The 55,777-nt window shown below is 67.9% G+C and carries 56 protein-coding genes (2 of these 56 running past the window's edge); 15 read left to right on the top strand and 41 right to left on the bottom strand.

The features are described 5' to 3' along the window. A protein-coding gene (locus tag ACIBN2_RS15265; RefSeq protein ID WP_399134819.1) for a DUF192 domain-containing protein crosses the window boundary here: on the top strand, positions 1-76 show its 3' portion. 296 nt of this gene lie to the left of the window's left edge; only the last 76 of its 372 coding nucleotides appear in the window; its start codon lies off the left edge, out of view; the stop codon is at positions 74-76. Between the two features lie 353 nt (positions 77-429). On the opposite strand, the gene ACIBN2_RS15260 is transcribed toward ACIBN2_RS15265, so the two are convergent. From ACIBN2_RS15260 to ACIBN2_RS15195, 14 genes are all read right to left on the bottom strand, one after another. Next, positions 430-711 (bottom strand): hypothetical protein, encoded by a 282-nt coding sequence (locus tag ACIBN2_RS15260; RefSeq protein WP_399134818.1) that lies wholly within the window; start codon positions 709-711, stop codon positions 430-432. After that, positions 708-1,541, bottom strand: coding sequence for a hypothetical protein (locus ACIBN2_RS15255; RefSeq protein WP_399134817.1), 834 nt, complete (start codon positions 1,539-1,541; stop codon positions 708-710). The genes ACIBN2_RS15260 and ACIBN2_RS15255 overlap by 4 nt, the downstream gene beginning before the upstream one ends. After that, positions 1,538-3,553, bottom strand: a complete 2,016-nt coding sequence (locus ACIBN2_RS15250) for a Flp family type IVb pilin (RefSeq protein ID WP_399134816.1) — start codon at positions 3,551-3,553, stop codon at positions 1,538-1,540. Before ACIBN2_RS15250 ends, ACIBN2_RS15255 begins: the two co-directional genes overlap by 4 nt. A gap of 246 nt (positions 3,554-3,799) precedes the next feature. Continuing rightward, positions 3,800-4,336 carry a hypothetical protein gene (locus ACIBN2_RS15245; protein WP_399134815.1) on the bottom strand — a complete coding sequence of 179 codons (537 nt, stop codon included), beginning with the start codon at positions 4,334-4,336 and terminating at the stop codon, positions 3,800-3,802. Beyond that, positions 4,333-5,070: a hypothetical protein gene (locus tag ACIBN2_RS15240; protein WP_399134814.1), complete on the bottom strand. Its 738-nt coding sequence runs from the start codon at positions 5,068-5,070 to the stop codon at positions 4,333-4,335. The genes ACIBN2_RS15245 and ACIBN2_RS15240 overlap by 4 nt, the downstream gene beginning before the upstream one ends. Positions 5,071-5,138: 68 nt before the next feature. Next, positions 5,139-7,298 carry a Tox-REase-5 domain-containing protein gene (locus ACIBN2_RS15235; protein WP_399134812.1) on the bottom strand — a complete coding sequence of 720 codons (2,160 nt, stop codon included), beginning with the start codon at positions 7,296-7,298 and terminating at the stop codon, positions 5,139-5,141. Positions 7,299-7,653: 355 nt separating this feature from the next. Further along, positions 7,654-8,322, bottom strand: a complete 669-nt coding sequence (locus ACIBN2_RS15230) for a hypothetical protein (RefSeq protein ID WP_399134811.1) — start codon at positions 8,320-8,322, stop codon at positions 7,654-7,656. 30 nt (positions 8,323-8,352) lie between these two features. Continuing rightward, a complete protein-coding gene (locus ACIBN2_RS15225) occupies positions 8,353-9,018 on the bottom strand; it encodes a hypothetical protein (RefSeq protein ID WP_399134810.1) in 666 nt (221 codons plus the stop codon). A gap of 22 nt (positions 9,019-9,040) precedes the next feature. Continuing rightward, positions 9,041-10,387 carry a hypothetical protein gene (locus tag ACIBN2_RS15220; protein ID WP_399134809.1) on the bottom strand — a complete coding sequence of 449 codons (1,347 nt, stop codon included), beginning with the start codon at positions 10,385-10,387 and terminating at the stop codon, positions 9,041-9,043. Further along, positions 10,384-10,707 carry a hypothetical protein gene (locus tag ACIBN2_RS15215; protein WP_399134808.1) on the bottom strand — a complete coding sequence of 108 codons (324 nt, stop codon included), beginning with the start codon at positions 10,705-10,707 and terminating at the stop codon, positions 10,384-10,386. The genes ACIBN2_RS15220 and ACIBN2_RS15215 overlap by 4 nt, the downstream gene beginning before the upstream one ends. Before the next feature lie 39 nt (positions 10,708-10,746). After that, positions 10,747-11,820, bottom strand: a complete 1,074-nt coding sequence (locus ACIBN2_RS15210; RefSeq protein ID WP_399135251.1) for a hypothetical protein — start codon at positions 11,818-11,820, stop codon at positions 10,747-10,749. After that, on the bottom strand, positions 11,817-12,470 hold the full coding sequence (locus tag ACIBN2_RS15205; RefSeq protein WP_399134807.1) for a hypothetical protein: 654 nt from the start codon (positions 12,468-12,470) through the stop codon (positions 11,817-11,819). Before ACIBN2_RS15205 ends, ACIBN2_RS15210 begins: the two co-directional genes overlap by 4 nt. 511 nt (positions 12,471-12,981) lie before the next feature. Continuing rightward, positions 12,982-13,173 carry a hypothetical protein gene (locus ACIBN2_RS15200; protein ID WP_399134806.1) on the bottom strand — a complete coding sequence of 64 codons (192 nt, stop codon included), beginning with the start codon at positions 13,171-13,173 and terminating at the stop codon, positions 12,982-12,984. Next, positions 13,170-13,316 (bottom strand): hypothetical protein, encoded by a 147-nt coding sequence (locus tag ACIBN2_RS15195; RefSeq protein WP_399134805.1) that lies wholly within the window; start codon positions 13,314-13,316, stop codon positions 13,170-13,172. The genes ACIBN2_RS15200 and ACIBN2_RS15195 overlap by 4 nt, the downstream gene beginning before the upstream one ends. A gap of 592 nt (positions 13,317-13,908) precedes the next feature. Between ACIBN2_RS15195 and ACIBN2_RS15190 the strand changes: the two genes are divergently transcribed. After that, the gene (locus ACIBN2_RS15190) at positions 13,909-14,187 is read left to right on the top strand and encodes a GntR family transcriptional regulator (RefSeq protein ID WP_399134804.1); all 279 of its coding nucleotides are present in this window, start codon (positions 13,909-13,911) and stop codon (positions 14,185-14,187) included. Between the two features lie 85 nt (positions 14,188-14,272). On the opposite strand, the gene ACIBN2_RS15185 is transcribed toward ACIBN2_RS15190, so the two are convergent. The 14 genes from ACIBN2_RS15185 to ACIBN2_RS15120 all read right to left on the bottom strand — a co-directional run bounded on the left by ACIBN2_RS15185 (position 14,273) and on the right by ACIBN2_RS15120 (position 26,133). Next, positions 14,273-14,926 (bottom strand): OmpA family protein, encoded by a 654-nt coding sequence (locus ACIBN2_RS15185; RefSeq protein WP_399134803.1) that lies wholly within the window; start codon positions 14,924-14,926, stop codon positions 14,273-14,275. 8 nt (positions 14,927-14,934) lie between these two features. Next, positions 14,935-15,513, bottom strand: coding sequence for a hypothetical protein (locus ACIBN2_RS15180; protein ID WP_399134802.1), 579 nt, complete (start codon positions 15,511-15,513; stop codon positions 14,935-14,937). 16 nt (positions 15,514-15,529) lie between these two features. Continuing rightward, positions 15,530-16,147 (bottom strand): pilus assembly protein TadG-related protein, encoded by a 618-nt coding sequence (locus ACIBN2_RS15175; RefSeq protein WP_399135250.1) that lies wholly within the window; start codon positions 16,145-16,147, stop codon positions 15,530-15,532. Then, positions 16,147-16,380, bottom strand: a complete 234-nt coding sequence (locus tag ACIBN2_RS15170) for a hypothetical protein (protein ID WP_399134801.1) — start codon at positions 16,378-16,380, stop codon at positions 16,147-16,149. Before ACIBN2_RS15170 ends, ACIBN2_RS15175 begins: the two co-directional genes overlap by 1 nt. 253 nt (positions 16,381-16,633) lie before the next feature. After that, positions 16,634-17,587, bottom strand: coding sequence for a response regulator (locus ACIBN2_RS15165; protein WP_399134800.1), 954 nt, complete (start codon positions 17,585-17,587; stop codon positions 16,634-16,636). A 56-nt stretch (positions 17,588-17,643) separates the two neighbouring features. After that, positions 17,644-19,278, bottom strand: a complete 1,635-nt coding sequence (locus ACIBN2_RS15160; RefSeq protein WP_399134799.1) for a histidine kinase — start codon at positions 19,276-19,278, stop codon at positions 17,644-17,646. Positions 19,279-19,296: 18 nt separating this feature from the next. Further along, complete coding sequence (locus ACIBN2_RS15155; protein WP_399134798.1) at positions 19,297-20,184, bottom strand: DUF5936 domain-containing protein; 888 nt, start codon at positions 20,182-20,184, stop codon at positions 19,297-19,299. 31 nt (positions 20,185-20,215) lie between these two features. After that, positions 20,216-21,160, bottom strand: a complete 945-nt coding sequence (locus ACIBN2_RS15150; RefSeq protein ID WP_399134797.1) for a type II secretion system F family protein — start codon at positions 21,158-21,160, stop codon at positions 20,216-20,218. A 1-nt stretch (position 21,161) separates the two neighbouring features. Continuing rightward, positions 21,162-22,499: a CpaF family protein gene (locus tag ACIBN2_RS15145; protein ID WP_399134796.1), complete on the bottom strand. Its 1,338-nt coding sequence runs from the start codon at positions 22,497-22,499 to the stop codon at positions 21,162-21,164. Between the two features lie 18 nt (positions 22,500-22,517). Next, complete coding sequence (locus ACIBN2_RS15140) at positions 22,518-22,874, bottom strand: TadE/TadG family type IV pilus assembly protein (RefSeq protein ID WP_399134795.1); 357 nt, start codon at positions 22,872-22,874, stop codon at positions 22,518-22,520. Position 22,875: 1 nt separating this feature from the next. Next, a complete protein-coding gene (locus ACIBN2_RS15135; protein WP_399134794.1) occupies positions 22,876-23,277 on the bottom strand; it encodes a pilus assembly protein in 402 nt (133 codons plus the stop codon). Between the two features lie 5 nt (positions 23,278-23,282). Next, positions 23,283-24,530, bottom strand: a complete 1,248-nt coding sequence (locus ACIBN2_RS15130) for a CpaE family protein (RefSeq protein WP_399134793.1) — start codon at positions 24,528-24,530, stop codon at positions 23,283-23,285. Between the two features lie 6 nt (positions 24,531-24,536). After that, positions 24,537-25,247: a Flp pilus assembly protein CpaB gene (gene cpaB, locus ACIBN2_RS15125; RefSeq protein WP_399134792.1), complete on the bottom strand. Its 711-nt coding sequence runs from the start codon at positions 25,245-25,247 to the stop codon at positions 24,537-24,539. 76 nt (positions 25,248-25,323) lie between these two features. Next, positions 25,324-26,133 carry a hypothetical protein gene (locus ACIBN2_RS15120; protein WP_399135249.1) on the bottom strand — a complete coding sequence of 270 codons (810 nt, stop codon included), beginning with the start codon at positions 26,131-26,133 and terminating at the stop codon, positions 25,324-25,326. A 337-nt stretch (positions 26,134-26,470) separates the two neighbouring features. Between ACIBN2_RS15120 and ACIBN2_RS15115 the strand changes: the two genes are divergently transcribed. From ACIBN2_RS15115 to ACIBN2_RS15095, 5 genes are all read left to right on the top strand, one after another. Then, a complete protein-coding gene (locus ACIBN2_RS15115; protein ID WP_399134791.1) occupies positions 26,471-28,033 on the top strand; it encodes a Flp family type IVb pilin in 1,563 nt (520 codons plus the stop codon). A 20-nt stretch (positions 28,034-28,053) separates the two neighbouring features. Continuing rightward, entirely contained in the window at positions 28,054-28,617 is a 564-nt protein-coding gene (locus ACIBN2_RS15110; RefSeq protein WP_399134790.1) for a hypothetical protein, read from the top strand. A gap of 2 nt (positions 28,618-28,619) precedes the next feature. Further along, positions 28,620-29,054: a DUF3592 domain-containing protein gene (locus ACIBN2_RS15105; RefSeq protein ID WP_399134789.1), complete on the top strand. Its 435-nt coding sequence runs from the start codon at positions 28,620-28,622 to the stop codon at positions 29,052-29,054. Continuing rightward, a complete protein-coding gene (locus ACIBN2_RS15100) occupies positions 29,051-29,446 on the top strand; it encodes a hypothetical protein (protein ID WP_399134788.1) in 396 nt (131 codons plus the stop codon). The genes ACIBN2_RS15105 and ACIBN2_RS15100 overlap by 4 nt, the downstream gene beginning before the upstream one ends. A gap of 98 nt (positions 29,447-29,544) precedes the next feature. Further along, positions 29,545-31,236, top strand: coding sequence for a chitinase (locus ACIBN2_RS15095; protein WP_399134787.1), 1,692 nt, complete (start codon positions 29,545-29,547; stop codon positions 31,234-31,236). A gap of 73 nt (positions 31,237-31,309) precedes the next feature. Here ACIBN2_RS15095 and ACIBN2_RS15090 read toward each other — a convergent pair whose 3' ends face one another. From ACIBN2_RS15090 to ACIBN2_RS15070, 5 genes are all read right to left on the bottom strand, one after another. Beyond that, positions 31,310-31,720, bottom strand: a complete 411-nt coding sequence (locus ACIBN2_RS15090; protein ID WP_399134786.1) for an Imm50 family immunity protein — start codon at positions 31,718-31,720, stop codon at positions 31,310-31,312. Further along, positions 31,710-32,207, bottom strand: coding sequence for an Imm50 family immunity protein (locus tag ACIBN2_RS15085; protein ID WP_399134784.1), 498 nt, complete (start codon positions 32,205-32,207; stop codon positions 31,710-31,712). The genes ACIBN2_RS15090 and ACIBN2_RS15085 overlap by 11 nt, the downstream gene beginning before the upstream one ends. Next, complete coding sequence (locus ACIBN2_RS15080; RefSeq protein WP_399134783.1) at positions 32,197-36,570, bottom strand: DUF6531 domain-containing protein; 4,374 nt, start codon at positions 36,568-36,570, stop codon at positions 32,197-32,199. The genes ACIBN2_RS15085 and ACIBN2_RS15080 overlap by 11 nt, the downstream gene beginning before the upstream one ends. 11 nt (positions 36,571-36,581) lie before the next feature. Further along, complete coding sequence (locus ACIBN2_RS15075; RefSeq protein ID WP_399134782.1) at positions 36,582-36,893, bottom strand: hypothetical protein; 312 nt, start codon at positions 36,891-36,893, stop codon at positions 36,582-36,584. 135 nt (positions 36,894-37,028) lie between these two features. Beyond that, on the bottom strand, positions 37,029-37,814 hold the full coding sequence (locus ACIBN2_RS15070) for a class E sortase (RefSeq protein WP_399134781.1): 786 nt from the start codon (positions 37,812-37,814) through the stop codon (positions 37,029-37,031). 245 nt (positions 37,815-38,059) lie between these two features. On the opposite strand from ACIBN2_RS15070, the gene ACIBN2_RS15065 reads away from it, so the two are divergent. The 4 genes from ACIBN2_RS15065 (at position 38,060) to ACIBN2_RS15050 (ending at position 45,274) form a co-directional block, all read left to right on the top strand. After that, positions 38,060-39,532, top strand: a complete 1,473-nt coding sequence (locus tag ACIBN2_RS15065) for a beta-1,6-galactanase (protein WP_399134780.1) — start codon at positions 38,060-38,062, stop codon at positions 39,530-39,532. 115 nt (positions 39,533-39,647) lie between these two features. Next, entirely contained in the window at positions 39,648-40,841 is a 1,194-nt protein-coding gene (locus ACIBN2_RS15060) for an MFS transporter (RefSeq protein ID WP_399135247.1), read from the top strand. 60 nt (positions 40,842-40,901) lie between these two features. After that, complete coding sequence (locus ACIBN2_RS15055; protein ID WP_399134779.1) at positions 40,902-41,912, top strand: hypothetical protein; 1,011 nt, start codon at positions 40,902-40,904, stop codon at positions 41,910-41,912. 245 nt (positions 41,913-42,157) lie between these two features. After that, positions 42,158-45,274 carry a DUF3427 domain-containing protein gene (locus tag ACIBN2_RS15050; protein WP_399135246.1) on the top strand — a complete coding sequence of 1,039 codons (3,117 nt, stop codon included), beginning with the start codon at positions 42,158-42,160 and terminating at the stop codon, positions 45,272-45,274. Here ACIBN2_RS15050 and ACIBN2_RS15045 read toward each other — a convergent pair. Then, a complete protein-coding gene (locus ACIBN2_RS15045; RefSeq protein ID WP_399134778.1) occupies positions 45,219-45,863 on the bottom strand; it encodes an ATP-binding protein in 645 nt (214 codons plus the stop codon). The genes ACIBN2_RS15050 and ACIBN2_RS15045 overlap by 56 nt on opposite strands. A 203-nt stretch (positions 45,864-46,066) precedes the next feature. On the opposite strand from ACIBN2_RS15045, the gene ACIBN2_RS15040 reads away from it, so the two are divergent. Beyond that, positions 46,067-46,912, top strand: a complete 846-nt coding sequence (locus tag ACIBN2_RS15040) for a helix-turn-helix domain-containing protein (RefSeq protein ID WP_399134777.1) — start codon at positions 46,067-46,069, stop codon at positions 46,910-46,912. Next, the gene (locus ACIBN2_RS15035; RefSeq protein WP_399134776.1) at positions 46,912-47,115 is read left to right on the top strand and encodes a DUF397 domain-containing protein; all 204 of its coding nucleotides are present in this window, start codon (positions 46,912-46,914) and stop codon (positions 47,113-47,115) included. Before ACIBN2_RS15040 ends, ACIBN2_RS15035 begins: the two co-directional genes overlap by 1 nt. A gap of 136 nt (positions 47,116-47,251) precedes the next feature. On the opposite strand, the gene ACIBN2_RS15030 is transcribed toward ACIBN2_RS15035, so the two are convergent. The 3 genes from ACIBN2_RS15030 to ACIBN2_RS15020 form a co-directional block, all read right to left on the bottom strand. Next, a complete protein-coding gene (locus tag ACIBN2_RS15030) occupies positions 47,252-47,689 on the bottom strand; it encodes a nitroreductase family protein (RefSeq protein ID WP_399134775.1) in 438 nt (145 codons plus the stop codon). Positions 47,690-47,886: 197 nt separating this feature from the next. Beyond that, a complete protein-coding gene (locus ACIBN2_RS15025) occupies positions 47,887-48,351 on the bottom strand; it encodes a hypothetical protein (RefSeq protein ID WP_399134774.1) in 465 nt (154 codons plus the stop codon). A gap of 33 nt (positions 48,352-48,384) precedes the next feature. Continuing rightward, positions 48,385-48,783 (bottom strand): hypothetical protein, encoded by a 399-nt coding sequence (locus tag ACIBN2_RS15020; protein WP_399134773.1) that lies wholly within the window; start codon positions 48,781-48,783, stop codon positions 48,385-48,387. Positions 48,784-49,309: 526 nt separating this feature from the next. Between ACIBN2_RS15020 and ACIBN2_RS15015 the strand changes: the two genes are divergently transcribed. Further along, positions 49,310-49,834 (top strand): GNAT family N-acetyltransferase, encoded by a 525-nt coding sequence (locus ACIBN2_RS15015; RefSeq protein ID WP_399134772.1) that lies wholly within the window; start codon positions 49,310-49,312, stop codon positions 49,832-49,834. On the opposite strand, the gene ACIBN2_RS15010 is transcribed toward ACIBN2_RS15015, so the two are convergent. Next, positions 49,818-50,477: a contact-dependent growth inhibition system immunity protein gene (locus tag ACIBN2_RS15010; RefSeq protein ID WP_399134771.1), complete on the bottom strand. Its 660-nt coding sequence runs from the start codon at positions 50,475-50,477 to the stop codon at positions 49,818-49,820. The two genes, ACIBN2_RS15015 and ACIBN2_RS15010, sit on opposite strands and share 17 nt — an antisense overlap. Positions 50,478-50,497: 20 nt before the next feature. Continuing rightward, positions 50,498-52,624, bottom strand: coding sequence for an RNase A-like domain-containing protein (locus ACIBN2_RS15005; RefSeq protein ID WP_399134770.1), 2,127 nt, complete (start codon positions 52,622-52,624; stop codon positions 50,498-50,500). A gap of 352 nt (positions 52,625-52,976) precedes the next feature. Between ACIBN2_RS15005 and ACIBN2_RS15000 the strand changes: the two genes are divergently transcribed. Next, on the top strand, positions 52,977-53,279 hold the full coding sequence (locus ACIBN2_RS15000; RefSeq protein WP_399134769.1) for a hypothetical protein: 303 nt from the start codon (positions 52,977-52,979) through the stop codon (positions 53,277-53,279). Positions 53,280-53,576: 297 nt separating this feature from the next. Here the strand turns inward: ACIBN2_RS15000 and ACIBN2_RS14995 are convergent, their stop codons facing one another. Both ACIBN2_RS14995 and ACIBN2_RS14990 read right to left on the bottom strand, forming a co-directional pair. Further along, positions 53,577-55,088, bottom strand: a complete 1,512-nt coding sequence (locus tag ACIBN2_RS14995) for an MFS transporter (RefSeq protein ID WP_399134768.1) — start codon at positions 55,086-55,088, stop codon at positions 53,577-53,579. Positions 55,089-55,142: 54 nt separating this feature from the next. Beyond that, positions 55,143-55,777: the final stretch of a DUF445 domain-containing protein gene (locus ACIBN2_RS14990; RefSeq protein ID WP_399134767.1), read on the bottom strand. 766 nt of this gene lie beyond the right edge of the window; the window shows 635 of its 1,401 coding nt (coding positions 767-1,401); its start codon lies beyond the right edge, outside the window — the gene reads right to left on this strand; the stop codon is at positions 55,143-55,145.

The raw sequence follows: 55,777 nt of genomic DNA, 5'->3' as shown, positions 1-55,777 counted from the left end.
GGAGGCGGAGGCCGGGGTGATGGCGGGGTGGGGGCTGCGGGCCGGGACTCGGGTGGAGGTGACGGGCGGGGCGTGACGGGCGGGTGCTTGACGGGCGGGTGCTTGACGGGTGGGTGCTTGACGGGCGGGTGCTTGACGGGTGGGTGCTTGACGGATGGGGCGTGAGCAGGCACCGGGGGCTGGCGGCCCGTCGCCGGGGGTTGCCGGCCGGTCTCCGCTAGTTGTCCTTCTCCCAGCGCCGCATGTCCTCCGCGTTGCCGATCCTGATGCCGAAGGTCCAGGTCGGGTCGAAGAACAGCCAGTAACGGGACTCGAGTTCGAGGCCAGGCACTTGAGGACGCCCTCGGCTGGATCGGACCCGCCGTCCGTGAACGAGCGGACGGCGGTGCAGCGCAGCCTCGACCAGCCGTCCCCGAAGAGCTGCTCCCCTCAGGAGGCATGGGCGACCTCGTCGTCCGTCTCCTCCTCCACGGTCTCGAAGAACTCGACCCCGCCGAGCGAGACGGACTCCACGAGCCGCACCGCCAACTGGTCGTACTGCCCCACCGATTCGAGCCGCAGCACCCCCGCGTCGAGCACCACGTGCACGACGAGCGGCTGTGGCCGGAACACGGGGACGGGCACCTCGTCCCGGTCGACGAACCCGGGGACGAGCACGTCTGGCACATGGCGTTGCCGCAGCACGTCCTCGATGCGGTGCCATGCGGTCACCAGGGGATCGTCCTCGGACTCCGGTCCCACCACCAGCGTTCGGTCTCGGAGTGTCCGCCGGGCTCGGTCGACTCGCGGAAGAGGTCGTCGAGCCGGGCCAGAACCGTTCGCAGGCCCTCCGCGTGCTGGTCGTCGACCTCGGTGACGAGCTGCACCAGGTCGTCACGGGCCCGCAGGTCACGCTGGAAGAGGGCCTTGTGGTAGCGCCCGGACGGACCCCACCGGGCCGTGGCCAGGCGCCGGACGAGCCGTTCCCACACGTGCAGGTCGTAGTGGACGCGGCCTTCGACACTGGCCGTCGTGCCCCGCGGATACGTGGCGAGAAAGGCGTCGGACAGAGGCGTCTCGACGCTCTCGTGCTCAATGACCTCGGGGAGGATCTCCACCTTCGCGCCGGGGAGATCGGCCACCTCGTCCTCCACCGCGTCGACCCGGTACGTCGTGTCCTCGTCCGAGTCGATCGTCTCCAGCCGGCACCGCACCGTGCGCCCGTCCGGCGCGGCGACCCAGTATGCGCTGTCCAGGTCGAGGTCCAGGGCAGGATGGAGAACCGAGGTCCCCGTCCGGACCGCGAGCCCTTGAGCAAGGGCCGCCTCGCCGAGGGTGCCTGCCTTCTCGTCGTCGACGTAGATGTCGAGTTCCAGTGCCAGGTCACCGAGTGGCAGCACGCGGTAGGTGCACAGGACCGGTGAGTCCCAGCGCCGCGCTTCCTGGTCTCCGTCCGTGTCGGCGACGTCCACGGCTTCCTCCGCCACGGCCAGCAGCTCCGCCAGGGCACCGCGGAGGGCCGACGGCCCGGGTTCGGCGACGGTGAAGAGATTCGCGATCACTTGTAGGTCCCGTCGTACACCTGCTTGGCCTTTGCCACCTTGTCCGGGTTGTTGACGAACTTCGGATCACGCTGCAATTGCTGCGACTTGCTGAGATCACCCTTGTTCCGCACGATCTCCTTGAGCGCAGCGTATTCAATGCGGTCCATGTCGACCAAGCCGGGCCCGGACTTGGGGAAGACCGTGCCGCTCTCCTCGATGCCGTACTGGCGGCCGTTGATCTCGTACGTGTTCCCGTCCGGCAGGAGCTTGGCGCGGCCCTTCGCGATGCCCTCGATGTCCGCGCGGACCGCGTCCTCGTTCCCGCGCAGGATCACGGTGTTGCGTTCCTTGACCTGGCCGCTGCCCGCTCCGCCGACCGTGTGGCGCTTGTTGGGGAAGCGCAGCGTCTTCCCGGCCGCCGGTCCGGGAACGTCGTCTCCCGCCTGCCACCGGTCAGCCGCCTTGTCGGCCTCGTCGGCCTGCTTGCGCGCCTCCTCGGCCTCCTTCTTGGCGTCCTCGTCGCAGCCGTCCTCGGCGAGGACGACGTACGGGGAGCCGCCGGCGGCCAGGACCGTGGTGCCGGTGCCGGAGGAGCCGGTGAGGGTGCCCCGGCCGGACGGGGCCGTACCGTCGGACGGGGCCGTGCCGTCGTATGAGGCCGTGCCGTCGTATGGGATCCGGCGGCTCGGTGCGGAGATCGTGCAGCCGGACTGCCTGGCCTTCTTCTCCGCCTCCTCCGCCGCGTCGTCGGCCTCCTTGGCCGCCTTCTCCGCGCCGGCCACGTCACCGGCCTTGGCCGCCTTCTTGGCGTCCTCCGCGGCCTTGCCGGCCTTCTCTGCGAGCTTGCCCAGCTTGCCGAGTTTGCCGAGTACGCCGACCTTCTCGACGACCTTTCCGACGTCGTAGCCCGGGATGAAGAGCGAACCGATGTTCCAGACAACGGTCGTGACGGCGCGCGTCTTGTTGCCGCTGTTCCACTGGTCGGCGACGTCCTTGCCGATGAACATGTCGTAGAGGACCGAGCCGCCCGTCTTCAGCGACGCGCCGCCCCAGTCGGTGATCGCGCCGAGGTAGTCGCCCTTGGACCACTTGTCGGCGGCGCCCTTGGAGTTCTCCACCCAGTCGTGGCCGAGCTGCTTGCCGTAGTCCCCGAGGCCGTTGAGCGTGTCGAGGGGGTGCCGGACCATGTCGTAGATCCCGGTCAGGTCGCCCCAGACGCCGTCGACGAAGAGGCCCTGGCCGACCTGCTTGACCTGGTTGCCGGCGCAGCCGAAGAAGGCGCCGAAGCCGGAGAAGCAGCCGTCGTCCTTCTTATTGTCCTTGTTTTCCTTGTTTTCCTTGTTGTCTTTCTTGTCGCCCGTGTCGGTGGGCTGCTGGGCTCCGGGGGCGCCGGTCTGCCGGCCGGGGTCGGCCGTACCGTTCCTGTCCCCCGCCCGGACGTCCGTGTCGCCGCCCGACGGGGCCGGGCAGGCCATGCCGGTGACCTTGCAGACCTGGGCCTGGATGCCACCCGAGATCTGGGTGCCGAGCCCGGTGACCACCAGTGCCGTGACGATCGCGGCGACGATGGCGACGAGACCGGCGTACTCGATCGCGGTCTGCCCCTCGTCCCGGCGCCAGCGGATCATGCGGGCCAGGGAGAACGGGCGGCGCTCAGCGCGGTCCAGTTCGGGAACGTCGTACCAGTGACGGCTCTCCGGGCGGAGCAGGAAGCAGAGGATGAGGACCGGCAGCACGAGCTGCGTTCCGCCGCGGGCCGATCCCGCGACGAGGTTGGCCGCGCCGCTCAGGATCAGCCACACCTGTACGGCGATCAGACCGCGCCGGACCGCGACCCCGCCCTCCCAGCTCCGCCGGGCCAGCCACCAGCCCAGGGTGCCGGGGGCGGCCCCGTAGACGAGAAGCGCGATCACGGCGCCGCCCAGGGCCCCGGCCGACGTCGCCGTGAACAGCAGGCCGAGGCCGCCGACGATCGTCATGCCGAACAGGACGTGGGTGAGCACCAGTGCGGACGCGAGCGGCGTGGGCATGTTCCGGCGCCTGCCGTGTCCTGCCGGCCACACGGCCCCGGACTCCGGCACTCCCCCGATCGACGCCATGACCGCCCCCCTCGACTGGATACTCGGCCGAGGTTAGGAAGAGGCGGTCTGCCCGAGATGGGCCCGTGGACCCAAATCCACGCCCAAAGGACCGAAGGGTTACGGCGATCGGTCGGCGGGGCCGGTCACGGGGATCGGTCGGCGGGGCCGGTCACGGGGATCGGTCGGCGGAGCCGGTCACGGGGATCGGTCGGCGGAGCCAGTCACGGGGATCCCCCCGGCGGGGCCGGTCACGGCCGCGACGGACGCGACCGCCGCGAACAGGACCACCGGCTCCTCCTTGTCCTCGTGGCCGACGCTCGCGGCGATGACGCGGTCGGCGTTGTGCCAGTGGAGAAGGTCGCCGAACCAGCCCTGCCGGACGAGTTCGCGGAGGAGGGGCGGGACGTCGTCGTCCTCGTCGTCGGGGTCCAGGAAGGCGTAGTCCTCCATGGACATCTCCCCGTGCGGGCCCCAACGGGCGTCGAGGGCGGTCGCGAGGTCCTTCAGCTCCGCCTCGAACTCAGCACTGACCCGCATGAGTTCGGCCCAGTCGTCGTCCGGGTCGGCGGAGAAGAAGTCGCGGCTTTCGCGCAGCTTCAGCAGGTGGAAGCCGTCTTCGGGGAGGGGGAGGGTGAGGTGGTCGGCGATGGTCGCAACGTACGTGGATGTGGATGTGGATGTGGATGTGGACGTGGGTGCGGGTGGCGGGGTGGGCTCCGGGGTGTCGTTCACAGCGTCGGCCGGGTGGCGGGGACGGGCAGAGGCTCCAGGGCGCCGCACTCCATGAGGGCCTTTTGGGCGGCGAGCACCGTCTCCGTGGTGGGCGTGCCGCCCGGGGTGTCCGCGAGGTCCAGGACCAGGCCGCCGTGGTCAGCCGGGAGGCGGAGGGCGGGGAAGTCGGCGGGCACGCGGGCGGCGCGGGCTGCGGAGAGGTGGACGGACCAGCCGACGCTGGGGTCGGTGTTTTGCAGGCCGTACGCCTCCTGTACGGCGTCCGACAGATCCCAGTCGAAGACGAGACCGCAGTCCGCGTCCCACACTCCGCCCAGCACGGCCAGCGTCTCGGCGTAGTGGTCCGACAGCGGGGACCGGGACGACGTGGGGGCGCGGAAGAGTTCGAGGGCCGCAGTGAAGGGCGTGTACTCGTCCGTTCCGCCGGCGATCACCTGGGCCCGTACGTAACTGCCGTCCTGCTGGGTGGCGACGAGGTGGGCGGTGTATCCCAGGATGTCGAGGTCGTCCTGGGTGTTCACGGTCCGCAGGGCCATTGCGAAACCGTCGGGGTCGGTCGGCACGTTCGGCACCGGGGCACCCGCACCCGCGTCCTCCTCCCAGCGCCATTCGGCCAGGGCCCCCTGTGACAGGTCCGTCAGCCGCCTCGAGGTCTCGAGCCAGCGCGCGGCCAGTTCCTCCGGCGTCTCGGGACGCGGGCCCCAGGCCACGTTCACGACCACTTCGTTCGGCATACGGGCTACTCCGCTCCTACGTCTGCACCGGGCTGTACTTGTCCTACGTCTGCACCGGGCTGCCTGTTCTACTTCTGCACCGGTGTGTACTTGACGATCACGTTCACACGGGCCTGCCGGAAGGCGCGCTGAGCGGCCTTGGCGACCTTCTCATTGGAGAAGTTCCACTCGATCGGCTTCCCGTTCGCCGCCCGCAACTGGCGCCGCGCCTGCTCGACGAACTTGTCCGCCTGCTTCTTGACCAAAGTGCCGTCCTGCGCGACCTGCTTGCCGTAGCCGAACTTCGCCTCGACGTAAGTCTGCCGTGCCGAGTCCCAGCCGTCGAAGTCAACGGCCCGGCCGGTCTGTGGGTCCTTGACCGAGTACTCCTTGCCGCGCTTCACCTTGGAGATCTGCTCCTGGTAACGCATCCAGCGTTCTTGTTTCGGCCAGTAAGCCACCGACTTCTTGGACTTCCAGGCGCCGTCGCCGGCGTCCTTGAAGCCCGCACGCGGATTCTTCAGATCCTTGTACCAGGACGGCTTCTTCCACTTGGCGACCTGTTTGCGGCTGGCCTCCTTCTGCGCCGCCTTCTCCGCCTCAGCGGCCTCGTCGGCCTGCTTGCGCGCCTCCTCGGCCTGCTTCTTCGCGTCCTCGTCGCAGCCGCCTTCGGCGAGGACGACGTAGGCGGAGCCGCCGGCTGCGAGGACGGTGGTGCCGGTGCCGGAGGAGCCGGTGAAGGTGCTGCCGGTGAAGGTTGTGCCGGTGAAGGTGCTGCCGCCGGCCGGCGCGGTGTCGTCGTACGGCGTCCTGACGTAGGGGGCGGAGACGGTGCAGCCGGCCTCCCGGGCCTTCTTCTCCGCCTCGTCGGCCGCGGCGTCGGCGTCCTTCGCCGCCTTCTCGGCCGCCTCGGCGTCGCCCGCCTTGGCGGCCTTCTTTGCGTCCTCCGCCGCCTTGCCCGCCTTCTCGGACAGCTTTCCCAGCCTGCCGAGCTTCCCGAGCTTGCCAAGCTTGCCGATCTTCTCGCCGACCTTGGCCTCGCCGTAGCCGGGGATGAAGAGGGAACCGACGTTCCAAATGACCGTGGTGACGGCGCGGGTCTTGTTCCCACTGTTCCACTGGTCACGGACGTCGTCCCCGATGAACATGTCGTCGAGGATCTTGCCGCCCGAGTTCACGGTGGCGCCGCCCCAGTCGGTGAGGGCGTCCCAATAGTGCCCCTCGGACCACTTCTTACCGGCGTCCTTGGCGTCCTGCGACCACTGGTCGGCGATCGAACTGCCGTAGTCCTTCAAGCCTTTCAGGGTGTCGAGCGGATGCCGAACGATGTCGTAGACCCCGGTGACGTCACCCCACACCCCATCGACGAACAGCCCCTGCCCGACCTGCTTGACCTGATTCCCAGCACAACCGAAGAAGGCTCCGACCCCGGAGAAACAGCCGCCGTCGTCCTTCTTGCCGCCACTGTCGTCCTGCGCGGCCTGCTCGTCGCCCTCCCAGCCGGGCTCACCTTCGGCGGCGGCGTCTTTGTCGTCGTCGCTTTCGTCTACGGCGGTTTCGTCTCCAGGGGTTTCGTCTCCGGCGGTTTGGTCTACGTCGTTGGAGTGAGGGTTGGAGCGGGAGTCGGCGGAGGATCCGGGGTGGTCGCTGCTCTTGTCACGGCTGTTGCTCGTTCCGGCCCGGTCATCCGTACCGTCACCCGAAGGGGCAGGGCACGCGGTGCCGGTGACCTTGCAGATCTGCGACTGGATGCCGCCGTAGATCTGCGTGCCGAGCCCGCTGACCAGCAGGGCGACGATGATGGCGGCGACAACGGCGATCAGACCGGCGTACTCCACCGCGGTCTGCCCCTCGTCCCGATGCCAACGGATCATCCGGGCCAGCGAGAACGGCCGCCGCTCGGGCCGCTCGTAATCGGGCAGCCGGTACCAGGCGCGGCTCTCGGGACGGAACAGGAACAGCAGAATGAGGACGGGCAGAAGGAGTTGGGCGAACCCCTTGGGCGAGCCTTGAAGAATGTTGCCGACCGAGGCGAGGACGAGCCAGATCTGCATGGCGACCAGTCCGCCCCAGACCCGCGCCCCGCCTTCCCAACTCCGCCGGGCCAGCCACCAGCCGAGGGCACCCGGTGCGGCCGCGTAGACGAACAGCGCGAGCATCTCGCCGTCAAAGGCGTCGGCCGACGTCGCGGTCAGCAGCAGACCGAGGCCGCCGAAGACCGTCGCCGCGAACAACACATGCACTAGCACGAGCGCGGACGAAAGCGGACCGGGCATAACCGCCCGCCGCCCCCCACCCGCCCCATACACCGGGACTCCCCCGCTCGAGGCCATGCCCCGCCCCCTCTCAACCCCCCACGCGGGGAGCTGAGTTCACTCGCCTTCGGGCGACTTCACCCCGACCCCGCGCCAACAGCGCACGACAGGGTCCGACGGTAGGGAGGTGTCGCCTGGGCGACATGGGCCTGCGGGCCCAAATCGGTGCCCAATCAGCGCTGGAGCGTGGGCTCGGCGAAGATGCCGCCCAGGGGTCACAGCTCAGTGACGTCCCGGGGTGAGCTGTCCTGTGCCCGCGAATGCGCCTACTGACGAAGTGGGCGGCAACTCAGTTCGTCTGCCTTTGGGCCAGAGGAGATTCGAAGCTGGTGAGTTCGGCGATCTGCCGGAGGATCGCGCGGTATTCGGCGCGTCGCTCCACTGCCGTGGTAGTCAGCATGAGCACCGCCATGCGCCTGCAATCCGGGTGCGGAAGGTAAGCGTGGATCTGGAGCAGTGGAGTCGAGGGAAGACCGGATTCGTGTGCAGGCGTCCGTACAGTCTCGCCTATCGATGCGGGCCCACTGGCCAGATCCACGTACTCGACGTGAGAGTACTGCTTCGCCGTCGCCACTGCCCGTGCCGAACTCGCTGATGGCGGGGACCAGGCAATATCACGCCATGACACGGTGAAGAGGGAGTGCAAGGTTCTGCCACTCCCATCCCCCATGTCGTCGCGATGCACCCCAAGCGAGCAATGCACGGTGCCCACCTCGCGCAGGGCGTGGAGGAGCTGCTGCCCCGAGGCAAGCTGAGCGATGAACTGTTGACGCGTGACGCCGTCGGGAATGGCTTCCACCAGTGGAGCAATCGCCTCCGTGAGCCGGTTCGCCTCAGGAGACATGGGAGGAGCGAGCAGAACGTCAAGCGGCACTTCGGTGAAGCCGCCAGGAACGGCAAACCAGATGCCGGTACTTGTGTCATGGACGGATTCGTCGACGACGATACGAGGCTGCATGTCTGTGGGGTTCCGTTGTTGTCGAGCGCGTCACGAACGAGCCGGCCGGACCCCGGCGCGGCGACCACGTGCGATGTCCTCGGTAGTCGCTCCCCAATCGGCTACGGTACGGCTCCCTCCGTCTGAGCCCATCTGCTGACGAAGAAAGCGCAAGCGCTGCGGCATCGGGCCGCCGGACCCTGACGCAGCGAGCACGCCGATGAATCGAGAGTCCCCGGCGAACCACACGACGCCGATCTGAGCTTTGAGGTCGGGGGTCGCACGAGGCGCCATGCGTCGGCTCCACCAGCCGACACCCCAATGCCGAGAGAACACCATGGGCAGACGCTCCTCCGGCCGAGCCGGATTCGGGAACTCGAACCAGCCGAACTGCCTGCCCACGACGTCGGTTCGCTTGGCGAGGCCGTAGGGGACGTCGTGGGACAATTGCCATGAATAAACGCGCAGGACCCGCCTCATCCGAAAGAGGGCGGAAATAATGAAGAGCTGCAGGAATGCTCGGTAGAAGCTGTACACCAGGAACGGGACTACGACGACTGCATACCCGGGCCCCAGGAATACCGACAGGACAGCCAGCAATGCGAACCACGCGGCAATCCAGGCAACGAGAGCGAACGCGTTCATTGTCAATTGCTTGAACCAGGCGCGCCGGGTCAGTGAGTGCTCCCAGGCTACGGGGTGGTCTGTGGGGTTCATGTGCAGTCTCTTGTCCTTTGGGTCAGAACGCGTGCCGCGCGAGGTCGATCATCGCGCCACCGTCCAGGATGGTCCTCACGCCGTCGATTCCAGTAGCACTGTCGGTGACGTTGTCGTTGTCCAGTTGGTCTACCGCATTGGAGATCAGGCCATACCCAGCTGTTACGACACCGACCGAAGCCGATGTGATCTCCACGATCTCGCCCACCCGCGCCGAGTCACGCGCTCCGCGCACCACGAGGTCCAAAGCCGGATTCCCGACACGCGAAATCGCCTTGGCCTGACTCATCGTTTCGCTCCCGAACACCGTGAGGGCCCTTCCCAGCGTGACCGTCTCTTCACCGGCCCGCAGGGCGTTCACCGCTCCGCGGGCTCCCATACCCACAGCCCCCAGACCCGGAACCGCCCCCAGGGCGTCGCCACCAAGGCCTACGACGTTGCCCCAGAAATCGGAGTCGAACTCACCTTTGGTGAAGCCGTCTTTCAAGGATGCGAGCACTTCGGAGTCGGACAGCCGCATGGTGAGCGCGGTCGCGCTCAACGCCGCCGCCGAGAGCAGCAGAACGGCTGCGGCCACACCACCCGTCGCCACGAACAGCGCTACGAGGCCGATGACACCCGCGGTGAAACTCAGGATGTCGGGCAGGTTCTCGGTGAACCAATCGGCACATTCATCAAGCCAACCCGGTTCGTGCGGCGCCAACTTCCTCGTCGCATCGCGGATCTTGTCTGCTCGGTGATGCGCCTTCTCCTCGTGCTCCTCGGCCAGCTTCTTCGCCTTGCCGATGATCTTGTCGAGGTCGGCCTGCGCCTCTTCCACAGCCGTGTTCGCGTGGATCAGCGACTTATGGGCAGCACTTTGGTGAGCGCCCTTCTTGTCGAGATCACGGTCGTTCTTCGCACTGGCCTGGCGTCCCTTCGCTGCGTCCAGAACGGCCTGGGCATCCTTCGCGTCACTCTCCAGGCTCTTGGCGCGACGCTGGAAGTCGTCGAATTCACCATCCCAACGGTCAAGTTGGCGAGCTGCCTTGCGGATGGAGTGTGCGGCGTTCTTGAGATTCAGAGACAGTGGACCATCTTCCAATTGCCCCCGAAAGGCGACGGCTGCGTCGCCTTTCCAATAACTGCCCTGCAACAGCTTGGTGACCAGGCCATGGGTCTCTTCCAAGACCTTGGCGCAGGTCGAAAGCTTCTTGTGCAAGTCACGGATGGTGTCCGTACTTCCCGGCACCGGATTGAAACCCAGATGGGGGTAGTCCGGGTTCGGGATCCTTGGGGCGGACTTCAGACCTTGAGGCTTACTGAGATCTGAATGGGACTGCGGATCGGGAGCAGCACCTGCCTGCTCGACGCCAGGAGCGTAGGTCATTTCGAACCCCCGGGCTTGCCCTTGCCCTTCTCAGCCTTCTTCAGCGCTTCCTCAAGTGCCTTGTCCACCTCTTGGTAACTGTCCTTACTCTTGCCGATGATCTCGGCGAGGTCGTCAGTCTGCTCACCGATCTGCTCGGTGCCGCACTTCCAGTCCTTCTGGAATTCTTCGCACGCAGAGTCGAGATCATCTGTTCCGAGCCCGGTCACGGTCGCATCGCTCAGCGCTTTGCGCAGCCCGTTGAGCGACTTGCTCGACTTCTCTAGGAGTTTCATGAAGTGCGCAAGTTCGTCACCGTCAACGGCGAGCCGCTCCGCCATGCACTTGTCCTCTCTCCCCGGGCCATGCTGCCGCCCAGGTCAGCGGTTGACGGCCTGAATCTCCTGCACTGCCATGGCCTTTGTGGTCTCGAAGGTGCCATCCGGCAGATCGCCCTTGGCGCCGCCGGAGCCTTCCCACGAGATCTGCCAGGTGATCGACGCCTTCAACTGGTACGGCTGCGCGCCGCGGGCACGCAGATAGGTGACACCACACGGCGGGGACTTGTACGCGTCGCCCTTGGTGTACGGCGTGCCGATAGATCCGTCGGCATTGATCGCGCAGTCGCCGGAGGAGGGAGAGGTCTCGGAGTCGCTCGTGCCCGGGTCTACATGCAGGGCTACCGGCTTCGCCGTTGTCTCCGCCCAGACTCCGGCTTCCGGCAACTCCGCGCGGACCGTGACCTCGTTGAACTTGGCCTTGTCCAGCCACACCCATGTAGGCGCGTTCACCGTTGACTTGATGGCAGGCTTCAGCTCGATCCGAGTCTGCGGAACGTTGATCTTGTCGTAGGCGTAGGCGGCGAGGACGTCAGGGGTGGGGGCGTGCTTGTCCTCGGGGAGGGTCTTGGCGTTCTGCCAGAACAGAGTGCGTTCGCAGTCATACGACTCGACGTCGTTGGCGCGGTTCTTGTTGATCACCCCGCGCCAGAACATGCCGTCCTTGCCAAGGTTGTAGTCCTTGAAGCCCGCCCCGCTGCTGTTCTCCGCCTTGCCCTTCTCATAGTGGTCCAACATCAGTTGCTCGCCCCAGCTGAGCGTCGGTGTGACAGGCACCAGATCCGCATTGGGGTTCTTCTTGAGCCGATCCACGGCTCCCTTGAGCTGCTGGGGGGATGCGACCGGCTCGTACCAGCACGCCGGCGGCTGCCAGTTGGGGTCCACCGGGGCGAGCGGCTTGGTGGAGCTGCGCGCGGTGCTGCCGCCGGACTGCGTGACCTTGATGTGGGTGGTGGTGGCCGATGCAGTCAGGGTGTTACCGGACGCACTGCCGGAGGAGCCAGAAGACGTCTTGTTGTCCTCGTTCCCGATGGCGCCATAGGCAGCTGTCGTGGACAGAGCCAGCGTGCAGCACGACGCTGCCAGCAGCGAACTCGCCCTCGCTGCCAAGTTCATCGGCTGCACGCTCCCGGCACCACGTTCACAGACGTGAGCTTCCATACCCCCTGTGAGGTCTTGTCCAGCCTGGTCCGGTACTGAATCACGTTCTCCGGCTTGTCCGGAGTCTTGACGATCTTCCCCGTCTTCCGGTCCTTCGTGGACGCCTGGCGCTCGTCGACGCAGTAGAAGAGAGCACCGGAGCCGCTGTCGCTGATGAGAACCTTGGGGTTGAAGACCGAGACCTTGCCGATCAGGGTTTCATCGTCATCGACGAACTGCTTGATCCACTTGTGGGCGCTCGGCAGGGTGGCTTCCGAGTTGTAGAAGGCGACCGCTTCGGAGTTCACGTCAGCCTCGATGACCGCCGCGTACTCCGACCGCAGTTCCTCACGGCCGTCATTCAGGATCGCCTGAAGCTTCGGATCACTGTTCGTCCAGTTCTCGAAGTCCGCCTGGAACTCCTTGGGCAGCGTGATCTCCGGTCGCTTGACGCCGTCTCGCGAGGCGGAAGCGGAAGGGCTCGGCGATGACGCTCCGCCGGCGGTGCCGGCGCCCTTGATGTCGTCCGAGGACGAGTCGCCGCCCCCTCCCGAGCCGCAGGCGGTCAGCAGTAGGGCCGCGGATGCGGTGAGCGCGGCGATGGTGAGCCGGGCGGGGCGGTTCACTGTGGACTCCCGTTGATGTGGGGGGGTAACTCAAGCGAACCAAACGCTAGCCGTGGGGCACTTGTTGGCACCAATCGGGATCTTGTCGACCTGCGATGAACCGGCCGCCGATTTGGTGAGGTTTGGGCGATTGTGCAGCACTCCATGTGACTGGTCGACACGCCCTGGGTGACCGATGGCGCAGCCATGGACCATGACCAGCCATCCATCGCAGTGAACTTGATTTGCCTGTGCGCGCTTCACCCCAAGTCGGGGGTCACTTGGCAGCCGAGAGTTGTCGACCAGCATTCGCTTCACCGGGGGCAACCACCTGCGACCCCACTTCGGGCGCGCGCTCGAGCGCTGGGTCGATGCCCAACTCGCCGCCGCGCAGCCTGATCACAAGGTCAGGACGCGCGGGGCGACCCGGCGCGTGGGCCGGCCCTGTCCCCACGCGCCGGACATCCCGCGGGCTACCGGGCCAACGAGGTTCCTTCCACCGGGCCACGCGGTGGGCGCCCAGCCAGGAAGATCACCGCTTGCCCATCTCGGCGGTGTGGTGACAGTCGCAGTCGCAGCGGCGCGCCAGTAGGAGCCTGCTGTGCGGCAGCGGTATGTCCCGGAGTTGGCGGCACGCGCCGTGCACGTCCTCGTATCCGGACTGCCGGGCCAGGGCGCACTCCGCCGAGAGCGCCCATGCGTCCACCGCGCCTTGCGCGTTCACCGTTCACCTTCGTAGCCGGTCGACACCTCCCGTTCATCCGGCGGCGGGAAGTGCGAGGCGCACGCCTGGCAGGCGTACACGGTGAAGCCCGGACCCGAATTCTGGTGCACCACGCACACCACGACCGGGGTTTCGGTGGTCATGTGGCAGCGCACGCACATCCGCACCGGTGGACGTGGCCTCGCCCGACCGCCCCTGGGTGGCCCAGGCTCCGAACCCCCGTTCTCCATCACGCCGCCCTCTCCGCTGCACCAACCACGTGCCGGTCGAGGTCGATGCCGAAGTCCGCTGCCAGGACCAAGGTGATCCGGCGTCGCCGGGCACGCTCCCGCTCACGATCCCGTTCGGCAGCCAGCACGTACGGGCGCGCCAACGCGGAGGCGCGACCGTCCAGCGGCTCGGGCAGCCCGTACGGGGAGCGGTGGGCGGGAAGCGGTACGGCTACCTGGCAGGGCGCGCCCGGAGCGCAGGCGGGGGTCGGTGCGGCGGGGCGTGGGTGCGCTCGCCGGGTACCGGTGCCGGGCGCCAGCAGAGCCAACACCCTGCACAGCAACGCGTGGATAATGCTCACTGTCGTCAACCTCCATGCGGTTGGTGGCCGTGCCCCCGGACGGCTCCACCCGTCGCGGGGGTCTACTGCTCCAAACTGTAGGGCAACCTGGTACGTCCTGGTACGTCTTCTCACGTAAGAGGTCGTCCTATGCGGACCTGGGTTGACCTTTTACGCTCCGAGGCATGATAAAGATCGACCGGGAGAGCATCACCCCGATGTACGTGCAGCTGGCATCGGCCCTGCGCGAGCGGATCCGCCGTGGCGAGATCCCGGTCGGCCGCCGCATTCCGTCCCAGTACGAGTTGGAGCAGGAGACGGGAGGCTCGGTCAGTCGGCGCACCATCAAGTCCGCCGTCGAGCTGCTGCAAGCCGAAGGTGTTGTTCAGGGGGTCCAGGGCAAGGGCGTGTTCGTCATCGCCATGCCCAGCGACACTGCCGAGAACGACGGGACTGACACCTGACAGCCCGCGTAAGAAGGGGCCTGCCCCTCGCCCGTGACGGCGTGGGACAAGCCCCGGTGGTTTCCCATGCGTCTTACGACCTGCGTCAGTTGCCGTTCTCGCCCCGCGGGAACGTGACCTCCACCCGCCTGTTCTTCTTACGGCCCTCCTCCGTGGAGTTGTCGGCGATGGGGTACTGCTCGCCGTAGCCGCGTACCTCGAAGGTGATGTTCGGGTCGTTGAGTTGCTGGTCCAGGACGTCCTGGACGGCGTTGGCGCGTTGCCTGGAAAGGACGTCGCCGTGGGCGGAGGAGCCGAGGTTGTCGGTGAAGCCGAAGACGCGGACCTTGGTCGCCTTCTGGTTCTTGACCTCGTCGGCGATCGTCGCGATGCGGGACTTCGCCTCGCCGCTCAGCTTCGCGCTGTCCTTGCTGAAGAGGACCTCGGCCTGGAGCGCGAACGTGACGTCGGTGTTGGTGTCTTCGCGGCGTTCGGTGCCGCTCTGGTCCTCCACGACGGACTTGATGTCGAGGACTTTCGGAGAGGCCAGAGTCGCGCCCTCGGGGAGCTTCAGGTCCGGGTCGTTGGGGTCGACCTTGACGGGAGCGGAGGCGGACGCCTCGGTGCCCGGCGGGGTGCTCGGGCTTTCGTCGGCGTGGGCCGTCACCGCGCCGTAGAGATTCGCGGCGACCATGACTGTCGCGGCGGTGATGACCATCGCGAGGCGCGGTGGCGTCGCTCGGGTACGGGTACGGGTCATGGCCGGCCTCACGCGGAGATCTTGACGCTGGCGGTGGAGAACGTCGGCAGTTGGAAGTCCACCTCGGTCGTGCTCGCCGGAGGCGCGGGGAACTGCATGAAGACGGAGACGGTTCCTCCCGCCTTCACGTCCTGGACGCCGGTCGTGGTGAGCGGACGCCCGTCCGTGTCCCGGAGCACGTAGTAGCGTTTCTTCCCCTTCGTGTCGACAAGGGTGGCTCCACCGAAGGACTGGCCGTTCTTCATGATCTCGGTCTCGTTGCCGGTGAGCTGAGAAGAGAGGACCGCCGCCTCGCTTCCGTCGTTCTTGAGCTCACCGTTGATGGTGAGGAATCCGCCGGAGTCCCGCTTGGCCGACGTGATTTTCAAGGTGAGCCCGTCGGGCCCCTTGAGCTCGGCCAAGGGTTCTTCCGACTGCCCTTGCTGAGCACTCGGCTTGGATCCACCGTCCTTGGAGGCAGAAGCCGATGTGTCCGGCTTCTTGTCGTCGCCTCCGCCACCGCAACCGGCCACACCGAGGGCCAGACCGGCCGCAACAGTCAACGCGACCATCCCCCTGCGGGCCTTCGTAGTGAACCGAATGCTCATGCCTGTTCGTCCTTCTTCACTCGTCGTTCGCTGATGGATCGGCCAGATGGACGTCGAAAAGGTCCTCGGGTCCGGGCAGATCGGTGAGGTGCTTCGGGTCCAGGTCCCAGTCCCTGTCCTTGCAGGAGAGCCGCGGCAGCACGTCTGCGCCGGCGTCCCTCGCCAGGGGCTTGAACGTGCAGAGCGGTTCGATCACGGCAGTGGCACTCGCATGCGCGTGCTGGTTCTCCGTGCCAGGGACGATGGATTCCCCAACAGGCTTGTTAGCTTGCACATAAACCGTGTAGCTCAAGGGCACCGTCGTCGTCCCGCAAGGCGGGATCAAGGTCGCGTCGTTCTGCGACGCGAGCTGCCCCGCGCGTCCGCAGCCGTTGAACATCGCTCCGTCGCCGTTGAAGATGCCTTGCCACTTGGTCGGGTCGCGTACGTTCTCCACCCACACGCCGGCAAGTTGATCCCGGGTCTCCTGGGCCGCCGCGAGGGCCGCCGCGTCGGCGGCCGTCTGGGCACCGTTCCGATTCGCCGCGGCCTGGCCGACCGCGAAGTAGGCGAACGCAAGGAAGAGCAGGCCCCCCACCACCGTGATGTAGATGGGGAAGGCCTGCCCTGCATCGCCGTACCGACGAGGTCGGATCAAGGGGCGACCTTGGTGATCTGCGCCTTGATCTTGTCGAGGATCGTCTTGCCGACATCCGTGCCCGTGATGGCCAGAACGATCGCCACGACCACCGCGATGATGCCCAGGTACTCGACCGCGGTCTGGCCCTTGTCGCCCGCTCGGCGCCGAACCGCCTCGACCGTGGTGTTCTTCCAGTTGTTCACACGCACCTGGGTCGCAACGGCGGTCTTCAGCATCAGGTCGCTCATGGTGTTCCCCTCCGGGTTCGGCCGGCCGTGTACCGGCCGACTCCTGCGTCTCTGTGCCTTTCGCGTAACCGGCTTCCTCCTTGCCGGTGCCGCTTTCGACACGAGAAACGTACGGCGGAACACCCCGCCCGACGGAGGGTCCCAGGGCCCAATCGCGGGCCCAATCCGAGGCCCAACCACCGCGCTGGGACGACACGTTCGTCGGCTGGGTCCGCAGGCCCAGGTCACCACTCCCCCGCACCTTCACCGCAGGTCACCCCACCCCTCGGCCCGAACCGGGCGCCGTGCCCAGCCACTTGGCGGCCGCTTCCGAGCGGCTGGTGCTGTGGAGTTTGGCGAAGATGCGGTTGATGTGGTTCTTGACCGTCTTCTCGCTGATGAAGCAGGTGGCGGCGATCTGCTGGTTGTTCATGCCGGACGCGATGTGGTCCATGATCTCCGCCTCCCTCGTGCTCAGTTGGAACCGTGACCTGTCCGGAGCGGCCGGGCGGCCACTCGACCATCCAGACGACGACTGTCCCACATCCGGTTGCATTTGCGAAAGGTTTTCTGCGGAAACACCGGGAACGGGGGGCCGATGGGTGTCGAAATGGCCTGGTAGAGCTGGCACTTCGGCTTGGAGATACGGGGGCCTCGCCGATGTATTTCCGTATGCAGTCGCATCGGCCTGGCCCAGACCCTCGGGGAGGGGCACTCCTCCGACGGGGTTCTGGCCCTGGCGGAGTTGCGCCAGCAGTGCTCCCGCCGCCGTCGGGGTGAAGTGGGGCCGGCCTTCCTTGATGTCCCGGATCGCCGCGACCAGTTGGTCGGCGGTGAACTCTCCGTGCACCAGGTAGCCGCCGGCGCCTCGGCGCAGGGCCTCCTGGACGATTTCCGACTCCCTGCTGTACGTGAGCATCACGACCGGGGCGATGTGCACGAGGTACGGGAGTGCCGAGATGCCGTCCACGCCCGGCATGCGGACGTCCAGGAGGACGACGTCGGGGCGGTGCTGGAGCGCGGCTTCGTATGCCTGGCGGCCGTCCGCCGCCTCCGCCGCGACCGTGATGTCGGAGCGGCCGGAGAGGAGGGCCGTGAGGCCCGCGCGGACCACCGGGTTGTCGTCCGCCACCACGACCTTGAGCGGTGCGGGTGGGGGGAACGCCTCGAACGGGCTCTTGGGCGGCGGCTCCTGGGAGCCGGGGTGGGGATTCGTCGGGTCCGGCATGGGGAGTTGGCCTCCTCTCTTCTGCGAGGGTTCGTGGGGGGATGGATACGGCGTGCTCATGCGGGTGAGGGCGACGGCGCCGCGGTCAGGGCCGCGAGTGGGAGTTCCAGGCGGACCTCCGTGCCCTTGGGATGGCCGCCGCGGCCGATGCGGATGCGGGCGCCGACCGATGCGGCACGCTCGACCATTCCGACCAGGCCGAAGTGGCCCGCACGGCGCAGTTGTTCGAGGCTCGTGCCGGAGGGCAGGCCGCGGCCGTCGTCGTAGACGCTGATGCGGAGCAGGTCGCCGTGGACGCCCGCGCTGACGTCGATGCGGGTCGGGCCCGCGTGGCGATGTGCGTTCTCCATCGCTTCCGAGGCGATCGTCAGGAGCTGGCGGGCCACGGCCGGTGGCACGGGCGGGACGGTGTGTTCGCCGGTGGGGCGGTACACGGCCGGGAGGCGGGTGCGGGTGCTGAAGTCCCGCGTGCGGGCGGCCAGTTCGACGAGCACGTCGGTGGCGTGCTCAGGGTCCGATTCGCGGCGCAGGTCGGCCAGGAGTTCGCGGGATTCGGCCGCTGCCCTGCGGGCCGAGCGGGCGACCAGTTCAGCCTGCTGCTTGACGAGTTTCGCGTCCATGTGCGGTGCGCCCGCGGATCCGGCGAGGCCGTCCGCGGCAAGCGCCACGCCGTGCAGGGTCTTGGCCACCGAGTCGTGCATCTCGCGGGCCAGGCGGGCCCGTTCGGCGCTGACCGCCTCCGTGACCGCGAGGCGCGCCTGAACGGTGGTGAGGGCCTGGGTCGCCGCGCCGAAGCGGAGCATCAGGTTGCGCAGTGTCGAGCCGCCCGCGCCCGCGATCACGCAGAGGCCGGGCAGGAGCAGGGACTCCGCGGGAGCCGCGTGCAGGTCCTTCGTGGCCGCGTAGACCAGGAAGAGGATCACGGACTGGAGGGAGGCGAACACCGCCGCGCCACGCCAGCCGTAGACGATGCCGGCCAGGAGCGGGGTGCAGACGCTGACGTAGGCAAGGGTGGTGTCCGGGCCCGCGGAGATCAGGAGCAGGGAGCCGAAGAGGGTGTCCACCGCGAGGAGTGTGGGGTGGCGCAGGAGGAGGGGGCCGAAGCGTTCCCAGTCCCTGAAGAGGACGTAGGAGCCCATGAAGGTGACTACGACCGCTGCGCCTACGAGGCGGGTGGCCAGGCCCGGGGAGGCGTTGACGAGGGCGGCGGGGGCGGCCAGGGCGATCATGGCCAGGCGGAAGCCGAATACCTGGCGGCACATGGCCTGGAGGGCGTTGACCTGGATCGGGATGGTCGCGTTGCCGGGTGCGGGCTGTTGGGTGGGCACCCGGCCTTCGGCCGGGTTTGGGTTCACACCCGCACCCCCCGTGCTGCTTTCGTCGTCGACTGCCGGTGGCCCCTGTGAGGGTCCCGCACCATCGGCGACTGCCGGCAGTCTCTCCGCCACAACAGCGCCCGCCGCTGCCACCGGCCCCACACCCCGCGGATCCGGCTGCGCCGGCACCCCCGCCAGCCGCATCCCCGCCGGTTCCCAACCCGGCGGCAGTGCCGGTGTCACCGACGTCACCGGGATGTCGGGGGCGCCCGTGCGGACGTGGGGCGGGAGGACCGTGCCTGCGGGCGGGGTGGTGATCTCCGGGGTTTTCGGGCGCCGTCGCAGCAGGCCCGTGCGTTCGCTCGTCGTCGCCATGTCCGTCGTCACCCCGTCCTACTTGCCCGTGAGGGAGCCGAAGTCGGTGCCGGAGCCGAGGATCAGGCCGGCGCCGAGGAGGATCATGGTGGCCGGGACCATGAAGGTGGTGATCATCATGGTGGCCTTGGGGACCGCGCGGGCCGCCTTGCGGCGGGCGTTCTGCGCGTCCGTGCGGCGCATGTCCTTCGCCAGGGACACCAGGGTGTCGACGATCGGCGCGCCGAGTTCCTCGCCCTGCTGGAGCGCGGTCACGAACATCGCGACCTGCTCGGAGTCGTTGCGGCGGCGCAGTTCGGCGAAGGCCTGGCGGCGGCTCATGCCGAGGTCCATCTGGCGCAGGGTGATGCGGAGTTCGTCCGCCCACGGGCCCTCGTACTTCGACGCCACCCGGTCCAGGGCCTGGCGGAATCCGAGGCCGGCGCTGACGACGACCGCGAGGACGTCCAGGAAGTCCGGCAGCGTGCGCTCGATGACGTCCCTGCGGACGCGGATCGCCGCCCAGATGCCGACCTCCGTCCAGAACGCGCCGAAGGCGAACAGGATGACGGCCACGATGAGGTTGCCCTTCATCAGGAACACCAGGCCGCCGACGCCGCCGAGGAAGCCGTAGACCGCGCGGCGGGCCGCGTAGCGGTCGATGGTCAGGCCCCCCGGGTTGCCCGCGAGGTCGATCTTGCGGCGGTACCGGGCCACCATCTTGGGGCCCATCAGCCGCAGGACCGCCGGCGCGTACCGCATGCCGAGGCGGTCGACGAGCGAGTCGACCGCGCCGGTGCGGGTGGAGCCGACCTCCAGGGCCAGCGCGAGGTCTCCGGGAAGTCGCGCGTCGGCGCGGTACATGCGGATGCCCGCGAAGACGCCCCAGATGCTGAGGCCCATCACCAGTGCCAGCAGAAGTCCCATGGTCGTCCTCCCTCCAGGCTTCTCGGACGTCTCAGACGTCGATACGGGACATACGGCGGATGAGGATGAAGCCGACCGCGTAGAGCGAGAACGCGATGATCACCGCGCCCTGGCCGAGCGGGGAGCCGGTCATCCGGTCCAGGGCGCCGGTCTTGACGCCGTTCATCAGGAACAACGAGCCCACGCCCAGGACGGGGACGGCGTACGACGTCATGTTGACCTGCGAGAGCTGGGTGCGGACCTCGCGCCGGGTCTCCTTGCGCTCCTCCAGCGTCTCCGTGAGGTTGCGCAGGGCGCTGACCACCTGGCCGCCCGCGCGGTTGGACAGGACCAACGTGGTCACGAGGACGACCAGTTCGCGTGAAGGCAGCCGGTCCGCCAGTTCGCCCAGTGCGTCGTCCATCGACGCGCCGAGCGCCAACTGGTTGGCCACCTTGCCCAGTTCCTCACCGGCCGGTGCCTCCAGCTCCTCCGCCGCCATCCCGATGGCCGTGCGCAGCGCCAGGCCCGCCTGGGTCGCGTTCGCCAGGATGCGGGCCAGTTCGGGCAGTTGGTTGATGAACTTCTCGATCCGCTTCTGCCGCTGCCAGTTGAGGAACTGCAGCGCCACCCAGATTCCGAGCAGTCCGGCCAGCGGCCCGAAGAACGGGGCCAGGGTGGCCTGTCCGATCAGCCACAGCCCCGCCACCGTGGCCAGCATGTAGACGAAGAACTCGCCCGGCGTGATGTCCAGGCCGGTCGCCGCCAGCCGGAGTTCCAGCTTCTTGCCGAGCTTCGTACGGCGCAGCCGGCGGTCCAGGTTGCGGAAGCGGCGCCGCTTGCCGCCGATGGGGATCTGGCCGGTGGCCGACAGCCGGTCGACGAGTTCCTGGCGATGGGCCTTGCCCATGGCGTAGGCGTGCAGACCCATGACCCCGAGGACGCAGGTCAGCAGGGTGATGCCGGTGGTGAGCGTGACGAGGGTTTGCAGATCCATCCTAATTCGCTTCTCTTGTCGCCAGTTGGTCTGCGGACTGGGCCACGCCGAAGGCCTGGGGGACCGGCTGGCTCGCCATGTAGAGGCGGTCCGCGGTGCGGCGTGGGAGCGGGAAGTATTCGAAGGCGCCGTAGATACGTCCGTCGGAGGCCATCGGTTGGGCGTTGAACCGGGCCACCGTCGCCAGCCGGTACGGCTCGCTGCCGTGGCTGTCGAGCAGCGCGACCTCGGTGATGCGGCGGGCGCCGTCGGCGAAGCGCGTGAGCTGGATGATCACGTCGATCGCGCTGTTGATCTGGTCGTGCAGCGCCTCGAAGGGGATCTCGACCTCGGACATCGACGCCAGGGTCTTCAGCCGCATCAGCGCGTCCTCCGCGCTGTTGGCGTGCACGGTGGCCAGGGAGCCGTCGTGGCCCGTCGACATCGCCTGGAGCATGTCGAGGGACTCGCCGCCGCGGACCTCACCGACGACGATCCGGTCCGGGCGCATACGCAGGGAGTTGCGGACCAGGTCGCGGATGGTGACCTGGCCCTTGCCCTCGACGTTCGGGGGACGGGACTCCAGGCGGATCACATGCGCCTGCTGGAGCTGGAGTTCGGCGGAGTCCTCGATGGTGATGATGCGTTCGCCGTCCGGGATGATCCCGGAGAGGGCGTTGAGGAGGGTCGTCTTCCCGGTGCCGGTCGCGCCCGAGACGATGACGTTGAACTTGGCCTGCACCAGGCCCGCCAGCAGATACAGCATGTGCTCGTCCAGCGAGCCGAAGCCGATCATCTCCTGGAGCGTGAAGGAGCGCGGGAAGCGGCGGATGGTGAGAGTGGCGCCCGTGAGCGACAGCGGCGGGATGATCACGTTCACCCGCTCGCCGGACGGCAGGCGCGCGTCGACCATCGGATTCGACTCGTCCACACGGCGGTTGACCGTCGAGACGATCCGCTCGATCGTCTGCATCAGCTGGTCGTGGGAGGGGAAGCGGAGGGGCAGTTGCTCCACTCTGCCGCCGCGTTCGACGAAGATCGCGTCCGGGCCGTTGACCATGATCTCCGTGATGGACGCGTCCTCGAGGAGCGGTTCGAGGATGCCGAGGCCCAGCGCCTCGTCCACCACCCGGCGGATCAGCTGCGAGCGCTCGACCGTGGACAGCACCGGGCCCTCGCGGCTGATGATGTGCCCGAGCACCCGCTCGAGCCGGGCGCGGCGCTCGGCGGCGGCCAGCGCGCTCATCTCGGCGAGGTCGATCTCCTCCAGGAGCTTGGCCCGGTACGAGGCGACCATGTGGCCGTCCTCGCCCTTGCTGCCGTTCTCCTCGGGGGAGTTGATACGTGCCCGCAGGCTCATGGTGTTCCTCGCAGTGCCTCAGTGGTCGAGCGGCATGGTGGCTTTCTTGTGGGCGTCTCCAAAACCGTCGTAGCCGGGGAAGACGGACGGGATGTGCACGGTGGCGGTGACGGTGACCTCGTCCGGGCCGGCCGACGCCGGGCAGCTCCTGACGTCGACCCAGCCGCTGACGGCGTCCCGGCAGGCCTGCTCCGACCCCTGCTGAAGCGAGGCGCTGCGCGCGCCCGCGCGCGCGGCCGTGCCCGCCTGCTGGGCGACGTAGGCGATGATGCCGAGCTGCACCGCCGCCATCGCGACAATCAGCAGGATCGGCAGGAACCCCAGGTATTCGAGGGCGACTTGACCCCGGTCGCGGCTCTTCCTCCCGTACGACATCTCAGTTCTTCGCCTCCTCGACGGCGCCCGCGTGGCCCTTCACGGTGAGCGGGAAGTTGATCGTGCCGGGGAAGAGGACGGGGACCTCGATGCGGACGTCCGAGGTGATGTAGCCGGTGCCGGACCCGCCGCACGTCGCCGTGGTGCCCTCCTTCCACGCGCCCGACAGCTTGTCGAGCCCCGCCTGCTCGCACTTCGCCTCGCGGTCGTACCCGGCCGCCGCCGTTCCCGCCCGCACCGCCTCGTCCGCAGCATTCCCCGCGAGCGTGAACGCGTACCCCACGAGCACGAGCTGCCACAGCACCACCAGCGTGACGATGATCGTCGGCGTCATGCCCAGCAACTCGATGGTGACCTGGCCGCGGTCTCCGCCTCTCCATGACGTACGCATGCGCTCCCCCATGCCCCTCACTCCTTGCGCCGCCGGAAACTGACCGAACCCCGGTCGCCGCCTCGCAACCGGCCGCCCTTCTGGGTCCCTTCCGTCACCTTCACCAGTCCCAGCTCCCCCGCCAGCGCCCACAGCGCCTGCTTCACCACGCCCTTGCTGTCCAGTTCGTGGACGCGGCCCGCGTCCACCGCCCCCTGAAGCTCCTTGAAGTTCGCGGGGATCGCGGTCGCGGCGACCGCCGTGCCCGTGATCTTCTGGATCAGCGGCGGCTGGATCTCCGTGCCGCGCGTGTGCCGGTTGACGACCACCGTCGTCTCCTCCGCCTTGCGGATCTGCAGCCGGTCCCACATCCGTACGGTCCGCTTGGCGCCGCGTACGGCGACCACGTCCGGCGTGGTGAGCAGCAGGGCCGTGTCCGCCATCTCCACCGCGGCCGCTCCCGCGCCGCTGAGCTGCGCACCGCAGTCGACGACCACGACCTCGTAGCGGGAGCGCAGCGCGCTGACGATCTGCCGCGCGGCCCGGTCCGTCACTTCCTCGCCGCGTTCGCCCTCGCCGGGCGCGAGCAGCAGGGCCACTCCCGTGTCGTGGCGGAAGACCGCGTCCGCGAGCACCCGTGGGGAGATGTCCGTGATCGCCGCCAGGTCCACCACCGAGCGGCGGAACTGCACGTCCAGATACGAGGCCACGTCCCCGGTCTGGAGGTCCATGTCCACCAGCACGGTGCTGCGCCCCGACGCCTGTGCCGCCAGCGCCAGTTGGATCGAGGTGAGCGTCGCTCCCACGCCGCCCTTCGCCCCGCAGACCGTGACGACGGTGCCGCCGATACCGGTGAACACGTCGCCGCCGGAGCCCAGATGGCGCCGTACGCCCACCGACCACTGCGCGACGGCCTGGACGCGGCTGGCGAGTTCCTCGTAGCTCAAAGGGAGCGCGACCAGCCCGCGCGCGCCGTAGTCCATCGCGGCCTGGAACAGTCCGGGACCGGCGTCGGAGGTGACGAGGATGACTCCCACCGCGGGGAAGCGCAGGGCGACTTCGCGGATCAGCTCCAGGGCCGGGACCGGGCCGATCCGCTCGTGCACGACCACGACCTCGGGCAGCTCGTCGATCGACTCGGCGGCGAGCCGCGCGAGGGTGTCGATGAGCTGTGTCGAGTCGGCGACCGGGGCCACCGGCTCGGCGTCCGGCAGCTGGCTGAGCAGTGTGGTGATGGACCGGACCGCGTCCACGTCACCGACGGCCGGGAGGATCCTCGTGGGCATGGCCTCTCACTTGTCCTTCGCGAGCTGGTACGTCCGGTCCCGGTCGGGGACCGTGGTGTCGCTGCCGGGCGCGACCAGCGCGAGCCGGACCCGCTGGGCGAACGACTCCGCGTAGGTGATGCGCTGGGCGTCGAGCGTGGAGAGGGCGAAGGTGATCGGGACGGCGTCGGTGGGCTGTTGCTGGTTCTTGTCGCTCTGGCCCGGTTCGAGTGCCTTGATCTCGCCGACGTCGATGACCTTGGCGTTTGTTACGATGATCTTGGACTGAGCGGGGTCACCCTCCCGTTCGCCCGCGAAGGTGGCGTACACGTTGACGGTGGAGCCCGGCGTGATCTTGCCGGCGACACCGGTCGCCGCATCGATCATGATGGCGACCTCCTGCTGCCCGGGCTGCAGGGCGGGCTGGTTCACGATCATGTCGCTCTGCAGCAGGGAGCCCGCCTGGAGCGTGGTGACCGCGATCTTGCCCTGTATCTCGCGCAGATTGGTGATCGCGTTGTGCGACAGCCAGCGCTTGGGCATCTGGATCTTCTCGAACTGGCCCGTGTTCAGCTGGGTGTAGGGCGGCACGTTCGACTTGACCCGGTAGGCCGTGACCTCCGGACCGACCTTGGACTTCACGTCGCTGATGACGGACAGGACGCCGGCGAACGCGCCGAGGGCGCAGATGACCGACAGGAGCAGGAGTAGCACGCCGCGGCGCTGACGGGAGTTCATGAACCGTACAACCTCATTGGGGATATCGGTCGAGCGGAATGGATTCGTGCGAGCGGTGCGTCTGGAGGTTCAGGACTCACCCGGCGGTGATTTGGTTCTCGACGAGCGGTGGTGTGGCGGAACAGAAGACGCAGCGGTCGCCGATGACGTCGATGCCGCACCAATGGCAGACGCCCTGCCGCACCGACGTGACCAGCTGGTACAGCACGGACAGGTCGGGGAGATAGGCGGCGAACTCGATCAGCTTGCCCGTACCCCACCAGTTCTGTGACTCGGCCGGCAGCGGCGCTTCCTTCAGTCCCTGGACGCTCCAGGACTGCGCGAGAGTTGCGGTGACCCAGTCGGACTGCAGCTGCCCCTTGGCCACCAGCATCCACGTGCCGAACTCCGGGCCGCTCAGCTCGGCGCCGGGAGCGATCTTCACCAACTGCGGCTCGGGATGGGCGAGGACGCCGAACTGGCTGCCCGGCACCCACGACTTGGCGTGCGACTTCAGCCCCACGGGGACGCGGTCGAGCCGCGCGACGGAGCCGAGCAGCGCGCCGGAGTGGATGTAGTGGGTGAGCAGGCGGCCCGCGGAGGCAAGGACGCCGGGACTGAGGTCGCAGGAGGCCAGCTGCCTCAACTGGCGGGCCAGGACCGCGAGTCCGAGTGGGGGCAGTTCCGGACAGAACAAGGCGATACGGTCGCTCTCCAGCAGGGAGCGGATGGTGTGCAGACGTCTGTCGACCCCGCGGGAGACCGCCTGCGAGCACACCACGATCAGATGCCCGTACTGGTCGATCAGGCTCTGCACCGCGGCCAGCGCCTGCTCGAGCGGCTGTTTGTCCAGGTCCTGGAGGACGACAGCGGGCAGCGTCCGCTCGTCCTGCGGTGGCAGCGCCATGTCGGCACTGGTCACGGCAATGGCAGTTGGCACGCGCAGCTCCCCGTGTTACGCCGTCGGTCCACCGGGGTTACTCCGGTACACCGATATGACTTCACTGCGTGACTACCTCAGCACTGTATCCACGCCTCTGTGACCGGAGAACAGCGTTTCTGTAGCTGGTGGGCAACTGTCGATTCACAAGACACGCCAAAACGGGGCAGGTTGAGCATCTTGCCGGTCCTATTCCGACTCTGGGCCTCCGTTTGGGCCCCCGGGCCCACGCCGCCCGGCACTCCCCGCGCCTACCGTCGCCGCCGTCGGCAACAACCACACCATCCGCCAAGGAGGGGTGCGCATGTCTCGCGGGGGAGGCATACGACCGCACGCACGACGGAGATTCGCATACGACGACCGCGGCGCGACCGGTACCGAGTACCTCGGGATGGTCGTCGTCACCGCGGCGATCGTGCTCGGCATCTCGGCCACGGGCGTCGGCCGGACGATCTACGACAAGATCGGTGCCGAGATCTGCAAGGTGGCCGGCGGCGGCAACTGCTCGGCGGGCGGCCCGGATGCGGGCAAGCCACTGACCGACGCCGACTACGAGCCGGCCCTGTGCCAGGTCTCCTCGGTCACCGACAAGGCGGGCTCCAAGGCCAAGATCCTGTTCTGGGAGATCGGCAACGAGTACGGCTTCCAGGAGCAGCACCTCAAGGCGAAGACGGACGTCAACCACGACGGCAAGGTCGACGACAAGGACGAGCTGGTCTATCTGACCTTCACCGACGCCGCGTCCGTCGGCGTGAAGAAGGACTTCCAACCCGGCATGAAGGTGGGCAAGTTCGGCACCGACAAGGTGGAGCTCGGCGCGGGGATCAAGGTCACCAACGGCGACACCTGGGTCTTCGAGAGCCCCGACGAGGCCAAGCAGTTCCGGGACGACGTCGAGAAGCTGCAGATGTACCAGATGCGGCGGGAGATGCCCGGCGGCGCGGAGGCCAGCCTCGGCGACAGCATCGCCTACCTCTTCGGCACCGGCCCGCTCAAGGACGAGGAGGACACCGAGAACCGGGTCAAGGACCACCTCGGCGACAACCGCAAGATCACCTACGGCAAGGTGGGCCTGGACGCGTCCGCGTCCGCGGGCATCAAGTTCTCCATGGCCGACGAGAAGAAGCTCAGCGCCACGCTCGGCGGGAACTTCAAGTACTCGCCCGAGGTGACCTGGACGGACAACGCCTACAAGAACACCAAGTCGTACACCTACTCCTCGTCCATCGAGTACGGCACCAAGGTGGGCTACCAGGCCGGCCCGCTCGGCGGCGACTACTCGGCCTCCCGCACCCAGACCGGCACCATCACGGTCACCTACGACAAGACGAGCGGCAAGCTGGTCCGCATCGACATGACCCGCACCGTCGAGGACGGCGGCCAGAAGGACGGCGCCAGGGTCGGCGGCGACAACGGCAAGGACGGGAAGGACAAGCGGGGCGGCAGTGTCGGCGAGAAGGGCACGGACAGCTCCACCGGCATCCAGATCGTCACCAACTCCGTGAGTTTCGACCCCGGCCCGGCGGGCGACAAGGACCGTGCGATCGGCGAGCAGTGGCTGGACAGCAACAACGAGCAGATCGCCACGCCGTTCAAGTACATGTTCGACGACCACGCCCCGACCAGCCGTCCCGGCGCCGACGACCCCTTCGGGCAGCTCATGTTCGACAAGGGCAGGTCGAGCCGGATGAACTACACCGGCGAGGTCAACGCGGCGGAGTACGGCTTCGAGCTGAACCTCGGCCTCAGCCTCGGCCTGTCGATCAGCACCGAGAAGAAGTCCGAGACCTTGACCGACGCGCAGTTCCTGGGCGCCCCTCGCGGCAGCAGCCGCTCCTACCTTCCCTACAGCTACTGTGCGAACTGACGAGAGGGGAGCTCCCGCTGATGAAGACCCGCCGTACGTTCCTGGCCGCCGGCCTGCTGACCGCGTTCCTCGCCGGGTGCGGAGGCGGGGGCTCGAACTCCGCCTCGGTGCCCGGTGGTTGGGGGACGCTGAAGACGAAGGGCGTCGATGTCTCGTACCCGAAGGGCTCGGGCGGATACCAGGAACAGTCCGACGCCGAGCGGAGCAGGTACAACGCCGCGGCGGCCGTCCGCACGGAGAACGGAAAGACGGTCTCGATCATCACGGTCCAGCTGAACTTCACTCAGGCGAACTCGGCGGAGCAGGCCGCGATCGCCGCCGAGGCCGGCATCCAGATGGGTGCGAGCGTCAAGGGCGACAAGGACGTGAAGCTGGCCGGCGCGGACGGGGCCAAGCGGATCGACTTCAGCTTCAAGTCGACGGGTCAGGACGGCGATCCGCCCAAGGGCACTCCGGTCAAGGGCGTGATCCTGACGGGCCTGGACTCCTCGGACAAGACGTTCGCGGTCCGGATCGACGCGGTCGAGGGCAAGCTCTCGGACGCGGATCTGAACAAGATCGTCAAGTCGGTGGAGGTGCACTAGCCGTGCACGTACCGGGCGGTGGTTACGTCGTACTCGTCCTGCTCATCGCCCTGTTCGGGGCGATCGCGGTCAAGTACGCCCGACGGCTGGTCACGGTGGCGCGGGTGCTGCGGCGCGGGGTGCGCACGTCCGGGGAGTGCGTCCGCGTGGAGAGCGAGCCGTACAACCGCTCGGACGCCACCCGTCATTTCTTCGCCTTCCGTACGGCCGACGGCACACAGGTCGAGTTCGAGGACCTGGCCGGCCGGTCGACCGACGAGGGCAGCCCGGTCGCCGTCACCTACGACCCCCTCGATCCGCAGGGAACCGCGACCGTCGCGGGCCGCGGCAGCTGGTCCCCGGTCCTGCAGTCCCTGGCCCTCACGGCGGGCTGCGGGCTGGCGGCACTGGGCTTCACGATCCTGCTCTGCCACGAGGCTTTCGGAGGCGGCCGATGACATTCGTACGGTCCTGGGCCGTGGGCGTCCTGGTCCTCGTCGTCACGGAGTACATCCAGGTCAAAGCGGTGTACGACAACGCGGTGGGCCCCGAGGGGGTTGGCTCCTTCGGCGCGGCGCTGGTCTTCGTCCACATCCCGAACCTGCTCTGCGTCGTCCTCGCGACCTGGGCGGCCGCGCGGGCGCATCCGGAGCCGTGGCGCCGGACTCCCGGGCGCCATGTGGCGGCGGCGTGCGCGGTGCCGGCGGCGGGACAGCTGCTGACGCTGTCGCTCCGCCCCGACCTGGTGAGCGTGTCGAGCCTCGCGCTGTGGATGTCGACGGGTGTCCTGCTGGCGGGGTGCTCGATGGGACTGCTGCTGGACAAGTGGTGGGAGGGCCGGGAGGCGTGAGGATCCCGGCCGCGCACCCGTGACCGAACGCCTGTGAGTGTGAGGGAAGTTGGTCTGGACCTCTTGACAGCTCAATTGGTCTGGACCAACTTATTGTCATGTCCCCACGCAGAAGATCGGCACGGCTCTGGGCCTCAGTGGCCACCGTCGCCCTCGCCCTCACTTTCGCGGGCACGGGCCAGGCGTCCGCAGCGGACGTCAACAACGCCAGGAACGCCGGCTTCGAGTCCGGCCTCGGCAACTGGACGTGCAGCGCGAACAGCGGCACGACCGTCTCCTCCCCGGTGCACAGCGGCGCGGCCGCGCTGAAGGCGACGCCGGCCGGGCAGGACAACGCCCAGTGCAGCGAGTCCGTGGCGGTGCAGCCCAACTCCACGTACACGCTGAGCGCCTGGGTGCAGGGCGGGTACACATACCTGGGCGTGACCGGCACCGGCACGACGGACGTCTCGACGTGGACCCCCGACTCGTCGAGCTGGAAGCAGCTGTCGACGACCTTCACCACCGGTTCGTCGACGACCTCGGTGACGGTGTACACGCACGGCTGGTACGGCCAGGCGCCGTACTACGCGGACGACATCTCGGTGTACGGCCCGGACGGGGGCGGCGGCAGCGACCCGGCTCCGACGGTGCCGGCCGCGCCTTCCGGCCTGTCGGTGTCGTCCACGACCTCGACCTCGGCGTCCCTCGCCTGGAACGCCGTCTCGGGCGCCACCGGCTACAACGTCTACCGGAACGGCACGAAGGTGACGGCGGTGACGGGAGCGTCGGCGACGGTGACCGGCCTTGCGGCGTCCACCTCGTACTCCTTCCAGGTAACGGCCACGAACTCGGCGGGCGAGTCGCCGAAGTCGGGCACGGTGACCGCGACGACGGCCGCCGACGGCGGGAACGGGAGCGTCTCCCTGCCCAAGCACGCGGTGACCGGCTACTGGCAGAACTTCAACAACGGCGCGACGGTCCAGAAGCTCTCGGACGTCTCCTCCCAGTACGACATCATCGCGGTGGCCTTCGCGGACGCCACGACTACGCCGGGCGCCGTGACTTTCAACCTGGACTCCGCGGGGCTCGGCGGCTACACCGTCGACCAGTTCAAGGCGGACATCAAGGCGAAGCAGGCCGCGGGCAAGAAGGTCATCGTGTCCGTGGGCGGCCAGAACGGCACGATCTCGGTCAGCGACTCGGCATCGGCGACGAACTTCGCCAACTCCGTGTACTCGCTGATGCAGACGTACGGCTTCGACGGCGTGGACATCGACCTGGAGAACGGCCTCAACGCGACTTACATGTCGCAGGCGCTGCACTCGCTGGCGTCCAAGGCCGGCTCGTCCTTCGTGCTCACGATGGCACCGCAGACGATCGACATGCAGTCGACGTCGAACTCCTACTTCCAGACCGCGCTGAACGTGAAGGACATCCTCACGGTCGTCAACATGCAGTACTACAACAGCGGTTCGATGCTGGGCTGCGACGGCAACGTCTACAGCCAGGGCTCCGTCGACTTCCTCACGGCCCTGGCCTGCATCCAGCTCCAGGGCGGCCTCTCCCCCTCCCAGGTGGGCCTCGGCCTCCCGGCCTCCACCAGCGCGGCGGGCAGCGGCTACGTCTCCCCGACGGTCGTCAACAACGCCCTGGACTGCCTGACCAAGGGCACGGGCTGCGGCTCCTTCAAGCCGTCCAAGACGTACCCGGACCTGCGGGGCGCGATGACGTGGTCCACGAACTGGGATGCGTCGGCGGGTAGTTCGTGGTCGAGCTCGGTGGGGGCGCACGTGCACGGGTTGCCGTAACCGGGACGCCATCGGGCCCCTCCCCACGGAATCGTGGGCAGGGGCCCGATCGGTGCAGTACCGGGATCGCTCCTCAGCGGCTGCCTGAAGCCAGATAGGCACGTGACTTCGACAGGCGCACCGCGGACGCCCGGAAGGCGATTCCGGAGGTATCGGATCCGACGGTCACGTCCAGGAGCCGGCCGTCCTCATCGACGGCCAGTCCCACCCTCTGGGCTTCCGTGTGGCCCCAGCCGGTTACGCGAAGGTCCGTAAGGTGCGTGAAAGTGAGATAGAACTCGAAGGCGTTGAGCCCCTTCTCCACCCATTCCTGGAGCGGGTTCACGGGAAACTCACGGGTCTCGAAACCCAGGGTCGCGGAGTTTCCACGCTCGTCGAAGTGCACATAGAAGAGACGGCACGCATCCGGCGCGGGCGGAAGGTCTCCGTACTGTGCGGCCAAGAAGCCTTGCGAGGAAAGGAGCCGTCGCCAGTCAGCGCCCATAGAACGTGTACTCCTCCGGTCCGGGAAGGCGGTCGTACAGCCGTGCGTCCAGTCTGCTCAGGTAGCGATGGGGGCCGTCGTCCGTGCCGGCCGGCTGCTTCCTGAACGCACTGACATGGCTCAGTTTCGCGAGTTCATGGCACTCGAATTCCAACGCCACCCCGGCCCCTACGGCCACGACACGCATCCGCTTGTCATCGCCGTAGGGTTCCATGGTCACGTCGCCCGTCGTCGGCGGCACCCAGCGGGTGAGGGAAATCTCCGTCACGTCCAAGAACGCGAGCTGGCACTGGACGGCGTCCATACCGGAGTCGAGCCATTCCTGGGGCGCGGATTCCGGGAAGGACGGCAGGTCGACGCGGAGCGTGACCGTGGGACCACTGGGATTCAGATTGATCGACCTGATCGCTACGCCGGTCAGTCCGGGGACATGGCCGTAAAGCGACCGGAGCGCCTCCGGATTCACCAGACGGCTTTCAACGGTCATAGTAATAATGCTCCTCACAACCGGGAACCTGCCCGTTACGGGTGTCCTCAAAGGGCCTCACATGGACATGCGGCCCCTGATATCCGGGTTCACCCGGCTTCTGGTGACCGAACCAGTGATCCTGGAAGACGATGAGGTCCTCGCCGTTGGGGTGCTCGTACGTCTCCTCCGTGTAGTAGATCATCTGGCCGTCCTCACCCTTCAACTGCTTGGCGCCCTGCCACTCCGGCGTGGTGGCCTTCACCCAGTTGTCGGCCTCGAGAGGCTCCGCACCTTCCGGGATTCCCGCATCCCGCAGAGCCTTCGCCTTGGCCTCTTCGAACGTCCGCCCGACGGGTTCGCCGCACCCAGGGGTGAGGCCGAGGGGGTCTGTCCAGATGTGAGGGTTGGGAACGTAGGCGACGGGGTTCGGGGCGGGGGCGAGACCGAGGGGATCGGCCGTGAGGTAGCGCGCCGTTTCAGGGTCATACGTACGGAAGTAGTTGTAGTGCAGACCGGTCTCGGCGTCGTAGTACTGGCCCGGGAAGCGCAACGGCGTATAGGCGGTCGCATTCGCGTTCCACGCGGTGGTTCCCCAGAGCGTGGAACGCGTACGCCAGGCTATGCCGCCCGATTCACCGACGAGTTCCGTGGGAGTGCCCACGAGGTCGGTGACGATCGCGAAGAAGCGCCGGTCGATCTCCTCCTGCGGAGCATGTGCGTCGACGATGCGTTCCGTCTGGGCGAGCGGACGCGTCCCGTCGTGGTCCCAGGTGAGTACCGTCGCGTGAGACCGGTCCCGCGTCGTGGTGATCTCTTCGCAGAGGGTATGTCCGTCCCAGGTGAAGGCCGTCTCCTCCAGGACACTCTCGCCGTCGGCGGCGAGGCGCTGCTTGCCGACGCGGCGGCCCAGCGGATCGTAGAGATAGCGCCAGCGTGTCCCGTCGGGAGTGACGACGGATGTCAGCCTGTCCTCGGCGTCCCAGAAGTAGCGCCAGGTGTCGGGCTTCCTGGACAGACGGACCTTCTGCCGCAGCACGATACGGCCGGCGTCGTCGTGTTCGTAGCGGACGTTTCCGGCACGCGTGATCCGGGTGCCGTCATAGGCCCGCGCTCCCGTGGCCTCATGGCCGGGGTGCTTGGCGGGCCACTGGGCGAAGGTCTGGTTGCCGTCCTCGTCGTAGACGTAGGTCTCCGTCCACTCCGCGGCATGCACCGCGGTGACCCGGCCGCCCGCGTCCACGTCGAATCGACGGCTGCCGGCAGACCGGTCGTCGATCTGCACCAGGGCACCGTCGGGTCGGTACGTGAAGGACCGGCGCTGGACCAGCTCCGCGTCCGCGAACACGCTCTGCGTGGTGAGGCGCCCCGCCTCGTCGAAGTCATGAGCCAGCGTGACCGCTCCGCCCAGGTGCCGGGCGGTCTCGCGCCCCACCGTGTCACGCTCGAAGCCGATGGAGCGCCCGGCCAAGGCGAGTTCAGCCGCCCGGCCCGCCTCGTCGTACCGCCATGCGCTGGTCGCTCCGGTCGGCGTGGTGCGCCGGACGCGACGGCCGAGCATGTCGTAAGCGCACTGCAGCGAACGGCCGTTCACCGTCTCCGACCGCCGCAGTCCACGCTCGTCGAGAGCGATGGCCAGCGTGGCATTGGGACCGTTCGCGTGGGTCAGCCGGCCGGACGGGGCGTAGTCGAAGGTGGTGATCTCTCCCTCGACGTCCTTGCGGACCATCTGCCCGAGGGTGTTCCTCGCATAACACACCGTCTGTCCCAGCGCGTTGGTACGAGCCGTGAGAAAGCCCGCGGCGTCCAGCAGGTAACCGCGGTTACGGCCGTCGAAATCGGTCTCGGCGACGATGCGCCCGGCGGCGTCGTACTCGTATCTCCAGTTCCGTCCCGACGAGTTGACGACCTGCGTCAGCCGTAGCTCGGTGTCGTGGACGAACGTGTGCCGTACCCCGTCGGGGTCCGTGCGTGCGGCGATCAGGTCGAAGTACGTGTACTCGAATGACGTCGTCCCGCCGAGCGGATCGGTGTGACTGAGGCAGTTGCCCTCACCGTCGTACGTCCATGTCTCGACGGCACCGTCAGGTGCCGTGCGCCGCACGAGCCGCCCTTCGACCGTCCACTCCACGCGTGAGGTCGCCCCGCCTGCGTCGGTGACGGCCACCACGCGCCCGAACAGGTCCCGGTCGTAACGGGTGGCTCCGCCCAGTGCATCCGTGGCCTCCAGCGCGAGCCCGGCCTCGTTGCAGCGGACACTGGTGACACAGCCGAGCGGATCGGTGACCGCCACCACCCGCCCGTATCTGTCGTACGTGCGGCGGGTCACGGCACCTGCCGGATCCGTCACCGCCGTACGGTTGCCCCGCTCGTCGTACTCCTGCTGCCAGACGGCACCGCCCGGCAGGTTCATCAGCACCGGCCGTCCGTCCTGGTCGTACCGTGTGCTCAGCTCGTGCCCGTCCGGACGCACGATCGAGACGACGTGCCCGTGCTGGTCGTACGTATAGCGGGTGGTGTGGCCGAGTGGGTCGGTTACCGCAGTGAGTTGAAGGTCGTCGTCCCATTCCTGCGTCGTGGCGTTGCCGAGTGGGTCGGTCTCGCGGATCAGGCGCAGGTGCTCGTTGTGTTCGTAGCGACGGGTGTGGCCGAGGGAGTCGGTCACGTGGACGGTGCGGGCGGTGTCGTCGTAGGTGAGGGTGGAGGCCAAGGCTCCGGCGGTGCCGCCGGTGGCGATCACGCGGCCCTGGTCGTCGTAGCGGTACCAGTAGATGGTGTCGTTGCGGTCCGTCCAGGAGGTGATGCGCCCGTCGGCGTCGTAGGTGTAACGCATCGGCAGACCAGAGGAGTTGTACTCCTCGCTCAGGTGGCCCTGCTCGTCGTAGGTGAAGGTGAGCAGGCTGGTGCCGGGGCGGTGGGGGTGGGCGGGGTCGAGCAGGCGCAGGCCGGTGATGCGGGAGCGGGCCGGGTCGTGGTCGAGGGCGAGGTGGTAGCCGCCCGAGTGGATGACCGCCGAGGGGATGTCACCCTCGGCGTAGACGATGGTCACGCGGTTGCCGTTGCGGTCGACGATGTACTGCAGCGGCAGATCGACGGCGGTGTCGTCGACCGCCGCCACCGGCGAGTGGAAGACATGGGCCAGGCCGCTGTCGGGGTCGACGACACGGAGTGCGCCGTCGACCTCGGTGTCCCAGGCGAGGGTGAGACGGGAGCCGGGGGTCAGCGGGCGCACCGGGGTGTCGGCCTCCGGGTCCAACGGCGGGAAGCACAGGCGAGCGCCGTCCGCCGCCGCGAACACGAAACCCTCCTCGTCCGCCTGCACCCGCTGATCCAGGGTGGACGCCCAACTCGGGCCGAACCAGCCGCCGAACTGGTAGGAGGACAGGTGCGTGCGCTGCAGGACCAGCGGCAGCACGCCCGGCAACCGGGCATCCACCCGCTGCAGGGCCATGTCGCCGGTGGCCACGTCGATCGGGTCCCGCACGAACTTCTTGACCAGGTTGCGCACCGAGGCCGGCAGCTTGTCGAAACCCGGGTTCAGCTTCAGCCGCTCGAACGCCGCGCAGTCCAGCCCCAGCGACTTGCTCAGCTTGGCCAGCGCCGCCGGACCCAGCGCCTTGAGCCCCTTGCCCAGCGCCTTGCCCAGCACGCCGAAGCCCACACCCATCAGCGCGCCTTCGCCCAGGATCCCGGCCAGCTTCTCCGGGTCCTTGAACGCCCCCGGGTCCTCCAGCAGGGTCTGGAACGCGGTGAACTCCATGCCGCCCTTGGCCATCTTGGCCACCTCGGCGACCCCGCGGATCTCCTTGAGCGCCTTCAGCGCCCGCTCGATGCCCCGGATGACCTCCATCACTCCGCGGACCACCGACCCGAGCGCGGTGCCCTCCTCCTCGATCCGGCCGACCAGCGCCATCACCTTCAGCGCCCGCTCCCCGGCCATCAGGGTGGAGGCGACCTCGGAGGCGCCGGCGGTCAGGATGGAGAGCGCCAGGCCGGCGATCTCGAACTCGGCTATCTCCGCGAGCATCACGCCGATCTCGGACAGCAACTCGTGCGCCTTGTCCGCGAAGTCGTCCAGCGCCTTCGCGCCCTCGCGCAGCGAGTGGGCCATCTCGGTGGCCTGCTTACGGGCCGCCTTGGAGCGCTTGGTGAAGGCCTTGGCGGCCTTGCCCTCCCACTCCACGCCGAGCAGCGCACGTTCCGCCGCGGTGGCGGCGTCGTCCAGGCCGGTGGCCAGGTGCCGCCACTTCTTCGCGATCTCCCGCACCCCGTCCGGGTCCACCGCCGGATCCGAGATGCCCAAAAACTCCAGCCCGCTGGCGATCGAGTCGCCGAACATGTGGTTGAACTTGTTGACGTAGTGCAAAGGGTTGAGGTCGACCATGACGCTGCCGCTCAGCCCTTCCCGGCCTGCGCCGCCGCCGCGATCAACACGTCCAGCAGATCGAACGCGGTGGAGACCTCACCGATCAGCTTCGCCTCCGCCTCCCACTCCTCATCCAAGGCCTTGGTCAGCTTGACCAGGGTGGTCATGCCCTTCTCGATCTCACCCTTCGCCCCCAGCAGTGAACCCAGCGCCCCCAGCGCGTCCAAGTCACGCGACTGCGCCTCGAACTGCTGCAACGGATTCGCCGTGTGATGACCCACGCCCCGCAGCCCCGACGCCGCCTTGTGCATCGACACCGCTTCCTTCTTCAGGTCCGACACCCGAACCAGCCCCCGTACCCCGTGCGCCAAATTGCTTCACTCTGTGCACATGCCAACCCCACGACACTAGGGAGAGCAGTTATCCCAGAGGTAAGGCAGACACCAAGGTGGAGTAAAGATCGGCAACTTGGCCAGCTAGTACCGAGGCCGCATCGACACCAACGTCCCCCACACCACCAGCCGATACCGCGACGTGTACTCCGGAGTGCACGTCGTCAGGGTGATGTAGTAGCCCGGCCCGCTGTACCCGTACCGCGGTTTGACGATCGAGCGCGGGATCGGCCGTACGACACCGGAGTCGCGAGCCGAGGTCTGCGGCAGCGTCTTGTCGACGACGTAGGTGTACGTCGCGCTCCTGGTCTCCACCTGCACGACATCCTTCGGCCGCAGGTGGTTGATGTACCGGAAGGGCTCGCCGTGGGTGTTCCGGTGGCCCGCAAGCGCGAAGTTGCCCGCCTGGCCCGGCTGTTGTGAGCCGATGTAGTGGCCGACGTAGCCCTTGTTCAGGACGTTCGGCTTACTGACGCCCTCGGCGACGGGGACGCGGAGGCCGAGGCGGGGGATGGTGAGGATGGCGTAGGCCTGGGACCAGGTGGGGCGTGACTGGTGGGCGGCCACGGGGCGTTGATGATTGGAGCCGGTGTCCGCGTGCCGCTCGGGCGAGGGTGCAGGCGACGAGGACGGCGCCGGCGTGCCGGATGCGTCACCGCCGGAACCGCCCGAACCCCACTGCCGCTCCAGCGACTGCACCTTCCGCTCGGCCCCCTGGCGCGCCTCCCGATTCGTCCACCACAACTGCTGCACGACCAGGAGCAGGAGCACGACGCCCGCGGTGACGAGGACCTCGCCCCCGGTCCACCACACCCGCCGGCGCCGGGCCAGCCGCCGCCTGCTGCTGTGCTGCACGACCGGAACCCGCATCCGTACGCCTCCTCCACCGGGCCGCCCGCACGATAAGGGCAGCGCCTTCAAGTCACCAGGCCCGTACGCCCTGCACGTCCGGCAGTCACTGATGCCCACCCGTCCGGCACTTCGTACATAGGTTTTAGAAAGCCCTGTCGGAACCCTCGACAACCCCACGCGCCACACCCGATGCTTCCTCGTGGAACGACCGGCACCACCGGCACGACTGTCATGAACGGGACCTGCAGCGAAGCGGAGAAGTCATGATCCGACGCAGAACCCTGCTGACCGCAGCGGGCGGCACCCTCCTCGGCAGCGCCCTGGCGACCGGCACCGCACGCGCGGACGCCACGATCTCGATCAACCCCGGTACCTCGTACGGCACTTGGGAAGGCTGGGGCACCTCCCTCGCCTGGTGGGCCAACGTCTTCGGTGCGCGGGACGACTTCGCCGACATCTTCTTCACGACCAAGTCCACGACGTACAACGGCACTTCACTCCCGGGCCTCGGCCTCAACATCGCCCGCTACAACCTCGGCGCGTGCAGCTCGAACACCGTGAGCGGCGAGAGCATGGTCGCCTCCCCCAACATCCCCGCCTTCAAGCAGATCGAGGGCTACTGGCAGGACTGGAACAACGAGGACCCGACCTCCGCGGCCTGGAAGTGGACGGCGGACGCCACCCAGCGCGCGATGCTGACGAAGGCGGTGGCCCGCGGCGCCACCACCGAGCTCTTCGCCAACTCCCCCATGTGGTGGATGTGCCTGAACCACAACCCCTCCGGCGCCTCCGACGGCGGCAACAACCTCCAGTCCTGGAACTACCGCCAGCACGCCTCCCACCTCGCCGCGGTGGCCCTCTACGCCAAGAACAACTGGGGCGTGAACTTCGCGACGGTGGAGGCGTTCAACGAGCCCTCGTCCTCGTGGTGGACGGCGACCGGCACCCAGGAGGGCTGCCACATGGACGCCACCGTCCAGTCCGCCGTACTCCCCTACCTGCGCAGCGAGTTGGACAAGCGCGGCCTGACGGGCACGAAGATCTCCGCCTCGGACGAGACCAGTTACGACCTGGCCCGGACGACATGGAGCTCCTTCTCCTCGACGACGAAGGGCTACGTCAACCGCGTCAACGTCCACGGCTACCAGGGCTCGGGCGGCCGTCGGGACCTGCTCTACACCGACGTCGTGACGACGGCCGGCAAGGCCCTGTGGAACTCCGAGACCGGCGACAACGACGGCACGGGCATCACGCTCGCCGGCAACCTGCTCTACGACTTCCGCTGGCTCCACCCCACCGCCTGGGTCTACTGGCAGGTGATGGACCCGTCCTCGAACTGGGCGATGATCGCGTACGACGCAAGCACCTTGCAGCCGGGCGCCATCACGACGAAGTACTACGTCATGGCGCAGTTCAGCCGCCACATCCGCCCGGGCATGAAGATCCTCGACACGGGCGTGAGCTACGCGGCTGCTGCCTACGACGCGAGTGCGAAGCGCCTGGTGATCGTGGCGGCCAACACCTCGGCCTCCGCCCAAACCCTCACCTTCGATCTCGCCAACTTCTCGACGGTGAGCGGCGGTTCGGGCGGCCTGGTGCCGCGCTGGAACACGGTGACGACGGGCGGGGACCTGTACAAGGCGTACTCGGACACCCACCTGAGCGGGAAGACGGTCGCGGTGCCGTTCGCGGCGAAGTCGGTGCAGACGCTGCAGATAGACGGGGTCGTGATCTGACATCGGCTCCGACACCGGCCCTCGCTTCGGTTCCGACACCGGCTCTCGCATCGGCACCGAAGCGGAGGCAGTGCGCGTCACCGGTACCGGTACCGGTACGCCCGGCTCGGCCCGGATGCCCACCGGGCTGGTCGCCCTCGCCCTCGGCGGGTTCGGGATCGGCCTGACCGAGTTCGTGATCGCCGGGCTGCTCCCGCAGGTGGGCCGCGGCCTCTCCGTGTCCGAGGCCGCGGCGGGATGGCTGATCTCCGGCTACGCCCTGACCGTCGCGGCCGGCGCGATCGCGGTGACCGCCGCGACGGCCGCGCTGCCCCGCAAACCGGTCCTCACCGGACTCGTCGTGCTCTTCGTCCTCGGCAACCTCCTCTCCGCGCTGGCCCCGAACTACCAGGTCATGCTGCTCGGCCGGATCGTCGCCGCCCTCTGCCACGGCTCCTTCTTCGGCATCGGCTCGCTCGTCGCCCGCCGTCTGGTCGCCCCGGAACGGGCGTCGAGAGCGGTCGCCGTGATGTTCGCCGGCCTGACGGTCGCGAACGTGCTGGGCGTCCCCTTCGGCGCCCTCGTGGGCGACAGGTGGGGCTGGCGCGCAACGTTCTGGGCGATCACCGGGATCGGCGTGGTGGCCGTAGCAGCGATCGCCGTGCTGGTCCCGGCATGGGCGGGAACGAATCCGGCGGCCCCGGAGACAGGCCGAGCGGGCGCACTGCGCGGACAGTTGCGCGCCATGCGGTCCCGCCAGGTCTGGCTGACCCTGGCCGCGACCGCGCTCAGCTACGGCGGCATGTTCGGCGCGTTCAGCTACCTCGCGTACACCTTCACCGAGGTCACCGGGTTCTCGGACACGGACGTGGCCTGGCTCCTGATCGTCTACGGCAGCGGCCTCGTACTCGGCAACCTCCTCGGCGGCCGGGGCGCGGACCGCAACCGCGACCTCACCCTGATGCTGTCCCTGGCCGCCCTGACCGCCACCCTCGCGCTGTTCGGCCTGCTGGCGGCGAGCCCGATCGCATCCGTGATCCTGGTCTTCTTCACCGGAGTCTTCGGCTTCGCCCCCGTCCCCGGCCTGATCACCCGGGTCACCGACCACGCCCACGGAGTGCCGCTGGCCGCGAGCGCGAACGTATCGGCGTCGAACGTGGGCAATGCGCTCGGTGCCTGGCTGGGCGGCCTGGCCATCAGCGCGGGCCTCGGCTACACCGCTCCCCTCTATGTAGGGGCGGCCATCGTCGCGTCCGGCCTGCTGACAATGGCCTTCACGTCCCGTGACGCGAACCGCCGCAACCCGGACCTCATCGTGGCCGAGCGGTGAACGGACTGCTGACCAGCACTTGCCTCTTCTTTGTCACTGATCGGCAGTACGGTTTCCCTCATGCGCCCCGACACGTCTGCCGAGAACGCTGACCACACCGCCGAAGCGGCCCGCCTGGAGCGGACCGCGGGCCTGTACCCCGAGGACGCCGAGGCCCTGCTGCTCCAGGCCGCGGCCCACCTGGAGCTGGCCGGCGACCGCCCCGCCGCCTCCACGCTCTACGACCGCCTGCTGTCCTCCGCGGACGGCCTGGAGAAGCCGCTTCTGGTACGGGCCCTCAAAGCCTCGAACCTGTGGGAGTACGGCCACGAGGCCGAGGCCCGCGCCATCATCGACGGCGTCCGCGCGTCGGCCCCGCGGGACCCGGCGCCCTGGGTGATCGTCGCGGAGGCGCTGGAGACCCACGACGAGCTGGAGGCGGCGCACGAGACGTTCACGGAGGGCGCGACCCTCCTGCTCTCGGACGTGCCCGAGCCCCCGTACGCCACCCACCCGCTCCTCTTCGGCCGCCATCGCGTACGGCGGATGCTCGGAGCCGAGCACGACGACTGGGACATCCTGGCCGACACCCTCCACACGGCCCCGATCCCCCTGGACGAACTCCACGACCCCAAACGCGTCTGGTCCCTCGGCTCCGACAACCCCCAGGAGCTGGCCGCGGAGATCTCCCGCCTGCAGGCCGAACTGGGCGCCTACCGCGAGGCGTTGTCCCGCCCGTTCCCGGTGGCGGTCCTGCATTGGCCGGCGGTTGAACTGGCGGAGCTGGTGGAGGCGTACCCGACCCTCTCCGCCGAGTACCCCTCGCACGAGGAGCACCTTTCGACGATAGAAGCGTCGCTGAGGGAACTGGCAGCCTCGGGCACCCCCAACCTGGGCATCGTCACGGGCACGGTCCCGTCGTACGAGGCCTTCGCAGCGTCGGAAGCAACGTCCCCGGCAGACGTCGACCTCCTCCCGCAGTACGCGACGACACTGGCGGCGCGGGGGCGGGCTGCGGAATGGCCGCCGCAGCGGGGGGCGGGTTGTTGGTGCGGGTCGGGGCGGGCGTATGAGGGGTGCCACGGGGCGTAGCGAGGACGCCCGAACGGGCGGCCCCCGCCCGCTTCCTTCCCCTGGGCGGCCCGCCCGCTTCTCCCCCGTACTGGAGCGCACGACCGTGCAAAGAATGCGGGCGGCCAACGGCCACCATGTGAAATCCGGTATCCAAGGCTGTTTGTCAGTGGCTGCTGTTAAAACAGATCCATATCGACGCGGGAGATCAAGCGCGAGGGATCGAAGGAGCAGTCGTGGCGGACTCGGGGGACCTGACGCAGCCGATGGCGGGCGTCTACGAGAAGCTCGTCACTCGTGATCTGCTCGACCAGATAGCGGGGCTGGAAGCGGCGGGCTGGAAAGCCATCGATGCGGAGGTCAGTGCCGAGTCGACGCCGCATGTGCTGGCCCGGCACATCGGCGAGGTCGTGGGGCGCCGCCTGGCTCAGCTCCCGCACAACAGGCAGGTGGCCGTCGCCAACGAGATCATGCAGTCCCTGGCCGTCAGTGCGCCCGACCCGGACGAGGACGAGACGGGCCGCGTCATCGCCGACGGCCCGCGCCAGTTGCTCTCTCTCGCCGAGCGGGAGGCACCCGGCGTCTACGCGATCCGCCCTCTGACGCCGCTCTCCGAAACCGCCTTGATCACCAACGCGCCGGACGACCCGAACCTGGGTGCAGAACTGCGAGCCGAGCTGGCCACAGCCGACCGCATCGATCTGCTGTGCGCGTTCGTCAAGTGGCACGGCATACGGGTGCTTGAGGATTCACTCCGCGCAGCCAAGGAGCGAGGCGTCCGCATCCGGGTCATCACGACGACGTACATCGGAGCCACCGACCGATACGCGTTGGACCGTCTTGTCCGGGAGTTCGGCGCGGAAGTCAGGGTCAACTACGAGATCCGCTCGACGCGCCTGCACGCGAAAGCCTGGTTGTTCCGCCGCAGGACCGGCTTCAACACCGCCTACGTAGGCAGCTCCAACCTGTCCAAGGCTGCGCTCCTCGACGGCCTGGAGTGGAACGTACGCCTGTCATCGGTCGCCACACCTCGCGTGCTGGACAAGTTCGCGGCCACCTTCGACGCGTACTGGGATGAGCCCGCCTTCGAGGCGTACGACCCTGATGAGGACGGAGACCGGCTCTCAGAGGCTCTGAGGCGTGCGGGAGGCGGTGGGCCCGGTGACGACCTCAAGATCAACCTCTCCGGTCTTGAAGTCCAGCCCTTCCCTCACCAAAGAGACATGCTGGAACGCCTTCGCGTCGAGCGCGACATCCGCGATCACCACGAGAATCTCCTGGTCGCGGCAACCGGCACCGGCAAGACGGTCATGGCCGCCTTGGACTACCGCGCCATACGCGACCGGCAAGGCGGAAAGCTTCCTCGGCTGCTCTTCGTCGCGCACCGCAAGGAGATCCTGAAACAGTCGCTGCGGACCTACCAAGAGGTGCTCGCGGACGCCTCTTTCGGTGAGCTTCTCTACAACGGCCAGGAACCCCGCGAGTGGACCCACGTGTTCGCCAGCGTCCAGTCCCTCAACCTCCAGCGGCTGGAACAGCTCGACCCCGACCACTTCGACGTCATCGTCATCGACGAGTTCCACCACGCCACCGCGAACACATACCGCCGGGTCCTCCAGCACTTCCAGCCGGCCGAACTGCTCGGCCTCACCGCAACGCCCGAGCGGATGGACGGCCACAATGTGCAGGACGAGTTCTTCGACGGCCGGATCGCTGCCGAGATGCGGCTGTGGGAGGCCCTCGAAGCCGACCTCCTATGCCCCTTCCACTACTTCGGCATCCCGGACGGCACGGATCTGACCCAGCTCAACTGGCGAGCCGGTTCCTACGACCGCGACGAACTCGACAACGTCTACACAGCGAGCGACGCCCGGGCTCACATCGTCATCAAGCAGGTCAGGGACAAGATCTCCCATCCCGCCGCCATGCGCGCCCTCGGATTCTGCGTGACCAGGAAACACGCGCACTTCATGGCCCGGCAGTTCAACAAAGCGGGGTTTCAGACCGCGGCCCTCGACGCCGATTCCTCCCCCGCGGACCGGGAGCTGAAGCTCCGCGAGCTCAGAGACGGAAAGCTCCAAGTGATCTTCTCCGTCGACCTGTTCAACGAGGGCTTGGACATCCCTGACGTCGACACGCTGCTGCTTCTCCGCCCGACCAGCAGCGCCACCGTCTTCCTCCAGCAGCTGGGACGCGGCTTGCGCCGCACGCCGAACAAGCCCGTGCTGACGGTGCTGGACTTCATCGGCCAGCACCGGGCAGAGTTCCGGTTTGAGGAGCAGTTCCGGGCGCTGACGAATCTGTCCCGGAACCGCCTGGTCGACAGTATCGAGCGAGACTTCCCCTACCTGCCCTCCGGCTGCCAGATCCTCCTGGAGGGCAAGTCCAAGGACCTCGTCCTCGACAACATCCGCACCCAGCTCAACGCCACCATCAACACGCTGGCGAAAGAGGTCCGGGACTACAGCACACCCAAGCTCGGCGCCTACCTCCGGGAGAGCCGCCGGGACATCAAGGAGCTCTACAAGAGCGACAACTCCTGGACCAAGGTCCTGCGCAAAGCGGGAGTCATCAAGGCGGCGCCGCTGCCCGGGGAGGGGGAACTCCTCAAGCGCGTCCACGCCTTCCTGCATGTGGACGACCCCGAGCGCGCCCGCACCTATCTGAAACTGCTCTCCGACGAAGCCCCCGGCTACGACTCCCTCCCACCGGGCGAGCAGGCGTACGCGCGCATGCTCTTCTTCAATCTGTGGGACAGGGCCGGTGGCTTCTCCAGCTACCGGGAGGGCCTGGAGTCGTTGCGTGATCAGAGTCTGGTCCGCGACGAACTCCAGCAGGTTCTGTCGTACGTGCTCGATCGGACCGACCACTTCCCCATCCCGCTGGATGGACCACTCGGCCATCTCCCGCTGAAGATCCACAGCGCCTACAACCGTTCCGAGGTCCTTTCGGCCCTCGGTGTGGCGCGACTGGGCGGGCAGATGCCCGGAGTCTTCAGCCAAGGAGTCACGTGGGTCGACGAGATCGAGACGGACGCCCTGCTGATCACTCTGGAGAAGAACGAGCGGGACTTCTCCCCCACCGTCCGCTACAAGGACTACGCGATCAGCCCCACTCGCTTCCATTGGGAGTCGCAGAGCACCACGCCCGAGACGTCTCCCACTGGCCTTCGCTACCAGCAGCACGACCGACGAGGCAGCCACGTCCTGCTGTTCCTGCGCCGCTACAAGTCCAACGCCATCGGCAAGTCCGAGCCCTGGATGTTCCTGGGCCCGGCCACGTACGTAAGGCACACGGGGAGCAGGCCGATGGCGATCACGTGGGATCTCAAGCACGAACTCCCGGCTGACGTGTGGACGTACTCGGCCATTGCCGCCGGGTAGCGGCTTCCGCAATCTGCCCCTCGAAGTGCGTCTGCGCTCGGTCGAGGACCTCATCGGCATCACAGCCGTGGGCTCTGAGCCAGTGCAGGAAATCAGCAATGGCGCCGATCACCGCTTCTTCAGCCATTTTCGTAGTCACCCTGCTCGGACGGAAGCCAGGAGGCGGCCCAGGCTCCACATAGGTGAGGCCTGTTGCCAGCTCACACCAAGTCACCTTTCGTTCCGGCTGGAGGTGCACTCCCCATCGCTCGGCTACCGCGGTTACGAGGGCCAGACCCCGCCCGCTGCCGGAGTCGGCCTCCGCCTGCCTGAGCGAGGGAAGTGCCCGCGTATCGGGGTCATGGACCTCGATACGCAGGTGCGCACCGTTCGTGGAGACGGCGAGGGTGGCCGGCGTACCCGGGCCAACATGGTTGATCACGTTGGCCACGAGCTCACTGACGCAGAGTTGAGCCGCGTCGATCGACTCGTGCAGGCCCCAGAGCCGTAAATGAGTCCGCAAGGCGCGTCGCAGAGACCCCACTTCCTCAGGCTCGGCGAGAAACGAAAGATCCCACGACTTTCTCGGCATGCACGTGATGCAGTCCATGACTCAACTCCTCCAGCAGTCCATCGAGTTGCTCAGCGCAACTCGACACACACCGAGAGTTGCATTGGAACTCTCAAAATGGAACTCTCATACCGGCCGACAAGGAGCACGCCGACCCCGTGCGCGCCCCGGGCGCACACCACCTTGCCTCCGGGATCGAACAACCGCGACGATCTGAGAGATCGACATGAAGGGCTGGGAGCATGCCAGTTGGACCCACCACACGACGGCGCCAGCTGGGGGCGGACCTGCGTCGCCTCCGAGAGATCAAGGGGCTGACGCTTGAGGAGGCGGGCGCCCGCGTCGGCATCTCGAAGGCGACCCTCAGCCGGTACGAGACGAAGGAAGGCACGGTCAAGTGGCCGACTGTGGACGCCCTTTGCCGCGAATACGGCGCCTCCGACGAGGAGCGCAGTGCCCTCGTGGAGCTGGCCAAGGGTGCCAAGATCCAGGGCTGGTGGCGATCACTCGCCGACCCCATCCCCGAGTCCATGAACCTCATGCTCACCCTCGAGGACGAGGTCGTACGCGAGGACCACTACGCCTGCATGTACGTCCCCGGGCTTCTGCAGACCCGGTCCTACGCCGAGGCCGTGCACCGCGCTTCGGAGGTGCAGTGCCCTGAGCGCGAAGTGCAGCACATGGTCGACATCCGCATGAAACGACAGGAGCTCCTCGACCGCAGCGAACCGCCGCACATCTGGTGCGTGATCGATGAAGCAGCGCTCCGGCGCAGGGTTGGTGGCCCGGAGGTCATGCGGAACCAGCTCGATCACCTACTCGCGCTGTCGCAGCGCTCTCACATCACGGTCCAGGTGCTGCCCTTCTCGTCAGGCGCTCACGCAGCAGCGGTGGGCAGCTTCGCGGTCCTTCGCGGCCCTGCACCCGAACTCGACGTCGTCTACGTGGACTTGCTCGGCGGTGGCCTGTTTATGGAGAAGCGGCAAGAACTGGAGCGTTATAGGTTGGCGTTCGAGTACCTCAGCGCACAGGCACTCGACCTCGAGTCCTCGGCAGAGATCATCCATCGCATAAGCAAGGAGCACTGATGACGGCGCCCGCTACCGCCCAGTGGTTCAAGTCGTCCTACAGCGGTGGGAGCGGGACGGAGTGCCTGGAGTGCGCGGGCGGCGAAGGCAGCGTCCTCATACGGGACTCGAAGGGGCGCCGAGGGTCCATCATGACTGTCAGCCGACAGGCTTGGCGGGACTTTGTCGAGGCCGTGAACATGGACGCGCTGGAACGCCGCTAGGCAGACCCCGCGCTGCCCACGCACTCCGCCATCGCTGTCCCGGAGGGCGGCGGGGACGGCGGAATGGGGCGTGCAGTGGTCGACCGGGCGACATGTTCGTGAGCCGCCATCGCCTGCCGGTGCCTGCCGGGCGCGCTCAGGCGTGCCGCCCCCACTGCCCCCGGTGAATGACCTCACCCGCACTCCGTCGGCGTTCCGCGACTCGCGCGCCCTGCGGCGGTGCGTCGTCGGCGCGGTAGCCGACTGTGATGCCGCCGATGGGGGTGTACTCGTCGGGCACCCCGAACTCCTCGCGGAATGGCTGGAGATGCTTCGGCATGATGCCGAAGAAGCAGGCACCGAGGCCCTCGTCGACGGCGGTCAGGAGCATCAGCAGGGCCGCCATGCCGGTGTCGATGTGCCAGTACGGGGCCGGCCAGCGGGCCTCGGCGCAATCTTCCCAGCCCTGGGAGAAGCCGGTCGAGGGCGCCCGGAGCGCGGAGGCGAGGATACGCTCGATCACCTCCGGGGCGAGGGGCTTGTCGGAGTAGTGCCGGGTCATGCGGCGTCGACGTACGACCTCGGAGAATTCCATGTCAGCCGATCTTGCCACCGGCCCCCGCCCGTGCGCGGCGGGTCCGTGGTTCTTTTCCTTCCTCGCTGAAGTCGCCTCCGCGGAGCCGCTGTTTGTCCGGCGGAACGGCCGCACTCCCCATGCCGGGAGCACGGCCGTTCCGCATCCGCCGTTGCGCCTTGCCGCGCGTTCAGCGCGACGGTCCGTCTACCGCCCCGTCATTCCTTCGTCCTGTCCTTGCCCCATCGCTTTACGACAGGGTCAATAACGAGGCCGACCGTGGCCACCGCCACCGCAGGCAGTATCGAGTGAGCGTGAACTCCCGGCGTCCAATCGAGCAGCATCACGCCGACGAGGAAGGCCGACAGCCAGGCGAAGGCTGCGTCGGAGATGCGGACCATCGTGGCGGAAGGCGCGAGCCGGGCGCGCACGAGGCGTCGTACCGGCACCGTGATGGCCGTGGCGATCACGGAGCAAGGGGCCAGCAGGAGCAGGGCCCACAACAGCGAAGTCAGGCCGTCGAGTTCGACCGCCTGCGGGAACACCGCCACCGTGATGAGCAGCACCAGCAGAAAGAGCAAGCCCACCAACGCGGTCACGATCAGAATGAGTCCGCCCACCACGGCTCTGGCCAGCCGCTTCTCGCTTGGGGTCGACGGCCGTTCGTCCACCTCGTGCACCACGTTCACCACCTTTGCAGAGCCTGGGCCAAGGATCTACGCCGCGACGAGAATGATCGCCTTGGCCAGGTCGCCGGCCACGTCCGACGGCAGCCCGGCCCTCATCAGGGCCAGGGTCAGCGCGTGCTCGCCCCAGTTCTCGACCGCGTCGATGGCGTCGGCGATCTTGTTGCCGTACCGGGAGGCGTAGCGGCCCGCCTTCGGCGAGACGTGTTTGAGCACCTTGCCCATCCACACGCCGCCATGCCGGAAGCCGGCCACCACCAGCTTGCGGACGATGGTGCTCCAGCCGAAGCGCTGCATCGGCCTGGCCGACGACTTGCCTTCCAGAGAATTGGCGTACGCATCGAACTGCGAAAGCTGGGCGGTGCCCGCACCCCCGTCAGCCTTGATTCGCTGGATCAGGTCGCGTACATCAGCCGCGGTGAAGGTCAAGTCCGACGCATCTGCCGCTTCGGTCCGGAGTACGGAAACAGTCGCGAGCGAAGCGGAGTTGTGCGCCTCCGTCGCCTCCGCCAGAGGCGCCGTCACTCCTAGAGCCATTGCTGTGGTGGCCACAACGGCGGCGGCCCTGAGCCCCGTTCCCCCTCGTTGAGCCCCCGTTGCCGAACGGCGTATGGCTGTCGACGATCTCACGTCGTTGTTCCCCTCTGATGCTGTGCATTTGTTTCGTTGCGCTGTGGGTCAGACAGACGCGCCGCGGAGGTCGCCCCTACGGGTCCGTTGGTCAGACGGCGCGACAAGGGTGGCCGCGACAAAGAGATCTTGCGGACAGGCCCGTCGGGATCACAATGAAGTTGAGGAAGAACTGAGGGAAATGATCACACTCCGGACTTTGAGCCCTCATCCCATACGAACGCCTCCGCCGTGGCCACTGGCCGTGGAAGACGCGGAACGCCACGGAATCCTGAGCCGGCCGTTTCGGCCATCGGCCGGTCAGACCCCGGCTAGCCTGGGCCCCATGATCAGGCCCGAACCCGACCAGCAGCCGATCGCCCTCCGGCCCGCGGACCCCGCCGACGCCGAGGCCGTCGCGAAGATCTGGCGTGATGGATGGCGCGACGGTCATCTCGGGCACGTGCCCGATGAACTGATCGCCGTCCGGACACCCGAGTCGTTCGCGGTCCGTGCGGCCGAACGGATTGCGGATACGACGGTCGCGGTGGTCGGTGGGGCCGTCGCGGGGTTCGTCATGGTGGTCGGGGACGAGGCGGAGCAGTTGTACGTCGCGGCGGCCCACCGGGGTGCCGGCGTGGCAACTGCACTGCTCGGGCACGCCGAGGTGGTTGTTCGGGAGCAGGGGCACGAGCGGGTGTGGCTCGCCGTCGCCACCGGGAACGCTCGTGCGCGGCGGTTCTACGAGCGGCAAGGGTGGGTGGACGAGGGGGCGTTCGACTATCCGGCGGAGGGGCCTGACGGGCCGATCTCCGTTCCGTGCCATCGGTATGTCAAGCAGGTGGAGGAGGCGGCTAAGAAGCTGCCGTGATCTTCTGGTGGATGTGCTGCAGCCATTGACGGTGAGACATTCCTCGCGGCGGTCGGTTGTCGAGCCCCAACGCGGAGGTCGCAGTCTTGAGTTCCTGATCCGAGGTCACCATGGCCAGCAGTTCGCTGATCTCTTGCGCCGTCTTCGCCTGGTCTTCGGGCAGGACTTCGCTGATGTACTCGTCGAGGGCCTCGTCGTGAGAATCGTAGAAATCTGAGAAATCCTGGTGGAAGTAGCCGCCTAGTAGCCGGCCCAACTCCGGGAATCGCTCGTTCCACTCCCAGTTGTTTTGTGGGTTCATCGGAGGCACCTTTGTCGGGTCTTGCAGAAAACGGTTGAGATGGTCCCGGGTGACGCGAAGGCAGTCCTCAACGCTGATCCCTAGCGGAGGACGGATGTGTGGCAGGTACTCTACCTCGTCTGCGATCTCTTCGGAAAAAAGTCCGACAGAGAGCAGATCGTTGATCTGTTGGACCGCTGTTGCGGCACGTGACGGATCCCTAGCGGCGATTCTGAGGTAAGAGGTCAGGCCAGGGCCCGGAGTCTCGGCGGTGTCCGTGAAATCGAAGCCGGTATCCGCGTAGGCACCGAGCAGGTCGTCGAGCGCATAGAACCGCTGCCCTGGTGGAAGTTCCTCACTCATAAGTTACTCCAACGTGCACATTAAGGCCGAGGGAACGAAGTGAGTACGCGATATCCGAAGGCCGCCGATGCGTCAGCCTTCAGCACGACACGAACTTTCTTCACCCACCGCGTCCCCTGCCCGTGAGTGAAGTCGTAACGAGTGAGATGAAGCCCTGTATTCTCGGTGAATTCTCCCTCCAATGGGAGGTTTCCTTTCGCCCCCTTGGCCAACCAGGCAGATATTTTCCGCTGATTCTTTGGGGCGGTCAGAGTCTCGTCGGTGAAGCGTTGCGCCGCATGGACGTCAACGTAGCGTGAGTCCTCCTCGAGGCCAGGGTTCTCGCGCATACGTCTTCGCATACCGCTAATTGTCTTGTCGACATGCCTGTCGATGGTGTGGGCCTTGCTCTTGCCTCCGAGATTCTTGCCCTCGTCACCGCGGATATCTGCGCGGTGACGAGGCTTGATGCGGCCCTTTCGTTTGTTCCTGGGCCACGCGTTGTAGTCCTTGCCTGAGCCGTTCGATGCTCCCAGGCCCATGAGGACCAGTCCGGCCGTGCCCAACAAGCCCGCGTTGAGGGCGGCTTCCGCTGTGAGGGTGCTTGTCGCTCCGACGCCCGCCAGAGCCAGGCCGCCCGGGGGAAACAGAGCCAGGAGGGAGAGCAGGAGGAGGGCGAAGCCCAGGTAGGCCAGGAAGTTGTTAAGGGCGTCCAGGAGGTGGAACGTGCGGATCGTCGGGGCGGCAGGGCCCGCTTCGCCCAGGCCGTGCCGCAGCAGGAAGACGCCGGTTGTGGCTGAACCCAGGGCCGTGGCGAGGCGGAAGCGGTGGGCTGCCAGGGATTCGGCGAGGGGGTGGGCTGTCGCCGTTCGCCAGGTGCGGAAGAGGGTGATCAGCAGGTACGCGATCCAGGCCAGGGCTGCCATGCCGAAGGCCAGGAGGATGTTCGGGCCCGAGCCCGTGCTGAAGAACTTCTGGAGGCCCGCGGTGGAGGTGAACGAGCCGACGACCAGGAACAGGAGCGAGGGCAGGACGAGTACGCAGGGGATCAGCCAGAGCCATCGGCGCCGGGTGCCGTGGGTGGAGCGCGCCGCTTTCAGCAGGGCTCGGATGTCGAGTGACTGCCAGGATTGTTGGTTGTCGGACTCGTCCATCCGGGACGTGATTCCGGCTACCGCACCGCGCAGGTCCTCGGCGTCCGCCGGACCCGCCGACGCCGTGGCATAGAGCAAGGCGCGTCGTAAGGCGACGTAGCGAAGGGCTATCCGCAGGCTCCACGGCAGGCGCCATGTCGCGTAGCGAAGGAGGGCGGCCAGGCTGTCGCCGTCCGCACGCTCCGAGGTGAGCAGGATGCCGGGCACCGTGCGCTTGCCGCGGTGGAGTTGGCGGACGTCGGCCAGCATAGCGAGGGCCAGGCAGACGAGAGGCGCTGCCCATGCCTTTCCGTCCAGCGTCTCAACCCACCGTACGGCGTGGCTCGTTGGGTGCTGGACCGTGTAGTTGTTCAGTGTGTGGTACGTCGCCGCTGCCGCGATCGGGAACGCTGAGAGCAGGCGCAGCCGGCCCCGTGCGCGCCAGAGCAAGCCGGCTCCGAAGCCTGCCATCGACGAGAACACCAGGTGGGTGAAGGTGTCCGTGGCCGGTGCGCCGCCTACGTCCAGTTGGCTGAAGGGGGCCGGGAGCCACGACATCAACACCTGGTCCAGGGACGGCACATAGGGCGGGGACAGGCTGTCGGGGATGACCCAGCCCCCGCCGCGGGGTATCGCGCGGTGCGCGTCGAGGCCGTAGCGGAGTACCGCTTCGAGCAGGCCGAAGCCGGCTCCCAGGGCCGCGCCGAGCACCACGAAGTCGGTCAGGCCCCACTGGCGGCGGATCTTCACGCTGAACCCTGCCAGCAGCAGTGGCGAGATCTTGATGAGTTCTTCCACCCAGGGGGCCACCGTGTAGCTGGTGGTGTTCACCACCGCGAGGAGTGGCTGGCCCGAGTGGTGTGCGTAGAGGCGGGTGTAGGTGAGTTGGACGAGCGCCGTTGCTACGCCGCATCCGTAGACACCCGCCGCGAGCGCCAGCAGAACGGTGGTCAGCCGTATCGAGCGCGTCGGCCAGGCAAGTACGAAGAGTTGCAGCACACCCCAGACGGCCGCGACCGCCATCACCAACGTCACACCAGGCCCCCGCCACACCGGATCGACATCAACCGGATCGAGATCCGCGATTGATTCGCGATAGTGAATGTGATGCTATGCAGGTATACGCTTGCGCAGCAAGGGACTTATGAGACCCGGCGGGGCGATGGTGCGGCGCGTGCAAATGGCCCTAACGCCACCTACGGCGTCCCGTTCAGGCGTCGCAGCAGGTCCAGCAGCGTCGCGCGGTCATGCGGCGACGTTCGGGCTCATCGACGAGCATCTGCGGTTGACCGGCGCCCCCCGGCCGTGAAGCCTGGCCCTGCCTCGGGGTTCCGTGCGGCTGAGGGTTAGCCTCAGGGCAGATCAGTCAAAACGGTAGGAGGCAGGCATGGCCAGGATTCCCAGTGCGGCGGTGGCCGCGGGTGGGCTTGTCGGTGGGTACGGCGTCGCTCGCTGGACCAGGAGGCGGGAGCTGGGTGGGGCTGTGCTGGCCGTGGCCGGGGCCGCCGCGGCTTCGCAGTGGCGGGAGCGGGCCGGCGGGGTTGCTGCGGGGGTTTTGAGCGCGGGGTACGTGGCCGCCTTCGGGGCGTCGCATCCTTTGGCGAAGAAGGTGGGCGCCTGGCCTGCGGTGTTCGGGGTGGCCGGGGTTGTGGCGCTCGCCTCTTGGGCGGTTGCCGACCGGCGGGCGTGAGTTGTGCGGGGCCGCGCCGGTTGGGCTCCGTCTGCTGCACTGCACAGGCAGGCTGCACAGCCCGGCGCTTGCGGGGCGCCGCCTGCGCCCACCCGTGCCGCCCTAGGCGGCACGAATGCCCGCAGGCTGAGCGGGTTGGGGCGCAAGCCCCCAGGCTGAGGACGTACAGAGGGCACAGCCCGCCAGGCAGCCGCAGGCTCAACGCGCCGCAAGCCAGGCCCCTCTGAAATCAGCAAGCGGCGCGTGCCGCACACCGACACGCACCGCAAGCCCAAGCCGCTGCCCCACTCCGGAGGACTACGCCGTAGCCGGTTTCGCCCCCGGTTCTCGGCTGCCGCCCGTCCCCCGGAGGGAACTCGCCGCCGCCGTAAGGGGCTTGGCGATGTCCTCCAGGGACCGGCGCTCCGCCTTCACGGCGAGGAGCGCCGCCACCAGGCCCGCCGCGCACATCAGGCCCGCGCCGATCTCGAAGGCCAGGACCGTGTCGGCGACCTTGCCCGTGCTGGTGAGGTCGGCGAAGAGCAGGGGGCCGCTGATGCCGCCGGCCGCCGTGCCGAGGGCGTAGAAGAAGGCGATGGACATCGCCCGGGTCTCCATGGGGAAGATCTCGGAGACCGTCAGGTAGGCGCTGGACGCGCCCGCCGAGGCGAAGAACAGCACCGCGCACCAGCAGGCCGTCATCGTCGTGGCGTTCAGCGAGCCCCGGTCGAACAGCCAGGCCGTGCCGAAGAGGAGAAGGCCGGAGAGCAGATACGTGCCCGAGATCATCACCCGGCGGCCCACCGTGTCGAACAGCTTGCCCAGCAGCAGCGGGCCGCAGAAGTTGCCGACCGCGATGACCGCGAAGTAGTAGCCGGTGTTGCCGGTCGGGACCTTGAAGAACGTGGTCAGGATCGCGCCGAAGCCGAAGGTGATCGCGTTGTACAGGAACGCCTGGCCGATGAAGAGGGAGAAGCCGAGGACGGAGCGCTTGCGGTAGTCGGCGAACAGCGTGCGGGCGATCTCCATGAAGCTCACGCTGCGCCGCTGGTGGATGGTGATCTCACCCTCCGGCCGCGCCAGCCGCTCGCCCCTGTCCGACTCCACCCGTTCCTCGATCGAGGTGACGATCTCCTCGGCCTCCCGGTCCCTGCCGTGGATCAGCAGCCACCGCGGGCTCTCCGGGACGTGCCGTCGTACGAGGAGGATGACCGCCGCGAGCACGGCGCCCAGCGCGAACGTCAGCCGCCAGCCCACGTCCTTGGGGAAGATGCCGGTGTTCAGCGCCACGATCGAGAGCAGCGAACCGCCGACCGCGCCCAGCCAGAAGCTGCCGTTGATGATCAGGTCGACGCGGCCGCGGTACTTCGCGGGGATCAGCTCGTCGATCGCCGAGTTGATCGCCGCGTACTCACCGCCGATGCCGAACCCGGTCAGGAAGCGGAAGGTGAAGAACCACCAGGGGGAGAAGGAGACCGCGGTCAGCGCGGTGGCGGCCAGATAGACCGCCAGCGTGATCATGAAGAGCCTTTTACGGCCCCATTTGTCGGTCAGACGGCCCCAGAACAGGGCGCCCACGCAGGCACCGGCCACGTACAGCGCGGCCGCGATGCCGGTGATCTGGCCCGAGCTGATCGGCAGACCGCTGCCGGGCTCCGAGAGGCGGCCGGCGATGTTGCCGACGACCGTGACCTCGAGGCCGTCGAGGATCCACACGGTGCCGAGACCGATGACGATCGTCCAGTGCCAGCGCGACCACGGCAGGCGGTCCAGGCGGGCGGGAATGTTCGTGGTGATGGTACGGCCACTCGCGGCCTCGGCTGTTGTCATGGGCTCCCTCCTCCTACGAGCGGAACCCCGATCGGGTGCCCGGGGAAGACCGGGTTACGCCCCCAGCGCCCGCGACACCGTGTAGATCAGCAGGCCCGCCAGCGAACCGACCACCGTGCCGTTGATCCGGATGAACTGCAGGTCGCGTCCGATGTGCGCCTCGATCTTCCTCGTCGTGTGCTCGGCGTCCCAGCCCGCCACGGTGTCCGTGATGAGGGAGGTGATCTCCTTGCGGTAGGTGGTGACGACGTACACCGCGGCACCCTCCACCCAGCGGTCCACCTTGTTCTGGAGCTTGGGATCGACGGCCATCCGCGCGCCCAGCGACAGCAGCGAGGCCCGCACGCGCAGCCGCAGTTCGCTCCGCTCGTCCTCGGCCGCGGAAACGATCATGGATCGTACGGCGGTCCAGGCGGACGCGATCAGGTCCTGCACCTCACCGCGGCCCAGCACCTCGCCCTTCAGCCGCTCCACCCGCGCCCGCGTGTCCGTGTCGGACTGGAGGTCGGAGGCGAAGTCGCCGAGGAAGCGGTCCAGGGCGCCACGGGCCGGGTGGGAGGGCATGTCGCGCATCTCGGTGACGAAGCGCAGCAGCTCCTTGTAGACCCGCTCGCCGACCTTCTTGTCGACGAAACGGGGGGTCCAGCCGGGGGCGCCGCCCTGGACGGCGTCCATGATCTCGGTGTCGT

It is taken from the genome of Streptomyces sp. NPDC050534 (assembly GCF_044457745.1).
Taxonomy (GTDB): domain Bacteria; phylum Actinomycetota; class Actinomycetes; order Streptomycetales; family Streptomycetaceae; genus Streptomyces.
The sequence above is the reverse complement of the archived record's forward strand: the minus strand, read 5'-3'. Positions and strand labels throughout refer to the sequence as shown.

Bases quoted from the DNA above. Each gene is read 5' to 3' on its own strand.
- ACIBN2_RS15185 (WP_399134803.1), bottom strand. From the start codon at position 14,926: ATGACCCGTACCCGTACCCGAGCGACGCCACCGCGCCTCGCGATGGTC.
- ACIBN2_RS15080 (WP_399134783.1), bottom strand. From the start codon at position 36,570: ATGGTCGACCTCAACCCTTTGCACTACGTCAACAAGTTCAACCACATG.
- ACIBN2_RS15165 (WP_399134800.1), bottom strand. From the start codon at position 17,587: ATGCCGGACCCGACGAATCCCCACCCCGGCTCCCAGGAGCCGCCGCCC.
- ACIBN2_RS15130 (WP_399134793.1), bottom strand. From the start codon at position 24,530: ATGCCCACGAGGATCCTCCCGGCCGTCGGTGACGTGGACGCGGTCCGG.
- ACIBN2_RS15085 (WP_399134784.1), bottom strand. From the start codon at position 32,207: ATGACCGTTGAAAGCCGTCTGGTGAATCCGGAGGCGCTCCGGTCGCTT.
- ACIBN2_RS15120 (WP_399135249.1), bottom strand. From the start codon at position 26,133: ATGGCGCTGCCACCGCAGGACGAGCGGACGCTGCCCGCTGTCGTCCTC.
- ACIBN2_RS15000 (WP_399134769.1), top strand. From the start codon at position 52,977: ATGGCCAGGATTCCCAGTGCGGCGGTGGCCGCGGGTGGGCTTGTCGGT.
- ACIBN2_RS14995 (WP_399134768.1), bottom strand. From the start codon at position 55,088: ATGACAACAGCCGAGGCCGCGAGTGGCCGTACCATCACCACGAACATT.
- ACIBN2_RS15160 (WP_399134799.1), bottom strand. From the start codon at position 19,278: ATGGCGACGACGAGCGAACGCACGGGCCTGCTGCGACGGCGCCCGAAA.
- ACIBN2_RS15040 (WP_399134777.1), top strand. From the start codon at position 46,067: ATGCCAGTTGGACCCACCACACGACGGCGCCAGCTGGGGGCGGACCTG.
- ACIBN2_RS15055 (WP_399134779.1), top strand. From the start codon at position 40,902: ATGCGCCCCGACACGTCTGCCGAGAACGCTGACCACACCGCCGAAGCG.
- ACIBN2_RS15250 (WP_399134816.1), bottom strand. From the start codon at position 3,553: ATGCCCACGCCGCTCGCGTCCGCACTGGTGCTCACCCACGTCCTGTTC.
- ACIBN2_RS15045 (WP_399134778.1), bottom strand. From the start codon at position 45,863: ATGGACTGCATCACGTGCATGCCGAGAAAGTCGTGGGATCTTTCGTTT.
- ACIBN2_RS15190 (WP_399134804.1), top strand. From the start codon at position 13,909: ATGATAAAGATCGACCGGGAGAGCATCACCCCGATGTACGTGCAGCTG.
- ACIBN2_RS15035 (WP_399134776.1), top strand. From the start codon at position 46,912: ATGACGGCGCCCGCTACCGCCCAGTGGTTCAAGTCGTCCTACAGCGGT.
- ACIBN2_RS15100 (WP_399134788.1), top strand. From the start codon at position 29,051: ATGACATTCGTACGGTCCTGGGCCGTGGGCGTCCTGGTCCTCGTCGTC.
- ACIBN2_RS15180 (WP_399134802.1), bottom strand. From the start codon at position 15,513: ATGAGCATTCGGTTCACTACGAAGGCCCGCAGGGGGATGGTCGCGTTG.
- ACIBN2_RS15225 (WP_399134810.1), bottom strand. From the start codon at position 9,018: ATGAACCCCACAGACCACCCCGTAGCCTGGGAGCACTCACTGACCCGG.
- ACIBN2_RS15150 (WP_399134797.1), bottom strand. From the start codon at position 21,160: ATGGATCTGCAAACCCTCGTCACGCTCACCACCGGCATCACCCTGCTG.
- ACIBN2_RS15170 (WP_399134801.1), bottom strand. From the start codon at position 16,380: ATGAGCGACCTGATGCTGAAGACCGCCGTTGCGACCCAGGTGCGTGTG.
- ACIBN2_RS15140 (WP_399134795.1), bottom strand. From the start codon at position 22,874: ATGTCGTACGGGAGGAAGAGCCGCGACCGGGGTCAAGTCGCCCTCGAA.
- ACIBN2_RS15110 (WP_399134790.1), top strand. From the start codon at position 28,054: ATGAAGACCCGCCGTACGTTCCTGGCCGCCGGCCTGCTGACCGCGTTC.
- ACIBN2_RS15090 (WP_399134786.1), bottom strand. From the start codon at position 31,720: ATGGGCGCTGACTGGCGACGGCTCCTTTCCTCGCAAGGCTTCTTGGCC.
- ACIBN2_RS15230 (WP_399134811.1), bottom strand. From the start codon at position 8,322: ATGCAGCCTCGTATCGTCGTCGACGAATCCGTCCATGACACAAGTACC.
- cpaB (WP_399134792.1), bottom strand. From the start codon at position 25,247: ATGAACTCCCGTCAGCGCCGCGGCGTGCTACTCCTGCTCCTGTCGGTC.
- ACIBN2_RS15210 (WP_399135251.1), bottom strand. From the start codon at position 11,820: ATGAACTTGGCAGCGAGGGCGAGTTCGCTGCTGGCAGCGTCGTGCTGC.
- ACIBN2_RS15220 (WP_399134809.1), bottom strand. From the start codon at position 10,387: ATGACCTACGCTCCTGGCGTCGAGCAGGCAGGTGCTGCTCCCGATCCG.
- ACIBN2_RS15015 (WP_399134772.1), top strand. From the start codon at position 49,310: ATGATCAGGCCCGAACCCGACCAGCAGCCGATCGCCCTCCGGCCCGCG.
- ACIBN2_RS15060 (WP_399135247.1), top strand. From the start codon at position 39,648: ATGCCCACCGGGCTGGTCGCCCTCGCCCTCGGCGGGTTCGGGATCGGC.
- ACIBN2_RS15115 (WP_399134791.1), top strand. From the start codon at position 26,471: ATGTCTCGCGGGGGAGGCATACGACCGCACGCACGACGGAGATTCGCA.
- ACIBN2_RS15240 (WP_399134814.1), bottom strand. From the start codon at position 5,070: ATGCCGAACGAAGTGGTCGTGAACGTGGCCTGGGGCCCGCGTCCCGAG.
- ACIBN2_RS15065 (WP_399134780.1), top strand. From the start codon at position 38,060: ATGATCCGACGCAGAACCCTGCTGACCGCAGCGGGCGGCACCCTCCTC.
- ACIBN2_RS15145 (WP_399134796.1), bottom strand. From the start codon at position 22,499: ATGAGCCTGCGGGCACGTATCAACTCCCCCGAGGAGAACGGCAGCAAG.
- ACIBN2_RS15135 (WP_399134794.1), bottom strand. From the start codon at position 23,277: ATGGGGGAGCGCATGCGTACGTCATGGAGAGGCGGAGACCGCGGCCAG.
- ACIBN2_RS15050 (WP_399135246.1), top strand. From the start codon at position 42,158: ATGGCGGGCGTCTACGAGAAGCTCGTCACTCGTGATCTGCTCGACCAG.
- ACIBN2_RS15070 (WP_399134781.1), bottom strand. From the start codon at position 37,814: ATGCGGGTTCCGGTCGTGCAGCACAGCAGCAGGCGGCGGCTGGCCCGG.
- ACIBN2_RS15095 (WP_399134787.1), top strand. From the start codon at position 29,545: ATGTCCCCACGCAGAAGATCGGCACGGCTCTGGGCCTCAGTGGCCACC.
- ACIBN2_RS15155 (WP_399134798.1), bottom strand. From the start codon at position 20,184: ATGGGACTTCTGCTGGCACTGGTGATGGGCCTCAGCATCTGGGGCGTC.
- ACIBN2_RS15030 (WP_399134775.1), bottom strand. From the start codon at position 47,689: ATGGAATTCTCCGAGGTCGTACGTCGACGCCGCATGACCCGGCACTAC.
- ACIBN2_RS15195 (WP_399134805.1), bottom strand. From the start codon at position 13,316: ATGACCACCGAAACCCCGGTCGTGGTGTGCGTGGTGCACCAGAATTCG.
- ACIBN2_RS15215 (WP_399134808.1), bottom strand. From the start codon at position 10,707: ATGGCGGAGCGGCTCGCCGTTGACGGTGACGAACTTGCGCACTTCATG.
- ACIBN2_RS15010 (WP_399134771.1), bottom strand. From the start codon at position 50,477: ATGAGTGAGGAACTTCCACCAGGGCAGCGGTTCTATGCGCTCGACGAC.